Origin of the sequence: Luethyella okanaganae (assembly GCF_042660285.1) — a bacterium.
In the GTDB taxonomy this organism is placed as follows: domain Bacteria; phylum Actinomycetota; class Actinomycetes; order Actinomycetales; family Microbacteriaceae; genus Luethyella; species Luethyella okanaganae.
Map to the genome: position 1 here is coordinate 57,672 of NZ_JBHSTP010000003.1, position 55,853 is coordinate 113,524.

Annotated in this window: 57 protein-coding genes, 4 tRNA genes and 1 riboswitch (2 of these 62 cut by a window edge); of the genes, 38 read left to right on the plus strand and 23 right to left on the minus strand. The window is 66.8% G+C overall.

The features are described 5' to 3' along the window. Nucleotides 1-229: the 3' end of a tyrosine-type recombinase/integrase gene (locus ACFQB0_RS11610; RefSeq protein WP_386731704.1), read on the plus strand. 1,001 nt of this gene lie to the left of the window's left edge; the window shows 229 of its 1,230 coding nt (coding positions 1,002-1,230); its start codon lies off the left edge, out of view; it ends in the stop codon at nt 227-229. A 34-nt stretch (nt 230-263) separates the two neighbouring features. Here the strand turns inward: ACFQB0_RS11610 and ACFQB0_RS11615 are convergent. The 3 genes from ACFQB0_RS11615 to ACFQB0_RS11625 all read right to left on the minus strand — a co-directional run bounded on the left by ACFQB0_RS11615 (nt 264) and on the right by ACFQB0_RS11625 (nt 613). Next, a tRNA-Phe gene (locus ACFQB0_RS11615) sits at nt 264-339 on the minus strand. Nucleotides 340-403: 64 nt separating this feature from the next. Next, nucleotides 404-477, minus strand: a tRNA-Asp gene (locus ACFQB0_RS11620). Nucleotides 478-540: 63 nt separating this feature from the next. Next, nucleotides 541-613: transfer RNA gene (locus ACFQB0_RS11625), tRNA-Glu, on the minus strand. A 313-nt stretch (nt 614-926) separates the two neighbouring features. Between ACFQB0_RS11625 and ACFQB0_RS11630 the strand changes: the two genes are divergently transcribed. Together ACFQB0_RS11630 and ACFQB0_RS11635 are read left to right on the plus strand one after the other, a co-directional pair. After that, entirely contained in the window at nt 927-2,282 is a 1,356-nt protein-coding gene (locus ACFQB0_RS11630) for a peptidoglycan DD-metalloendopeptidase family protein (protein WP_386731706.1), read from the plus strand. Beyond that, nucleotides 2,275-3,573: a C40 family peptidase gene (locus tag ACFQB0_RS11635; RefSeq protein WP_386731708.1), complete on the plus strand. Its 1,299-nt coding sequence runs from the start codon at nt 2,275-2,277 to the stop codon at nt 3,571-3,573. Before ACFQB0_RS11630 ends, ACFQB0_RS11635 begins: the two co-directional genes overlap by 8 nt. 936 nt (nt 3,574-4,509) lie before the next feature. Here the strand turns inward: ACFQB0_RS11635 and ACFQB0_RS11640 are convergent. Continuing rightward, on the minus strand, nt 4,510-5,001 hold the full coding sequence (locus tag ACFQB0_RS11640) for an inorganic diphosphatase (RefSeq protein ID WP_386731710.1): 492 nt from the start codon (nt 4,999-5,001) through the stop codon (nt 4,510-4,512). A 47-nt stretch (nt 5,002-5,048) separates the two neighbouring features. Here ACFQB0_RS11640 and tilS point away from each other — a divergent pair, with 47 nt between their 5' ends. The 16 genes from tilS (at nt 5,049) to ACFQB0_RS11720 (ending at nt 20,642) form a co-directional block, all read left to right on the plus strand. Continuing rightward, the gene (gene tilS, locus ACFQB0_RS11645) at nt 5,049-6,041 is read left to right on the plus strand and encodes a tRNA lysidine(34) synthetase TilS (protein WP_386731713.1); all 993 of its coding nucleotides are present in this window, start codon (nt 5,049-5,051) and stop codon (nt 6,039-6,041) included. A gap of 58 nt (nt 6,042-6,099) precedes the next feature. Next, the gene (gene hpt / locus ACFQB0_RS11650) at nt 6,100-6,651 is read left to right on the plus strand and encodes a hypoxanthine phosphoribosyltransferase (protein WP_386731715.1); all 552 of its coding nucleotides are present in this window, start codon (nt 6,100-6,102) and stop codon (nt 6,649-6,651) included. 63 nt (nt 6,652-6,714) lie between these two features. Beyond that, the gene (gene ftsH, locus ACFQB0_RS11655) at nt 6,715-8,733 is read left to right on the plus strand and encodes an ATP-dependent zinc metalloprotease FtsH (protein WP_386731718.1); all 2,019 of its coding nucleotides are present in this window, start codon (nt 6,715-6,717) and stop codon (nt 8,731-8,733) included. Between the two features lie 10 nt (nt 8,734-8,743). Then, nucleotides 8,744-9,340, plus strand: a complete 597-nt coding sequence (gene folE / locus ACFQB0_RS11660; RefSeq protein WP_386731721.1) for a GTP cyclohydrolase I — start codon at nt 8,744-8,746, stop codon at nt 9,338-9,340. After that, nucleotides 9,333-10,154 carry a dihydropteroate synthase gene (gene folP / locus ACFQB0_RS11665; protein WP_386731723.1) on the plus strand — a complete coding sequence of 274 codons (822 nt, stop codon included), beginning with the start codon at nt 9,333-9,335 and terminating at the stop codon, nt 10,152-10,154. The genes folE and folP overlap by 8 nt, the downstream gene beginning before the upstream one ends. Next, a complete protein-coding gene (folB, locus tag ACFQB0_RS11670) occupies nt 10,147-10,533 on the plus strand; it encodes a dihydroneopterin aldolase (protein ID WP_386731726.1) in 387 nt (128 codons plus the stop codon). Before folP ends, folB begins: the two co-directional genes overlap by 8 nt. Then, nucleotides 10,530-11,087: a 2-amino-4-hydroxy-6-hydroxymethyldihydropteridine diphosphokinase gene (folK, locus tag ACFQB0_RS11675; protein WP_386731727.1), complete on the plus strand. Its 558-nt coding sequence runs from the start codon at nt 10,530-10,532 to the stop codon at nt 11,085-11,087. The genes folB and folK overlap by 4 nt, the downstream gene beginning before the upstream one ends. Beyond that, on the plus strand, nt 11,084-11,554 hold the full coding sequence (locus ACFQB0_RS11680; protein ID WP_386731729.1) for a DUF3180 domain-containing protein: 471 nt from the start codon (nt 11,084-11,086) through the stop codon (nt 11,552-11,554). Before folK ends, ACFQB0_RS11680 begins: the two co-directional genes overlap by 4 nt. Next, entirely contained in the window at nt 11,547-12,047 is a 501-nt protein-coding gene (locus tag ACFQB0_RS11685; protein ID WP_386731731.1) for a PH domain-containing protein, read from the plus strand. The genes ACFQB0_RS11680 and ACFQB0_RS11685 overlap by 8 nt, the downstream gene beginning before the upstream one ends. Then, nucleotides 12,044-13,645, plus strand: coding sequence for a PH domain-containing protein (locus ACFQB0_RS11690; RefSeq protein ID WP_386731732.1), 1,602 nt, complete (start codon nt 12,044-12,046; stop codon nt 13,643-13,645). The genes ACFQB0_RS11685 and ACFQB0_RS11690 overlap by 4 nt, the downstream gene beginning before the upstream one ends. Continuing rightward, entirely contained in the window at nt 13,642-14,403 is a 762-nt protein-coding gene (locus tag ACFQB0_RS11695) for a DUF2520 domain-containing protein (protein ID WP_386731734.1), read from the plus strand. Before ACFQB0_RS11690 ends, ACFQB0_RS11695 begins: the two co-directional genes overlap by 4 nt. Further along, entirely contained in the window at nt 14,400-15,254 is an 855-nt protein-coding gene (gene panC, locus ACFQB0_RS11700; protein ID WP_386731735.1) for a pantoate--beta-alanine ligase, read from the plus strand. The genes ACFQB0_RS11695 and panC overlap by 4 nt, the downstream gene beginning before the upstream one ends. Before the next feature lie 180 nt (nt 15,255-15,434). Beyond that, nucleotides 15,435-16,958 (plus strand): lysine--tRNA ligase, encoded by a 1,524-nt coding sequence (gene lysS / locus ACFQB0_RS11705; protein WP_386731738.1) that lies wholly within the window; start codon nt 15,435-15,437, stop codon nt 16,956-16,958. A 159-nt stretch (nt 16,959-17,117) separates the two neighbouring features. Beyond that, nucleotides 17,118-17,294, plus strand: coding sequence for a hypothetical protein (locus tag ACFQB0_RS11710; RefSeq protein WP_386731740.1), 177 nt, complete (start codon nt 17,118-17,120; stop codon nt 17,292-17,294). Nucleotides 17,295-17,301: 7 nt separating this feature from the next. Beyond that, nucleotides 17,302-18,771, plus strand: a complete 1,470-nt coding sequence (gene cls, locus ACFQB0_RS11715; RefSeq protein WP_386731742.1) for a cardiolipin synthase — start codon at nt 17,302-17,304, stop codon at nt 18,769-18,771. Nucleotides 18,772-18,866: 95 nt separating this feature from the next. Further along, on the plus strand, nt 18,867-20,642 hold the full coding sequence (locus ACFQB0_RS11720) for a hypothetical protein (RefSeq protein ID WP_386731744.1): 1,776 nt from the start codon (nt 18,867-18,869) through the stop codon (nt 20,640-20,642). Here the strand turns inward: ACFQB0_RS11720 and ligD are convergent. From ligD to ACFQB0_RS11740, 4 genes are all read right to left on the minus strand, one after another. Continuing rightward, the gene (gene ligD, locus ACFQB0_RS11725; protein ID WP_386731746.1) at nt 20,603-21,532 is read right to left on the minus strand and encodes a non-homologous end-joining DNA ligase; all 930 of its coding nucleotides are present in this window, start codon (nt 21,530-21,532) and stop codon (nt 20,603-20,605) included. The genes ACFQB0_RS11720 and ligD overlap by 40 nt on opposite strands. A gap of 493 nt (nt 21,533-22,025) precedes the next feature. Next, on the minus strand, nt 22,026-22,268 hold the full coding sequence (locus ACFQB0_RS11730) for a helix-turn-helix domain-containing protein (RefSeq protein ID WP_386731748.1): 243 nt from the start codon (nt 22,266-22,268) through the stop codon (nt 22,026-22,028). After that, nucleotides 22,268-22,888 carry a DUF2975 domain-containing protein gene (locus ACFQB0_RS11735; protein WP_386731751.1) on the minus strand — a complete coding sequence of 207 codons (621 nt, stop codon included), beginning with the start codon at nt 22,886-22,888 and terminating at the stop codon, nt 22,268-22,270. The genes ACFQB0_RS11730 and ACFQB0_RS11735 overlap by 1 nt, the downstream gene beginning before the upstream one ends. 160 nt (nt 22,889-23,048) lie before the next feature. Then, nucleotides 23,049-24,032 carry a pirin family protein gene (locus ACFQB0_RS11740; RefSeq protein ID WP_386731754.1) on the minus strand — a complete coding sequence of 328 codons (984 nt, stop codon included), beginning with the start codon at nt 24,030-24,032 and terminating at the stop codon, nt 23,049-23,051. A 301-nt stretch (nt 24,033-24,333) separates the two neighbouring features. On the opposite strand from ACFQB0_RS11740, the gene ACFQB0_RS11745 reads away from it, so the two are divergent. The 5 genes from ACFQB0_RS11745 (at nt 24,334) to ACFQB0_RS11765 (ending at nt 30,297) form a co-directional block, all read left to right on the plus strand. Then, on the plus strand, nt 24,334-26,856 hold the full coding sequence (locus ACFQB0_RS11745; RefSeq protein ID WP_386731756.1) for an ATP-dependent Clp protease ATP-binding subunit: 2,523 nt from the start codon (nt 24,334-24,336) through the stop codon (nt 26,854-26,856). 216 nt (nt 26,857-27,072) lie between these two features. After that, a complete protein-coding gene (locus tag ACFQB0_RS11750; protein ID WP_386732801.1) occupies nt 27,073-27,564 on the plus strand; it encodes an amino-acid N-acetyltransferase in 492 nt (163 codons plus the stop codon). Nucleotides 27,565-27,637: 73 nt separating this feature from the next. Further along, entirely contained in the window at nt 27,638-28,288 is a 651-nt protein-coding gene (locus tag ACFQB0_RS11755) for a hypothetical protein (RefSeq protein ID WP_386731759.1), read from the plus strand. Nucleotides 28,289-28,422: 134 nt separating this feature from the next. Further along, complete coding sequence (locus tag ACFQB0_RS11760; protein WP_386731760.1) at nt 28,423-28,917, plus strand: hypothetical protein; 495 nt, start codon at nt 28,423-28,425, stop codon at nt 28,915-28,917. Nucleotides 28,918-29,880: 963 nt separating this feature from the next. After that, complete coding sequence (locus tag ACFQB0_RS11765) at nt 29,881-30,297, plus strand: dehydrogenase (RefSeq protein ID WP_386731763.1); 417 nt, start codon at nt 29,881-29,883, stop codon at nt 30,295-30,297. A 208-nt stretch (nt 30,298-30,505) separates the two neighbouring features. Here ACFQB0_RS11765 and radA read toward each other — a convergent pair whose 3' ends face one another. Next, nucleotides 30,506-31,867 (minus strand): DNA repair protein RadA, encoded by a 1,362-nt coding sequence (gene radA, locus ACFQB0_RS11770; RefSeq protein ID WP_386731766.1) that lies wholly within the window; start codon nt 31,865-31,867, stop codon nt 30,506-30,508. Nucleotides 31,868-31,876: 9 nt separating this feature from the next. Next, nucleotides 31,877-32,812 carry an SGNH/GDSL hydrolase family protein gene (locus ACFQB0_RS11775; RefSeq protein WP_386731768.1) on the minus strand — a complete coding sequence of 312 codons (936 nt, stop codon included), beginning with the start codon at nt 32,810-32,812 and terminating at the stop codon, nt 31,877-31,879. Nucleotides 32,813-33,201: 389 nt separating this feature from the next. Between ACFQB0_RS11775 and ACFQB0_RS11780 the strand changes: the two genes are divergently transcribed. Then, nucleotides 33,202-33,291 (plus strand) — tRNA-Ser (locus ACFQB0_RS11780). 126 nt (nt 33,292-33,417) lie between these two features. On the opposite strand, the gene ACFQB0_RS11785 is transcribed toward ACFQB0_RS11780, so the two are convergent. The 7 genes from ACFQB0_RS11785 to thiO all read right to left on the minus strand — a co-directional run bounded on the left by ACFQB0_RS11785 (nt 33,418) and on the right by thiO (nt 38,707). Continuing rightward, complete coding sequence (locus ACFQB0_RS11785) at nt 33,418-33,849, minus strand: hypothetical protein (protein ID WP_386731771.1); 432 nt, start codon at nt 33,847-33,849, stop codon at nt 33,418-33,420. A 56-nt stretch (nt 33,850-33,905) separates the two neighbouring features. Then, nucleotides 33,906-34,052 carry a hypothetical protein gene (locus ACFQB0_RS11790; RefSeq protein WP_386731773.1) on the minus strand — a complete coding sequence of 49 codons (147 nt, stop codon included), beginning with the start codon at nt 34,050-34,052 and terminating at the stop codon, nt 33,906-33,908. Nucleotides 34,053-34,391: 339 nt separating this feature from the next. After that, entirely contained in the window at nt 34,392-34,895 is a 504-nt protein-coding gene (locus ACFQB0_RS11795; protein ID WP_386731776.1) for a hypothetical protein, read from the minus strand. A gap of 432 nt (nt 34,896-35,327) precedes the next feature. Further along, nucleotides 35,328-36,488 carry a molybdopterin-synthase adenylyltransferase MoeB gene (gene moeB, locus ACFQB0_RS11800; RefSeq protein ID WP_386731779.1) on the minus strand — a complete coding sequence of 387 codons (1,161 nt, stop codon included), beginning with the start codon at nt 36,486-36,488 and terminating at the stop codon, nt 35,328-35,330. Further along, a complete protein-coding gene (locus tag ACFQB0_RS11805) occupies nt 36,485-37,267 on the minus strand; it encodes a thiazole synthase (RefSeq protein WP_386731780.1) in 783 nt (260 codons plus the stop codon). Before ACFQB0_RS11805 ends, moeB begins: the two co-directional genes overlap by 4 nt. A gap of 1 nt (nt 37,268) precedes the next feature. Beyond that, nucleotides 37,269-37,508: a sulfur carrier protein ThiS gene (gene thiS, locus ACFQB0_RS11810; RefSeq protein WP_386731782.1), complete on the minus strand. Its 240-nt coding sequence runs from the start codon at nt 37,506-37,508 to the stop codon at nt 37,269-37,271. Continuing rightward, nucleotides 37,505-38,707, minus strand: a complete 1,203-nt coding sequence (gene thiO / locus ACFQB0_RS11815) for a glycine oxidase ThiO (protein WP_386731784.1) — start codon at nt 38,705-38,707, stop codon at nt 37,505-37,507. Before thiO ends, thiS begins: the two co-directional genes overlap by 4 nt. Beyond that, nucleotides 38,700-38,809: riboswitch (TPP riboswitch) on the minus strand. It overlaps the preceding gene by 8 nt. A gap of 32 nt (nt 38,810-38,841) precedes the next feature. Between thiO and thiE the strand changes: the two genes are divergently transcribed. The 6 genes from thiE to ACFQB0_RS11845 all read left to right on the plus strand — a co-directional run bounded on the left by thiE (nt 38,842) and on the right by ACFQB0_RS11845 (nt 47,078). After that, nucleotides 38,842-39,501: a thiamine phosphate synthase gene (gene thiE / locus ACFQB0_RS11820; RefSeq protein WP_386731787.1), complete on the plus strand. Its 660-nt coding sequence runs from the start codon at nt 38,842-38,844 to the stop codon at nt 39,499-39,501. A 114-nt stretch (nt 39,502-39,615) separates the two neighbouring features. Next, nucleotides 39,616-41,286, plus strand: a complete 1,671-nt coding sequence (gene thiC, locus ACFQB0_RS11825; RefSeq protein ID WP_386731790.1) for a phosphomethylpyrimidine synthase ThiC — start codon at nt 39,616-39,618, stop codon at nt 41,284-41,286. A 360-nt stretch (nt 41,287-41,646) separates the two neighbouring features. Further along, nucleotides 41,647-42,561, plus strand: coding sequence for a formate dehydrogenase accessory sulfurtransferase FdhD (gene fdhD / locus ACFQB0_RS11830; RefSeq protein WP_386731793.1), 915 nt, complete (start codon nt 41,647-41,649; stop codon nt 42,559-42,561). Then, nucleotides 42,558-44,849, plus strand: a complete 2,292-nt coding sequence (locus ACFQB0_RS11835) for an FdhF/YdeP family oxidoreductase (RefSeq protein WP_386731794.1) — start codon at nt 42,558-42,560, stop codon at nt 44,847-44,849. The genes fdhD and ACFQB0_RS11835 overlap by 4 nt, the downstream gene beginning before the upstream one ends. 318 nt (nt 44,850-45,167) lie before the next feature. Beyond that, nucleotides 45,168-46,628, plus strand: coding sequence for a sugar porter family MFS transporter (locus tag ACFQB0_RS11840; RefSeq protein ID WP_386731797.1), 1,461 nt, complete (start codon nt 45,168-45,170; stop codon nt 46,626-46,628). 99 nt (nt 46,629-46,727) lie between these two features. Then, nucleotides 46,728-47,078 carry a hypothetical protein gene (locus ACFQB0_RS11845; protein ID WP_386731800.1) on the plus strand — a complete coding sequence of 117 codons (351 nt, stop codon included), beginning with the start codon at nt 46,728-46,730 and terminating at the stop codon, nt 47,076-47,078. Between the two features lie 86 nt (nt 47,079-47,164). Here the strand turns inward: ACFQB0_RS11845 and ACFQB0_RS11850 are convergent, their stop codons facing one another. Then, a complete protein-coding gene (locus ACFQB0_RS11850; protein ID WP_386731802.1) occupies nt 47,165-47,905 on the minus strand; it encodes a glutamine amidotransferase in 741 nt (246 codons plus the stop codon). Nucleotides 47,906-48,013: 108 nt separating this feature from the next. On the opposite strand from ACFQB0_RS11850, the gene ACFQB0_RS11855 reads away from it, so the two are divergent. Both ACFQB0_RS11855 and ACFQB0_RS11860 read left to right on the plus strand, forming a co-directional pair. Continuing rightward, entirely contained in the window at nt 48,014-48,466 is a 453-nt protein-coding gene (locus ACFQB0_RS11855) for a MarR family winged helix-turn-helix transcriptional regulator (protein ID WP_386731803.1), read from the plus strand. Nucleotides 48,467-48,513: 47 nt separating this feature from the next. After that, on the plus strand, nt 48,514-48,669 hold the full coding sequence (locus ACFQB0_RS11860) for a hypothetical protein (protein ID WP_386731806.1): 156 nt from the start codon (nt 48,514-48,516) through the stop codon (nt 48,667-48,669). Nucleotides 48,670-48,797: 128 nt separating this feature from the next. Here ACFQB0_RS11860 and ACFQB0_RS11865 read toward each other — a convergent pair whose 3' ends face one another. Further along, complete coding sequence (locus tag ACFQB0_RS11865) at nt 48,798-49,457, minus strand: LysR substrate-binding domain-containing protein (protein WP_386731808.1); 660 nt, start codon at nt 49,455-49,457, stop codon at nt 48,798-48,800. A 129-nt stretch (nt 49,458-49,586) separates the two neighbouring features. Here ACFQB0_RS11865 and ACFQB0_RS11870 point away from each other — a divergent pair, with 129 nt between their 5' ends. Then, nucleotides 49,587-49,964, plus strand: coding sequence for a DUF5997 family protein (locus tag ACFQB0_RS11870; protein WP_386732803.1), 378 nt, complete (start codon nt 49,587-49,589; stop codon nt 49,962-49,964). A 9-nt stretch (nt 49,965-49,973) separates the two neighbouring features. Here ACFQB0_RS11870 and ACFQB0_RS11875 read toward each other — a convergent pair whose 3' ends face one another. Then, nucleotides 49,974-50,624: an alpha/beta hydrolase gene (locus tag ACFQB0_RS11875; RefSeq protein WP_386731810.1), complete on the minus strand. Its 651-nt coding sequence runs from the start codon at nt 50,622-50,624 to the stop codon at nt 49,974-49,976. Nucleotides 50,625-50,769: 145 nt separating this feature from the next. Here ACFQB0_RS11875 and ACFQB0_RS11880 point away from each other — a divergent pair, with 145 nt between their 5' ends. Beyond that, a complete protein-coding gene (locus ACFQB0_RS11880) occupies nt 50,770-51,201 on the plus strand; it encodes a DUF6157 family protein (protein WP_386731813.1) in 432 nt (143 codons plus the stop codon). Between the two features lie 68 nt (nt 51,202-51,269). After that, nucleotides 51,270-51,857 carry an NUDIX hydrolase family protein gene (locus ACFQB0_RS11885; protein WP_386731816.1) on the plus strand — a complete coding sequence of 196 codons (588 nt, stop codon included), beginning with the start codon at nt 51,270-51,272 and terminating at the stop codon, nt 51,855-51,857. Here ACFQB0_RS11885 and ACFQB0_RS11890 read toward each other — a convergent pair. Then, the gene (locus tag ACFQB0_RS11890; protein WP_386731818.1) at nt 51,854-52,126 is read right to left on the minus strand and encodes a hypothetical protein; all 273 of its coding nucleotides are present in this window, start codon (nt 52,124-52,126) and stop codon (nt 51,854-51,856) included. The two genes, ACFQB0_RS11885 and ACFQB0_RS11890, sit on opposite strands and share 4 nt — an antisense overlap. A gap of 119 nt (nt 52,127-52,245) precedes the next feature. Here ACFQB0_RS11890 and ACFQB0_RS11895 point away from each other — a divergent pair, with 119 nt between their 5' ends. Continuing rightward, nucleotides 52,246-52,440 (plus strand): hypothetical protein, encoded by a 195-nt coding sequence (locus tag ACFQB0_RS11895; RefSeq protein WP_386731820.1) that lies wholly within the window; start codon nt 52,246-52,248, stop codon nt 52,438-52,440. Nucleotides 52,441-52,768: 328 nt separating this feature from the next. Here ACFQB0_RS11895 and ACFQB0_RS11900 read toward each other — a convergent pair whose 3' ends face one another. Both ACFQB0_RS11900 and ACFQB0_RS11905 read right to left on the minus strand, forming a co-directional pair. Continuing rightward, the gene (locus ACFQB0_RS11900) at nt 52,769-53,272 is read right to left on the minus strand and encodes a GNAT family N-acetyltransferase (protein ID WP_386731823.1); all 504 of its coding nucleotides are present in this window, start codon (nt 53,270-53,272) and stop codon (nt 52,769-52,771) included. A gap of 351 nt (nt 53,273-53,623) precedes the next feature. After that, the gene (locus ACFQB0_RS11905; RefSeq protein WP_386731825.1) at nt 53,624-55,225 is read right to left on the minus strand and encodes a DEAD/DEAH box helicase; all 1,602 of its coding nucleotides are present in this window, start codon (nt 55,223-55,225) and stop codon (nt 53,624-53,626) included. Between the two features lie 610 nt (nt 55,226-55,835). On the opposite strand from ACFQB0_RS11905, the gene ACFQB0_RS11910 reads away from it, so the two are divergent. Then, a protein-coding gene (locus ACFQB0_RS11910) for an OsmC family protein (RefSeq protein WP_386731827.1) crosses the window boundary here: on the plus strand, nt 55,836-55,853 show its 5' portion. It continues 534 nt past the right edge of the window; only the first 18 of its 552 coding nucleotides appear in the window; the start codon lies at nt 55,836-55,838; the stop codon falls past the right edge of the window.

Genomic DNA, 55,853 nt, shown 5'->3' on the forward strand with positions numbered 1-55,853 from the left:
CACTGCTCCCGACGTGCAGGCGACGCTCGGACACTCGAGCCTGCAGGTCACCGAGCGCTACTCGCGGGCCCGCGAGGGTGTCGCTCTTCGTGCCGGCGCGGCACTGAACGACGCGCTCAAGAGCGCGGGCGGCGAACCGTCGAAACGAACCAGCAGGCGAACCCCCCGCCGACCTCAATGCACATTAATGGCACAGCCTCGGCGAGACACCGGCGGAATCGCCCGCTGAAACAAGAAAACCCCCGGTTACTCGGGGGTTTTGATGGTGGCTCCGACCGGCATCGATCCGGTGACCTTTCGATTTTCAGTCGAACGCTCTACCAACTGAGCTACAGAGCCAGGCGCATCGAAGATGCCGCCTTAAGGAACAAGCCCCTTCTTTCGAAAGGGCTTGTCGCCTTTGCGACCCTGACGGGACTTGAACCCGCGACCTCCGCCGTGACAGGGCGGCACGCTAACCAACTGCGCTACAGGGCCTCGATGTGAAGCTCGCGTCGTCTCCGACACGTATTCAATTATGGTATGGCCTATTCACTTATGTGACCCCAACGGGATTCGAACCCGTGCTGCCGCCGTGAAAGGGCGGTGTCCTAGGCCACTAAACGATGGGGCCGAGCGGCCACCGAATGCATGACCACCGACGCACAAGCATACGGTCTTCCGCCGGATTTGACAAAACGGTTTCGCCCGTCCCGCCACCTTCTTCGGGGCCGATCCGGCGACTCCCCCGAAATGGTCCGGCAAAAGGCGCGGAGCGGGTTAGATTCGCCCCGACGCCGTCGTTCGGCGGCCGACCCCGAGGGGATGGTCGGGGGTGATCGGGGCGGATGCTGGGCATTTCCGGCCTCTGTTGCTACTGTTAAAAAAAGTTACTGCTGTTACTGGAGTGACATCGAAGTGGCGTGGGGGCTGCCGATCGGGGAGTTATGAAGCGCACGGAATCGGGACCGACGCAGAAGACGACACGAGTGCCGCGGAGCATCCGCCGCGCTCGAACCATCGTTCGGGGCGGCGCACGTTCGCTCAGGCGACGGTTCCGTGTGCTCGTAGCGACGGGGGCGATCGTCGGCATGGCGCTCACCGGAGCACTCGCCGCTCCCGCCTCGGCTACCGACTATCCGAGCTGGCAGGACCTGCAGAACGCGAAGGCGAACACGGCTGCCGGTGCCGCTGCGGTCGAGAACATCAAGAACCTCATCGCGCAGCTGCAGACCCAGGTCGTCGAAGCGCAGGCGGAGTCCGATCGGCGCAGCAACGAGCTGATCGTCGCCCGCGAGAAGTTCGACGAAGCCAACGATCGCGCCAATGCCTTGCAGACCCAGGCCGACACGAGTCAGGCACAGGCGGACACCGCTACCAAACAGGCGGGCCAGCTCGCCGCGCAACTGTACCGCACCGGAGGAGGCGATCTCAGCGTCAACCTGTTCCTCGACGGACGTAAGTCTGACGGCGGGGCGGACCAGCTGCTCTCGAAGCTCGGCAGCATGAGCAAGTTGGTCGAGCGCAGCTCCGGCATCTACGAGCAGGCGCAGGCGGCGCAGAACACTGCGCGCGCGCTGAGCGCCCAGGCAGAGGTCGCCAAGGTCGAGCGTGAGAAACTGCGTCTCGCGGCCGAGGAGGCGCTCGCACAGGCGGTCGCCGCCCAAGCGGCGCTCGAGACCGCACTCGCCGAGTCCCAGGCGAGGAGCATCGAGCTCGATCAGCAGCTGAGGTTCCTGCAGGACCAGGAGGCGAAGACCTCCGAGGCGTACCAGGCGGGGGTCGCGGAACGGGCGCGCCTCGAGGCCGAGCGCATCGCGCGCGAGCAGGCCGAGCGCGGTGGCGGCCCCGGCGCAGGACTTCCCGGCGGCTGGATCAGCGATCAGGGCTGGGCGGTTCCGGCGTCCGGCAACATCACAGACGGCTACGGGCCGCGCCAGGTCTACTGCAGCAGCGGTGGCTGCAGCAGCGGCTTCCACCGCGGAACCGACATCGGAACCGGATGCTCCGCGCCGATCTACGCCGCAGCGAGCGGAACGGTGGTCTACTCTGGGCGCAACGGCACCTATGGCAACTGGATCGAGATCGACCACGGTGGCGGCGTGAGCACCGGCTACGCGCACATCCGCGACGGCGGACGCTTCGTCGGCGTCGGCGACCGGGTAGACGTCGGCCAGAACATCGCCAGCTCGGGCACCACGGGTGCGTCGACAGGATGTCACCTGCACTTCGAGGTGCGCATCAACGGCGGTGCCATCAACCCCGTGCCGTTCATGGCCGACAGAGGAGCCCCGCTTGGCTGACAATAGAACCCGCCCCGTTTCGCGGGTGAAGCCGGCGACAATCTTCTCGGCGGTCGCCGTGGGGGCGGTCACGGCATCCATCGGCATCGCCGGACCCGCCGTGGCCGACCAGGACTACCCGTCATGGGCCGACGTGCAGAACGCGAAGAAGAACGAGTCCACCAAGCAGGCCGAGATCGACAAGATCGGCGCGCTGCTCGCGGGACTCCAGGCCGCCGCCGCCGAGGCCTCCAAGCGGTCGCAGATCGCAGGCGAGGCCTTCCGTCTCGCCCAGGACGCGCTCGACACGGCGACCGCCCGCGAGGACAGCCTGAAGAAGCAGGCGGTCGCCGCGGCGAAGAAGGCAGAGACGTCGAAGATGCGAGCGGGCCTGCTGGCCGCCCATCTCGCCCGCAACGGCGGGCAGGACCTGTCGGTCAACCTGTTCCTCAAAGGTGCCGGCGCCGATGACCTGCTGCATCAGCTCGGCACGGCGAGCAAGCTGAGCGAGCAGTCCGAGACGATCTATCGCCAGGCGATCCAGGACGCCAACACCTCGAGCTCCCTCGGCGCTCAAGCCGAGCAGGCGACCGCGGAGCGCGAGAGGCTCGCCGTAGACGCGAAGACGAAATTCGACACCGCTCAGGCCGCCGCGCAGCTCGCGGTGAACGCGGCCGACGTCGAGCAGCGCAAGTCCGACGAGCTGTTCGCTCAGCTCGCAGAGCTGAAGGACTCGACCGCGGAGCTGGAGCGTCAGCGCGCGGCCGGCTTGGCCGCCGAAGCCGCCGCGAACACGCCGCCGCCCGCGCCCCCGGTCGGCGGAGGAAACTCGGGCGGCAACCCCGGCGAAGCAAGCCAGGGCGGTGGCAACTCCGGCGGTGGCGCCCCCGCCCCCGCTTCAAGTGGCGGAGACTCCGCACCACCGCCCAACGCGAGCGCCGTCGAGACGGCCATCTCGTTCGCCATGGCCCAGCTCGGCGACCGCTACGAGCTCGGCGGGTCGGGTCCTGATGCGTGGGATTGCTCAGGACTGACCCGCGCGGCCTACGGTGCCGCAGGGGTCTACATCGGCACGCATTCAGCGACGAACCAGTACTACACGATGGCCAACAGGGGTCGGCTGGTGCCGTTCTCCGAGCGTCAGCGCGGCGATCTCGTCTTCTGGTCGTCGGGTGGCGGCGACTTCTACCATGTCGCCATCTACGTCGGCGGCGGTCAGATCGTCGAGGCGGCCGACTACGGCAAGCCCGTGCGCGTGCACTACATCTGGGGCATGGGCGACGTCGCGGGCTACGTGGGGCGGCCAGGCTAGGCCCTGCCTCATCGCGGCCAGCCCCCCCCAGAGCTCACTCGGGTCAGCAAGGTCACCCAGGAGCCGTTCGATGGTCGCCAGGTGCCTCCGCCGTATCGGGGTGCTCGGCTCGGTGCTCGCGCCCGTTCGCGGCTTGCGCGCGGACGTTGAGGTAGCTGATCGGCGCCCGTTCCGGTGTTCCGCCGTGGAGGGGATCTTGTCGCACCGTGCGCATCCAGGCCGATCCAGGACGGCCGTTGCTTGACAATGCGGTTCCACGTCTTAGACGATGCCCTGTTCTCCGGCATCCACACCGATCTCTCGAAGACCTGGGAGACGTCCGCGATCGCTGCCTCCGGTGGTACGCCGTCGTCACGCCTCGGAGCCCCTTCCTGAGACAACTGAAGAGTCGTGAAGCCTGGTCGCAGAGGCGACACATTCCGGGCGGACGACTTCGAAGTGTCCGAGTGGCATCGGGCCGTAGCCATTGAAGATGCGATCAAAGGCACATTCCGTCCCCGACCGACTCATCGCGAAGATGTTCTGGAAGGGGGCACCGATGCCAAAAGAACTCCGGACCTTAATGCTGTCTCGACGATCGATGATCGCCGGGATGGCGGGGTCCTCCAAGCTCGTCCGCTAGCAGCCGGTTCCGGACTTCGCTGGCAGCGGCATAGCCCATGTAGATCCACGGCCGTGCACTTCGAGGAAGACGCGGCCAATGGCGCGCCTTCCGGCATGTGAATTCGCGCTGGGACTCTCCGGCCAGACGCCTCGACCACTTGTGTGAGCGGGGCAGGCGCACACATCTCGGGGTTGGGTGCAGCCGTCTGTCCGCAGCTGAACGTGAGCGTCTGAGGAACGAGCTTGAGGTACGCGGCGGGGGAGTATGAGTCGGGCGACCCTCGCGCGATCCCTCGACGGGCTTCCGGCCCACGCCGACGTCAGCTCAGATCCCTAGTGTCCGTGGCCCGGGAAAGCGGCGATGGACGCCTCGACGATCGCCTCGGCCTCCTTCGCGTTGCCCCAGCTCTCGACCTTGACCCACTTGTTCGGCTCGAGGTCCTTGTAGTGCTCGAAGAAGTGCCTGAGCTCGTTGCGCGTCTGCTCCGGGACGTCCCCGATGTCCTGGATGTGCGCCCAGCGCGGATCCTTGGCAGGGACCACGACGATCTTGGCGTCGCCACCTGCCTCGTCGCTCATGTTGAGCACCCCCACAGGACGCACCGAGACGCCAACGCCCGGGTAGACCGGGTACTCGAGCAGCAGCAGCGCGTCGAGCGGATCGCCGTCGTCGGCAAGAGTGTTCTCGAAGTAGCCGTAGTCGGTGGGGTAGGCGAAGCTCGTGAAGAGCACGCGATCGAGATAGACCCGGCCGGTCTCGTGATCCACCTCGTACTTGTTGCGGCTCCCCCTGGGGATCTCGACGACGACATCGTATGCGGCCATGGTTTGGGTTCTCCCTTAGAGTCTGAAGTGCGGAATAAGGTTACTTGATGGAGACTGAGCGACGCCGACGCTTGACCCCGGCCGTGGCCAACGTGCGCCGGGCCGTGCGTGCGGCATTCGCGGGGCATCTCGTCGAGGGCGACCTCGTGCTCGTCGGGTTGAGCGGCGGCGCAGACTCCCTCGCGCTCGCAGCGGCCGCAGCCTTCGAGGCACCGCGTGCGGCTCTTCGTGCGGGGGCCGTCGTCGTCGACCACGGGCTTCAGACGGGGTCGGCAGATGTAGCCGAGCGCGCCGCCGCCCAGGCGCGAGAGCTCGGCCTTGACCCCGTGCTCGTCTCGCGCGTTCGGGTCGGCGGCGATGACGGACCCGAGGGGGCGGCTCGCGCGGCCCGCCATGGAGCGTTCGAGCGGGCCCTCGCCGAAACCGGCGCTCGCGGCATCCTGCTCGCTCACACCCTCGACGATCAGGCCGAGACCGTGCTGCTCGGCCTCGCCCGGGGAGCCGGCCCGACGAGCCTGCGCGGGATGGCCGAGAGCAGCGGGTCCTTTCTGCGCCCGCTGCTCGGCATTCGGCGCGCCGAGACCGAGCGGTTCTGCGCCGACTCAGGGCTCGTGCCATGGCACGATCCCCACAACGCCGACCCCGGCTATGCCCGGGTCCGAGTGAGGCGACGCGTGCTGCCCGTGCTCGAGAGCGAACTGGGTCCGGGCATCGCCGAGGCCCTTGCCAGGACAGCCGATCAGCTGCGCGAGGACTCCGAAGCCCTCGACGCGATGGTGCTCGAGTTCATCGAGGAGATCTGCGAGCCGGCGGAGGCGGGTATCGCCGTCTCCGTGTCGGCGCTCGAGGCGAATCCGGCTGCGCTCCGGCAGCGGGTCATCCGCTACGTCGTGCAGAGCGAGTTCGGTGTGACGCTCGAACGCGCGCACACGCTCGCCGTGGCTCGGCTCGTGACCGACTGGCACGGCCAGAAAGCACTCGACCTGCCAGGCGTTAGAGTGGTCAGGAACGGCGGTCGGATCGTTTTCACGGCTGCCTGAGCTGCCCGTCGCACGACAGATGGTGATCCCCCAGATCACCGGAACGGATCACGCGCCCATGGAATCCAGCGACATCGAAGGCGACCTCGAAGAGATCTTGCTGACCGAGGAACAGATTCGCGATCGCCTCTCCGAGTTGTCTCGCGTGATCGAGGCCGACTACGCGGGTGAGGACCTGCTGCTCGTCGGCGTGCTCAAGGGCGCCGTCATGGTGATGGCCGACCTCGCCCGTGAACTGCGCCTGCGGGTCACGATGGACTGGATGGCCGTGTCGTCGTATGGCTCCGGTACCGAGTCGAGCGGGGTCGTGCGCATCCTGAAAGACCTCGACACCGATCTCACCGACCGCAAGGTGCTCATCGTCGAGGACATCATCGACTCGGGTCTCACCCTCAGCTGGCTGCTGGCCAACCTGAACTCGCGCGGCCCAGAATCCGTCGAGGTGTGCGCCCTGTTGCGCAAGCCGCAGGCAGCCCGTGTCAACGTCGACGTCAAGTACGTCGGCTTCGACATCCCCAACAAGTTCGTGGTCGGATACGGCCTCGACTACGCGGAGCGCTATCGCAATCTGCGTTCGGTGGGAATCCTGGCGCCGCACGTCTACGGCTAGGCATTCATCCGCCAGCGAACATGCAGCAAGCGTGCAGCGACAGCGCGATAACCTTGCAACACCATGAACGTCAAGAAGATTCTTCGCGGACCGATCCTCTACATCGTGTTGGCGGTTGTTGCAGTATGGATCGGGTCGAGCCTGATCACGATGTCCGGTTTCCGCGAGGTGTCGACCCAGCAAGGACTCCAGTTCCTCCAGGACGGCAAGGTCTCGGCTGTGAAGATCGTCGACGGCGAGCAGCGCGTCGACCTCACGCTCACCCAAGCCGACGAGAAGTACGGCAATCAGGTGCAGTTCTACTATGTGGCGCCGCGCGGGACCGAGATCGTGGACGCCGTCAACAAGGCTAATCCGAAGGACGGCTATACCGATGAGGTGCCCCAGCCGAACTGGTTCCTCTCGACCCTCGGTTTCTTGCTGCCGCTGCTGCTGATCGGCGCGTTCTTCTGGATCATGCTCTCCGGCATGCAGGGCGGCGGCAACAAGATCATGCAGTTCGGAAAGTCCAAGGCCAAGCTCGTCTCGAAGGAGAGCCCCAAGGTCACCTTCGACGACGTCGCCGGCGCAGACGAGGCGATCGAGGAGCTTGAGGAGATCAAGGACTTTCTCAAAGAGCCCGCGAAGTTCCAGGCCGTCGGCGCGCGAATCCCCAAGGGCGTGCTGCTGTATGGCCCTCCCGGCACCGGAAAGACCCTGCTCGCCCGTGCCGTCGCAGGCGAGGCCGCCGTGCCGTTCTACTCCATCTCGGGCTCGGACTTCGTCGAGATGTTCGTCGGCGTCGGCGCGAGTCGCGTGCGAGACCTGTTCGAGCAGGCCAAGCAGAACGCCCCCGCCATCATCTTCGTCGATGAGATCGACGCGGTCGGACGCCATCGTGGAGCCGGCCTCGGCGGTGGGCATGACGAGCGCGAGCAGACGCTCAACCAGTTGCTCGTCGAGATGGACGGCTTCGACGTCAAGACGAACGTCATCCTGATCGCGGCCACCAACCGTCCCGACATCCTCGACCCTGCACTGTTGCGGCCCGGCCGCTTCGACCGCCAGATCGGCGTCGACGCTCCCGACCTGCAGGGCCGCCGCAAGATCCTCGAGGTGCACGGCAAAGGCAAGCCGCTCGCGAACGGCGTCGACCTCGAGGTCGTCGCGCGCAAGACCCCCGGCTTCACCGGCGCCGATCTGGCGAACGTGCTCAACGAGGCTGCGCTGCTCACGGCGCGTTCCAACGCGCAGCTCATCGACAACCGCGCGCTCGACGAGGCCATCGACCGTGTGATCGCCGGACCGCAGCGCCGCACGCGCGTGATGAAGGACAAGGAGAAGCTCATCACCGCGTACCACGAGGGTGGGCACGCTCTCGCCGCAGCCGCGATGAACTACACCGACCCGGTCACCAAGATCACGATCCTGCCGCGAGGCCGGGCGCTGGGCTACACGATGGTGCTGCCGCTGGAGGACAGGTACTCCGTCACGCGCAACGAACTGCTCGACCAGCTGACGTACGCGATGGGCGGACGCGTCGCAGAGGAGATCGTGTTCCACGATCCGACCACCGGCGCGTCGAACGATATCGAGAAGGCGACGGCGACGGCGCGCAAGATGGTCACCGAGTACGGCATGAGCACAGATGTCGGAGCCGTCAAGCTCGGCCAGTCGCAGGGTGAGGTCTTCCTCGGCCGTGACATGGGCCACCAGCGCGACTACTCGGAGCGCATCGCCGAACGTGTCGACGAAGAGGTGCGCGGACTCATCGAGCAAGCCCACGACGAGGCCTGGCAGGTGCTCAACGACAACCGCGAGATCCTCGACGAGCTCGCCGCCGAACTGCTCGAGAAGGAGACGCTCGACCACAACCAGATCGCCGAGATCTTCAAGAACGTCAAGAAGCTGCCCGAGCGACCGCTGTGGCTCTCGAGCGACAAGCGTCCGCTCTCCGATCGCCCGCCCATCGACTTTCCCAAGTTGACCGCGCCCGTCGACGCGGGCAAGACAGACGGAGGCGTCGAGTCTGGACCGACCGCCCCGGCGGAGCCGAAGCCCGCCCGCGCCCGCACCTCGAAGCCGCGCCCGGCAACGGCATAGGCTACACCCTATGACAGGGGTGGACCGGGCGCGCATCGAGGCCGCCGTGAGGGAACTCATCCTCGCCATCGGCGAAGATCCGGCTCGGCCAGGGCTTTCGAGGACCCCGGCCCGCGTCGCGGACGCCTATGCCGAGTTCTTCGGGGGTCTCGATGTCGATCCGCTCGACCACCTCAGGGATTCGGTGCCTATCGGCTCGAGCGATGCCGGTGTTCCGCAGACGAGCGATGCGGTGCTGCTGCGCAGCATCGACTTCCGTTCGGTGTGCGAGCACCACCTACTGCCCTTCGTAGGTGTGGTGCACATCGCCTACCTGCCGAACGAGCGCGTCGTCGGTCTCGGCCGCCTGCCCGCCGTCGTCGAGACGCTCGCCGCACGACCACAGTTGCAAGAGCGGCTGACGGAGGAGATCGCCGACGCCGTCCAGCACGGGCTCGACCCGCGCGGGGTGCTCGTCGTCATGGACGCCGTGCACCGCTGCGTCGTCGCTCGCGGCTCCCGCCACACGTCGAGCTCGACGGTGACGATCGCGAGTCGCGGTGAGCTGTCGGATCCCGTCGCCCGAGCCGAACTCATGGCGCTCATCGGCGCCGAGCACCATGCCTGAGCGGACGGCACGCCCGCTCGTCTTCGGCGTGCTCAATGTCACCCCCGACTCGTTCAGCGACGGCGGACGCTGGATCGAGACGGACGCAGCGATCCGACACGCTCGCCGTCTGATCGCCGACGGAGCTGATGTGATCGACATCGGCGGAGAGTCCACCCGGCCGGGCGCGGTGCGCGTCGATCCGGGCGAGGAGCAGGCCCGGGTGATCTCCCTCATCGCCGTGCTCGCCGCCGAAGGCGCGACCGTCAGCGTCGACACGATGAACGCGTCGACGGCACTCGCGGCCGCGGCCGCGGGCGCAAGCATCATCAACGACGTCTCCGGTGGCCTCGCGGACGCGGACATGGCCTCCGTCGCCGCATCCACCGGGCTGACCTTCGTCGCCATGCACTGGCGGGGCCATTCGAACGGCATGGACGAGCTCGCCCAGTACGACGATGTCGTCGCCGAGGTGCGGACCGAGCTGGCCGCTCGCGTCGCGGCCCTCGTGGCCGCGGGCGTCGCCGCGGAGAAGATCGTGCTGGATCCCGGCCTCGGCTTCGCCAAGCAAGCGCAGCACAACTGGCACTTGCTCGGCCGCCTGGACGAGCTCGCTTCGCTCGGGCATCCGCTGCTCATCGGGGCATCGCGCAAACGGTTTCTCGGCGCACTCCTGCCCGAGGGGTCCCCGGTCGAGGCCAGGGACCTGCCGACCGCCGTCGTGAGCGCGCTCTCGGCGCAAGCCGGGGTGTGGGGCGTCCGGGTTCACGACGTCGCCTCGACGCAGAGGGCGCTCGACGTACTCTCTTCGTGGCAAAGTGGACACCGTGACTAGAGACCGAGCGACGCGGGAACGCGACCACATCACGCTCACGGGGCTGCGCATCAATGCTCACCACGGCGTCTATGACTTCGAACGTGAGAACGGGCAGGACTTCGTCGTCGATGTAACGGTTTCGCTCGACCTCGCGTTGGCGGCCTCGAGCGACGACGTCGAGCAGACCATCCACTACGGAGAGCTCGCGGTCGAGATCGCCGATGCGGTTCGTCATGACCCCGTGGACCTCATCGAGACCGTCGCAGAGCGGATCGCAGCCACCGTGCTCGCGCATGCCACGGCCGAAGAGGTGCGCGTCACGGTGCACAAGCCGAACGCGCCGATCAGCGTGCCGTTCGACGACGTCTCGGTCACGGTCACGAGGGGACGGGCATGATATCGATCCCGGAGCCCTCCGTGCGCGCATCCACCGGCGACGGTGCGGTATCGGCAGTTCTCGCCCTCGGCGGCAATCTCGGTGACCGTGCGGCCACCATCGCCGACGCGGTTCGCGGCATCGGCGACCTCGATGGCGTCGAGCTCACAGCCGTCTCTGGGTTCGTGGAGACCCCGGCCATCAAATCGCAGGGCGTCGATCACGAAGCCCCGAGCTATCTCAACGCCGTCGTGATCGTGCGAACCACCCGCGAGCCGCACGCTCTGCTCGACGCCCTCAACGAGATCGAGCGCGGCCACGGGCGCGTGCGCGACGAGCGCTGGGGCGACCGAACACTCGACATCGACATCATCAGCTTCGGCGAGCTGCAGCAGTCGGACGAGCGGCTCACGTTGCCGCATCCGCGAGCCTGGCAGCGCGCCTTCGTGCTCGCCCCCTGGCTCGAACTCGACCCGGATGCCGTGCTTCCCGGCCGAGGACGCGTCGACGCCCTGCGTGCGGGGGCCTCCGACGCGGTGCGGCCCTACCGCCCCGGGGAAGGGCGCACGCGATGAGACGCACGCACGCGACCTCCCTCATCGTCTTCGGTCTTGTCGGAGTGGTGATCGGCTACCTCGTCGACACGGCGGCCGCGGCATCCGGCCTGCCTGTGCTCGTTCCTCCGCTCTCGCTACCGTTCACCCTCGTGGCGATCGGCGCGATCGTGGTGCTGCTCGCCGTGCCGATCCGCCGGGCTGTGAAGGGCACATCCAAGACCCGTATCGATCCGTTCCGGGCGATGCGGGTCGCGGTCCTCGCGAAGGCGTCGAGCCTGAGCGGTGTCCTGCTCGCGGGCGGGGGTATCGGCATTCTGCTCTACCTCCTCAGCCGTTCCATCGTGCCCGCACTAGGCTCGATATGGTTGGCGATCGCCACGGTGCTCGGTGCCGTGGTCCTGCTCGTCGCCGGACTGGTGGCCGAGCATTTCTGCACATTGCCGCCGGGCGATGACACCGAGGAAGCAAAGGGAGCACGTGTCTGAGATCCGGACCGACGGTCGACTCGAGATCCCGGCGGGGGAGTGGAAGCGAGTCTCACCGAAGTATCTCGTGGTCGAGATCGTCGGCACGCTCGTCGCTGCGGCGTTGTTCTGCGGCGGCGCGGCAGCGGTCTGGTTGCTCAGCAGGGAACTCTGGTCGCTCTGGGTGCTCATCGGACTCGTCGCGATCTTCCTCGTGACGCTCCTGCTCGAACCGCGTCGGGTTCGTTCGATCGGCTATCAGCTCCGCGAGGACGACCTGCTGTTCCGGCGCGGCATCATGTTCCAGCGCTTCGTCGCGGTGCCCTATGGGCGCATGCAGCTCGTCGACATCACTCGCGGACCCGTGGCGCGCCTGCTCGGGCTCGCCAATCTCAAATTCGTCACCGCTGCCGCCTTGACGGCTGTGTCGATCCCGGGACTGCCCGAGGCGGAGGCGGAGAGCCTGCGCGACCGGCTCGTCGCGCTCGCCGAGAGCCGTCGGGCCGGGCTGTGAGCCTCACCGACGGCGCATGGCACCGGCTTCATCCTGCGACGCCGCTGCTCAAGGGCGGCCTCTTCATCGTGGCGATCGCCGGCTTCGTCATCGCGAATCTGCGTGAGCGGTTGATCGAGCTCTTCCTCGGCGTCCCGGACATCGGCGGGAACCCGCTCGACGAGATCTACCGGCGCGGCGTCGTCGGCTGGGCGCTGCTCGGCGTCCTCGCCGTGCTCGTCGTCATCCTCGTCGCGTTCTACTTCTCGTGGCGCATGCACAGCTTCCGGGTGACCTCGGAGGCCGTCGAGGTGCGCAGCGGCATCCTGTTTCGAACGCACCGCAAGGCGCGGCTCGACCGGATCCAGGGCGTCAACGTCAACAGGCCGCTCATCCCGCGCCTCTTCGGGGCCGCCCGCATCGAGGTGAGCGTGGCCGGTCAGGACGCCAACGTGCAGCTTTCCTATCTCACCTCTTCCCTCACCGACGACCTCCGGCGCGACATCCTGCGGCTCGCCTCGAGGGTACGGCAGGTGGAGCGGAGCGGGCAGGTCGAGCACATCGACTTGGGGGTTCCGGGCGACGGGGAGCTGCGGGACGCCGCAGCGGCTCTCCCGGACGGGACAGTCGCGTCGAACGGAGCAGCCGTGCCGATAGTCGGAGGCATCGCGGCATCCTTCGGGGCAATCGTGACGCAGCGCGCGAACGCGTTTCTGGCCCCCGAACTCGATCCGGACGCCGCCCCGCCCGAGTCGGTCGTCACCATTCCCGCCGGCCGTCTCATCGGCTCGATCGTCTGCAGCGGCTTCACCGTCGCGGTCTTCGCCCTGGCCATCGCCTTCCCCATCGGGCTCGCCAACGGCCAGTACTGGATACTCTTCACCTTCCTCCCCGCGCTCATCGGTGGGATCAGCTTCTACTTCAACCGCTTCACCAAGGGCCTGCGCTACAGCATCGCCGGCACGAGCGACGGCGTGCGCGTCGGATTCGGCCTGCTTTCGACGAGCAACGAGACTCTGCCGCCCGGACGCATCCACGCCATCGCCGTGGCGCAGCCTCTGCTCTGGCGCCCGTTCGGCTGGTGGCACATCCGCATCAACACGGCGGGGCACTCCAGTCAGAAGAGCCAAGCGCGCGACAACACGACCGTGCTGCCCGTCGGTCGGCTGGCCGACGTGGAGAAGGTGCTCGAGCTCATCCTTCCTGGTTTTGGAGCCGATGAGCCCGTCGCCCTCATCGAGACCGGCATGCTCTCGCGAGGTGAGGACGACGACGGTTTCACCAATGCACCGCGCCGCGCCGCCTGGCTGCGCCCGTTCTCGTGGCGTCGCACCGGGTTCACGATCGCCGGGGAGACGGTACTGTTTCGTCGCGGGGTGATCACCCGCGACCTCATCCTGGTTCCGCTCGCCCGCCTGCAGAGCGTCGGACTCGAGCAGGGTCCGATCCAGCGGATGCTGCGGCTCGCGACCACGCGCCTGCACACGGTGACCGGACCGATCGCCGCCTCTCTCGACATTCTCGACAGCCGCGACGCGGTGCGATTGTTCGACCGGATCGCGGTCGACGCGATCGCCTCGGCGGGTACGGACACGAGTCACCACTGGAGGTCCATGTGAACGGCGATCGGTCGAGCTCCGGCCGCAGAGCCGGTCGCCTCGGTGTCGGCGTCGTCGGCGCAGGCCGGGTCGGGCCGATCCTCGGCGCAGCCCTCGCCGGTGCGGGGCACGCCATCGTCGGAATCTCCGCGATCTCGGAGGGGAGCCGGGATCGGGCGGAGGCGATCCTGCCGGGCATCCCTATCCTCGATGTTCCCGTGCTCGTCGAACGCAGCGAGCTCGTCATCCTCGCGGTTCCCGATGGCGAGCTCGAATCGCTCGTCGCCGGTCTCGCCGCCACCTCGAGCTGGCAACCGGGGCAGCTCGTGCTGCACACCTCCGCTCGTTTCGGGACTGAGGTGCTCGCCCCCGCGCGTGCGGCCGGCGCGATCCCCCTCGCCGTGCACCCTGCCCTGACCTTCACAGGCACGAGTCTCGACCTGGCCCGGCTCGCCGGCAGCTGGTTCGCAGTGACCGCCCCGACCCCCGTGCTGCCGATCGGGCAGGCGCTCGTCGTGGAGATGGGCGGCGAGCCGATCGTCATCGACGAGGCCAACCGGCCCGCCTACGCCGAGGCGATCGACACCGCGGCATCGTTCTCGACCGCGATCGTGGAGCAGGCGACGCGCATCCTCGCCGGTATCGGTGTCGAAACGCCCGGTCGTGTGCTCGCACCGCTTGTGCGCTCCGCCGTCGAGGGGGCACTGGCTCGCAGCAGCCCCGCTACCATCGACCTGACTGCGCTCGTGAGCGAGTTGGAGGAGCTGGAGGAGGAATGACGGTGCCTGAGGTGCTCACGACGATCGGCCGGGTGCGTGAGTCCATCGGGGCCGAGCGCCGGGCATCCCGCCGTGTCGCCCTCGTCCCCACCATGGGAGCGCTGCACGCCGGCCATCTGGCGCTCGTCCGTCGCGCTCGGGAGCTGGCCGACACCGTCATCGTGTCGATCTTCGTGAACCCTTTGCAGTTCGGGCCAGGAGAGGATCTCGACCGTTACCCGCGCACTCTCGAGGCGGATGTCGCGGCGCTCGCCGACGCGGGCGTCGACTATGTGTTCGCGCCCACCGCTCGAGAGATGTACCCGAGCGGCCGGAGCGAGACCCTCGTGACCGCAGGTCATATCGGAACGCTGTACGAGGGCGCCTCGCGGCCCGGCCACTTCGATGGCGTGCTGACGATCGTGAGCAAGCTCTTCAACGTGACCCGGCCGGACATCGCCGTCTTCGGGCAGAAGGACGCCCAGCAGGTGTTCCTCGTCGCCCGCATGGTGGCCGAGCTCGACGTTCCCGTCGAGATCGAGGTGGTCCCCACCGTGCGCGAGCAGGATGGCCTCGCCCTGTCGAGTCGCAACCGCTTTCTCGACGAGGGGCAGCGTGCGATGGCGCTCACCATCTCTGAGTCGCTGCGGGCCGCAGAGGCGGCCGCATCCGAAGGTCTCGGCGAGGCGCTGGCGGAGGCGACGGCCGCGTTCGGCGACCACGACGCCATCGCTCTCGACTACCTCGTAGTGGTCGACCCCGCGACGTTCCTTCCCGTCGTCGACGACTTCCACGGTCTGGCGGTGGTGCTCGTGGCCGCGCGTGTCGGTCCCACCCGGCTGATCGACAACGCGGCCATCGTCCTCGGCTGACGTCACCACGGGCCGGAGTTGCCGAGCCCGCCGCCCGACCACTCTCACCCCGGCTGGGCGGGTGCCGCCGGCTGAGCCTGTCGAAACCTCGGTCGACCCGGTTGGCACCGCCGCCGGCGAAGCGCATCCGCCGCGCCGACTACGCTTGAAGCGACACGCCAACCAGTTCACGGAGAAGACATGGCCGACGACCAGACCACGTGGGAACTCACCGCCGAGGAGACCGCGGAAGCGGTCTCGGAGCAGAAGGCCGTGCGTCTGTCCAAGCGGGAGCGGCTCGTCGCCGCCGCCGCGGGTCCCGGTGGTGGCGCCTACCCCGTGAGCGTTCCCGTCACCGACACGATTCCCGCGCTGCGTGCCCGCTTCGACAATCTCGAGGCGGATGCCACGACGGGCGTCGTCGCCGGTATCGCCGGCCGCGTGATGTACTTGCGCAGCACAGGCAAGCTCTGCTTCGCTACCCTCCAGTCCGGTGACGGCAGCCGCATCCAGGCCATGGTCTCGCTCGCCGAGATCGGCGAGGAGAGCCTCGCCGAGTGGAAGGATCTCGTCGACCTGGGCGATCATGTCTTCGTCTCCGGCGAGGTCGTCTCGAGCCGTCGTGGCGAGCTCTCCGTCATGGTGCGGGAGTGGCGGATCGCGTCGAAGTCGATCCTGCCGATGCCGAACCTGCACAACGAGCTCAGCGAGGAGAACCGGGTGCGCAACCGCTACCTCGATCTCATCGCCCGTGAGCAGGCGCGCAAGAACGTCGTGCAGCGCGCTCAGGCGGTCGCGAGCCTGCGCCGTACCTTCACCGGGCTCGACTTCATTGAGGTGGAGACGCCCATGCTGCAGGTCATGCACGGAGGGGCATCCGCTCGTCCGTTCGTGACGCACTCCAACGCCTTCGACACGGAGCTGTTCCTGCGCATCGCGCCGGAGCTCTACCTCAAGCGCGCAGTCGTCGGTGGCATCGACCGCGTCTACGAGATCAACCGCAACTTCCGCAACGAGGGCGCAGACTCCACGCATAGCCCCGAGTTCGCGATGCTCGAGGCCTACCAGGGATATGGCGACTACAACTCGATCGCCGACCTCACCCAGAAGCTGATCCAGGATGCCGCGGTCGCGACATCCGGCGGCCACGTCGTGACCTGGGCCGACGGCACCGAGTACGACCTTGGAGGCGAGTGGGATCGCCTCTCGATGTACGACAGCTTGAACGCGGCCGCAGGAACGGGCTTCACCCCGGAGACCCCGATCGCCGAACTCGCGGAGCTCGCTACCCGGGAGGGCATCGAGGTCGACCACCCGATCCACGGAAAGTACGTCGAGGAGCTCTGGGAGCATTTCGTGAAGGGCGGGCTCGAGCGCCCCACCTTCGTCATGGACTTCCCTGTCGACACGAGCCCCTTGGTCCGCGGTCACCGCTCCATCGCGGGCGTCGTCGAAAAATGGGACCTCTACATCCGCGGCTTCGAGCTCGCCACCGGCTACTCCGAACTCGTCGACCCGGTCATCCAGCGCGAGCGCTTCGTCGAGCAGGCGAAACTGGCCGTGAAGGGCGATCCCGAGGCGATGCGCCTCGACGAGGAGTTCCTGCGCGCGCTCGAGTTCGGGATGCCACCGACCGGCGGCATGGGCATGGGCATCGATCGCTTGCTCATGGCGCTGACCGGCCTCGGCATCCGCGAGACCATCCTGTTCCCCCTCGTCAAGTAGCCCCGCCCCCCTCCCCCGCGAGACTGCGTGAATCGTCGGATAGGGGGCTCTATCCGACGATTCACGCAGTCTCGCGGGGATGGGCGGGGAGGAGCGGGGGCGAGGTCTCTGAAACCAGAAGGTACGGCATGGGCCGAAGCACCGTATCCTTGAGTGGTCATGGATAACTTCTGGGCGAATGCGCTGTGGTCGGTCGCGCCGACCGTTCTGGTCGGGCTGATCTTCTGGCTCGTGATGCGATCGATCATCCGAGCCGACCGCAACGAGCGCAAGGCCTACGCGCTGATCGAGGCGGAGGAGCGAGCGAGGCTCGGCCTCGACAAACCAGCGACCTGATCGCGTCATGTCGATAACGCTCTCCGATCTTTTCCTCTGGGCGGTCGTCGTCATCCTCGTCGTCGACATCATCGTCCGTTTCATCGCGATCGTCGTCATTCCGCGCAATCGGCGTCCGACGGCCGGCATGGCCTGGTTGCTCGCCATCTTCTTCATCCCGATCATCGGGATCCTGCTCTTCCTAGTCATCGGCAACCCCAAGCTCCCGCGCACACGACGCGTCAAGCAGAAGCAGATGGATGCCTTCATCCGCTCGAACTCCGACATACCGCTCGAACAACCCGGCAGTGAGCAGTGGCCGGACTGGTTCGGATCGATCGTGCAGCTCAACCGCAACCTGACCGCCATGCCCATGGTCGACGGCAACACCGCGAGCCTCATCGCCGACTACGAAGGCTCGCTCGCGGCGATGGCCGACGCGGTCGGGCACGCCCGCAAGTTCGTCCACGTCGAGTTCTACATTCTCTCGCTGGACCAGGCCACGGTGGGCTTCTTCGACGCGCTCGAACAGGCCGTGAAGAGGGGCGTGACCGTTCGCGTGCTGCTCGACCACTGGGCCTCGTGGCGCACGCGCGACTACAAGGCGACGCTCGCGAGACTCGACGCGATGGGCGCCCAATGGCATCTCATGCTCCCGGTGCAACCTCTCAAAGGGAACAACCAGCGCCTCGACCTGCGCAACCACCGCAAGATCCTCGTCGTCGACGGGAACGTCGCATTCACGGGGTCGCAAAACGTGATCGACCGCAGCTACAACAAGGCGTCGAACGTCAAGCGCGGACTCAAATGGCAGGAGCTCGTCGCGCGCGTGGAGGGTCCGATCGTCGATGCGATCAATCTCATCTTCATCACCGATTGGTTCATCGAATCGGACGAACTCCTCGAGAAGGAGGCGCGCACGATTGAATCGATCGACGATCCCGAGCTGCTCGAATGCCAGGTGGTGCCGAGCGGTCCAGGCTTCGAGGGCGAGAACAACCTGAGGCTTTTCCTGGCACTGCTCTACAACGCGCAGAAGCGCATCGTCATCACGAGTCCGTACTTCGTGCCGGACGAGTCCATGCTCTACGCGATCACCACCGCGGTCCAGCGCGGGGTGCCCGTCGACCTCTTCGTCTCCGAGGTCGGCGACCAGGCGCTCGTGTGGCATGCGCAGCGGTCCTACTACGAGGCGCTGCTCGAGGCCGGAGTGCGCATCTACATGTACAAGGCCCCGTATATTCTGCACGCGAAGCACTTCACGATCGACGACGATGTGGCCGTCATCGGCTCCAGCAACATGGACATGCGCTCCTTCGGACTGAACATGGAGGTCTCGCTGCTCGTGCGCGGAGAGTCCTTCGTTCGTGAGATGCGTGTCATCGAAGACGACTACCGAGCCGTCAGCGAGGAACTGACCCTCGAGGAGTGGAGGAAGCAGCCGTTGCGGTCCACGATCCTCGACGGGCTCGCGCGGCTCACCTCCGCGTTGCAGTAGACATCATCCGTTTGCTCGACAGGCGGCGCTCGCCGACGCTACAGTTGTCGCGTTTCGTTGCCGTGTCGTGAGTGCTCTTGAATTGCAGGCAAGTCATGCGTGTTCTCCGGTCTGTCGCCGTGCTGGCGATCTCGGCGCTCGCGTTGAGCGGTTGCAGTTGGCTTGCACCGGGCACGGCGGATCCGGCGCTGGACGATTTCTCCGTGGCGGATCTCGAGGCCGGCGGGATTGTCGTTGTCGCCGATGAAGCTGCAGTGGCCTCTCAGCCGACCGCTCTGACCCTTACCGAGGTGCAGGCCGAGCGGATTGTCGCCGAGGCGAACGCCGGGGCTGGCGTGACAGGTGCCGCCCTCGAAGCAGTCGCACCGGTTCCGGCGGACCACCCGCCGATCGATTATGTGCTCGCTGCCTATGTCTCGCAGGCAGAGTTGCCCGGTGCGAAGCGGGTGCAGGCCCTGTTCGATGCCGACATCGACTGGACGCACGCGCGGGAGATCGTGTTCCCTACCGTCGCCGTCGCACTGTTCGTGGCTGACATGATGCTTCTCGCGGCCGAACAGTTCGGCCCCGAACAGTCTGAGAGCGGTTCGCCGGCCTCCGCGCCCCCTGCGGCGGCCGGCGCGGCCACCGCCATCCGTGCCGTATGGCCTGCGGAAGCCGCCGGGCTGTGCAGCGCGGCCACAGGGTTCCTCTCCTCGGTGATCCAGGGACTGTTCGACGTGCTGCGCGTCATCCCCGGGGTTGTCGATGCCTTGGACGGGCTCGGCGTCTTCGGCAAGATCCTCAGCGGCATCCTCAACGCGGCGATAAACCTGGCGCAGGGTGTCGTCGAGGGGGTCGTCTCGGTGATCACCCAGCCGATCCTGAACGTCATGCGCACCGCGATCGCGGCGCTCGGCGTCGCGTCGCAGGTGATGAGTTACTTCACGAACGAGCGACTCGTCGTCACGCCGAAGCCATCGAATCACCTGTCCTTCGCCGTCGACCCCGGCCCGGACGTTCGTGGGTCGTTCGTCGCCAGTGCCCACTCCCTCGGCGGGGATTGGCCGGGGGTCGTGCGCGATTGCGCCCAGGCGAGCGGTGTTGCGCTGCCCGAGCTGATCGCACCGGGCGGTCAGACCACGTGGACGGTGACGAGCACGGTTCCGCTTATCATCCCCGATTCGACGACGACCAAGGTCTCCGCCGATCACACGGCCACTCTCGACTTCTCGACGGGACACGAGAGCGCGGAGGCGGCGAAGGGTCCGGAGCGCACCGCCGCGGCCTTCGCGACGGCGAGCATCCCGCGCAAGGAACTCGGCGGCTTCCTCGACCTCGCCGCGAGATCGGTCGACGGGGTGAAGGGCGACATCCTCGGACGCATTCCCGGGCCGCTCCAGTCGGCCGCCGCTCAGGTCTTCGCTGCGACGATCGATCCGATCGTGGCGCGCATTCGTGCCGAGATCGCGGGCACCGTCGGCGGTGTCCTCACCCTCAAGGGCGATGGCACCGTGTACGTCACCTTCCATGCACCACCGGATCCCACCCCGACCCCTCGGCCTATAGCTGAACCCGATGACGAGAACTTCTGTCCCGACTTCGTTGCCGCTGTCGAGGAATTGCGTGCCGCGCTCGCTGCGACGAGTGACCTGTTCGGGTGGGCGGCCTCGGTCGGCGCCCGCTTCGAACCGTTGCGCTCACGGGCTCCGGCCGAGATCTCGGCCGACTTCAACCTCACCGTCGATTTCTATCAGCTCGTGGGCGCGCAGGACATCTCGACGGCCGGCGGCGTGCTCGAGGCCTGGCCGGGCATCATGAACATCGACGGTGCGAGGAACCACGTGTGGAGCTATTGCGGGGCATCGGCCTTTGACGACGGGATCGGCTGAGAGAGCAACGGCTTGAGGAGGTCGCCCGACCTCTCGACCCGTGCGAGCACCTCCGGAAACTCCATCTGACCGAGACCCGGCGCCTCGAGTTCCGCCCAGGTGCGCGGCGCGGCGACCGTCGGTCGAGTCCGGCCGCGCAGTGAGTATGGCGATACCGTCGTCTTCGCGGCGCGGTTCTGGCTCCAATCGACGAGCACCTTGCCATCGCGGTTGACCTTTCGCATGTTCGCGACGGCGAGTGCCGGACGGCTGGAGACGAGCTGGTCGGCGACGTCCGAAGCGATCTCGGTCGCCTGATCGGAGCCGAGTGAGCCGTTGAGCGGGGCGTAGAGGTGGACGCCTTTTCCTCCGCTCGTGACGGGCAGCGCCTCGAGGTCGCGTTCCAGGAGGAGATCGCGAACGAGCAAGGCGACCTCCACGCACTCGGGGAGGTCGGTCCCCGGCCCAGGATCGAGGTCGATCACGAGCCGGTCGGGACTGCGGTGTGCGCCGCGCGGCCCGAAGCGCCACTGTGGAACATGCAGCTCGAGGCTCGCGGTCTGCGCGAACCAGAGCAGCGTCGACGCGTCGTTCGCGATCGCATAGTCGACGGTGCGCTCTTTGTGCTGCACGGTGCGGCGCACGATCCATTCTGGCGTCGTGTCGTCGAGGTTGCGCTGGAAGAAGGACTCGCGGGGGTTCTCGGCCGTTCCGGTGCCATCGATCCAGCGTTTGCGGGTGACGGCGCGATCATGCAGATGAGGCAGCAGGATGGGGGCGATCCGGGTGAGGTAGCCGACGACATCGGCCTTCGTCGTGCCGGTCTCCGGGTAGAGCACCTTGAACGGATGCGTGATGACGACGTCTCGCCCGTCGACCGTGATGGTCTGCGACTGTGCTGTGGTGGCCATGTTCCGATCATGCTCCGCGGGCCTCGATGCGTCTAGGCTCGCGGCGCGACCGGCGCGACCGGCGCGACCGGCGCGACCGGCGCGACCGGCGCGACCGGCGCGACCGGCGCGACCGGCGGGACTGCCGGGACCGGCGGGACCGGCGGGACTGCCGGGTCTGACGCGGGTGCGCTCGGCCGCGCGGCGCGGGCCAGACCGGCTGCTCCGCCACGGAAAGCGCTGAGCCTGGCCGCCAGACGGCTCGGGGGTGGCGATGAGGTCGCGGTCACGCCCTGGGCGGATCCTCGGCCGATTGCATGCCGCGGGCCGGGGTCGCTCACGGACGACCCGTCGGGGCTGCTTCAGACGACGTTCGCACCGTTCTCCGGTGCAGCGTTGTCCGACGTGCAGCTCTCCGACGTGCAGCCCGCACGGTGGGGCCTCGCACACGATCGTGTTCGAGAAGCCGGAGCGATCACGACGACGTTGGGCGGCACCGGTCTCCGGCGTGACGTCATGTCGAAGGCGCTTCGCGGCTGATCACGAGCAGCTCGCCGACCTCGCAGCCGAGGGCGTCGCAGATCGCGCGGAGCGTGGAGAAGCGGATGGCGCGAGCCCTGTCGTTCTTCAGCACGCTGAGGTTCACGACGCTCACGCCGACGAGTTCGCTGAGGCGCGTGAGAGTCATCCCCCGTTCGGCGAGCAGTTCGTCGAGGCGGCAGTGGATCTCGTCGTTCTCCTGTTCGGCCGGCGCCATCAGACGAGTCCTTCGGTCTCGCGCTGCAGTTTCGCCCCGATCTGGAAGGCGACCCCGATCGCGCCGAGCGCGATCGCGACGAACAGCGGCGTCGGCGTGAAGCTGAGGAAGATCGGGTTGTCGTAGCCGTGTTCGCTGAGAGCGGCGAACGCTCCGTTCAGGCTTATCCAGGCGAACAGGTTGCCGACGGCCCAGCCGATCATGATCGTCATCGCGGCGATCATCACGAGCCGGATGTTGGCTCGGCTGAAGGCCTCGCCGCGGATGAGGTTGCGGCAGAAGAGGCAGACGCAGGCGAGGATCGCGCAGATGGTCACCGCGGTCACGATGGCGGACGCGACGAGCGCGAACACCGTGATGCCCGGCATGTCCGACACCCGGATCGTGGCCTCGTCGACGCTCACCGCTACGAGTGATCCCCCCGGCCCGATCGGCAGCTCTGCCGGGGTCTGAATGAACTGCGCCGGGACGGGGACGTCCCGGTTCGGCACGATCTCGAGGATGCGCTGCGCGAGCAAGACGATGGTGACGACGCCGGCGACGATCCCGCCGCCGATGGTCAGAGCGAGCGAGGCGCGATCGCCTCGGGAGATCCCGTTGATTCTGCTGGTATCAGGCATGACAAACTCCATAACGATGATCGATAACAACGATAATCGTTAACATATCGATTATCGTCATGGAGCGCAAATCTTTCGGACCGCGGCGTCACGTTCGCGGCGAACAGCGGCATAGCGAGCTTTCCCGGTGGTACCCGGTGGCACCCGGTGGCAAGTCGTATCAGCCGCGTGGCTTGAGCCGCACCGTCGGCAACTCAGGAGCGGGCAGTGCTCGCCCGGGATAGCCGTCGACGGCACCGAAGCGCCCATCCGCTCTCTCGCCGGCGATGACCTCCCTCTGCCACTGCCCGCGGAACGCGACGATCTCATCGTGACTGCGCCCGATGAAGTTCCACCACATGACGAGTTGCTCGCCGAACGGCTCGCCGCCCAGAAGCACGATGCGTCCGCCATCCTGTCCCGCCCGCAGCCGAACGACGGCTCGACCGGGCTTGAGGTAGGCGAGTTCGGTGCGCGTCGCCGCGGTTCCGTCGAGGTGTACAGGCCCCGCATCCACGAGGATGCCGTGCTCGAAGCCGGGGTCGAGCGGCACGGTGACGTCGGCGTGCGGCGGCAGATCGAGCTGGGCGCCGAGCAGAGGACTGAAGACGGAGGCAGCGCTGCGTGCGCCGGCGAGCTCGCCGATGAACACCCGCACCTCGGTTCCGTCCAGGGTGGCGCGTGCAGCGTCGTGCCGCTCGAAGAATGCGGTCGCGTCGCGCACCCTGCCCGGCAGGGCGATCCAGAGCTGCACACCGTGCAGCGTCGTCGTGCCGGGAGTCGACACCTCCGAGTGCGCGATGCCTCGTCCGGCCGTCATCAGGTTGAGCTCGCCCGGCCGCACCGTCGCACGGCTGCCAACGCTGTCGCGGTGCTCGATCTCGCCTGCGAAGAGCCAGCTCGCGGTCTGCAGTCCGGTGTGCGGATGCGGCGGGACCACCATGCCCCCGGTCGTGCTCACGTCGTCGGGGCCGTAATGGTCGACGAAGCACCAGGCGCCGATCGTGGTGCGCCTGCGCTGGGGCAAGGTGCGGTGAACCGGCATTGCGCGTGGCCCGCCGAGCGGCACTTCGCGCGCCTGAAGGATCTCGACGGCGTCTGGACCGGCCGCTGCCTCGATGTACTCGCAGACCAGCTCCGCCGGCTCGCGTTCGAGGTTGCTCATGGCGGCATCCTATGCCTCCCGAATCCCGGCGGGAGGCATAGCTTGCAGTGGAGGCCGTTTTCATTGGGATCGGCCGCCTCAGCGGGCCATGGCCTCCCCTGGATTCCTCTCGCGCGGGCGAGGAGACGCGCTGTGCTTGGTGGTGACGGCGATACTCATCGTCCTCGCGCGCGGATGCGACGTCCGCAGCGGTCGCGACCAGCCCTCCGCCATGGGCGAACAGCGGCATATTGGGCCGCTGCGCTGGTTACTCTCTTTGTATCGGTGCAGCGTGACGTGCGCGGCGTCGTGAGGAGTGATGATGTTCGAGAGATTTACCGACCGCGCCCGACGCGTCGTCGTCTTGGCTCAAGAAGAGGCCAAGATGCTCAACCACAACTACATCGGAACCGAGCACATCCTGCTCGGTCTGATCCACGAGGGCGAGGGCGTCGCCGCCAAGGCCCTCGAGTCACTGGGCATCTCGCTCGACGCCGTGCGCGAGCAGGTGCAGGACATCATCGGCCAGGGCCAGCAGCAGCCGACGGGGCACATCCCCTTCACGCCTCGCGCCAAGAAGGTGCTCGAGTTGTCGCTGCGGGAGGCTCTGCAACTCGGTCACAACTACATCGGAACCGAGCACATCCTGCTCGGCCTCATCCGGGAGGGTGAGGGCGTCGCAGCCCAGGTGCTCGTCAAGCTCGGCGCAGACCTCAACCGGGTGCGCCAGCAGGTCATCCAGCTACTCTCCGGCTACCAGGGCAAAGAGCAGGTGCAGGTCGGCGCGAACGAGCAGGTGCAGGCTCAGGGCGGTTCGCAGATCCTCGATCAGTTCGGCCGCAACCTCACGCAGGCGGCGCGTGACGGCAAGCTCGACCCGGTGATCGGACGCGAGAAGGAGATCGAGCGGGTCATGCAGATCCTCTCGCGCCGCTCCAAGAACAACCCCGTGCTCATCGGCGAACCCGGTGTCGGCAAGACCGCTGTCGTCGAGGGGCTCGCCCAGGCCATCGTCAAGGGCGACGTGCCCGAGACGCTCAAGGACAAGCAGCTCTACTCGCTCGATCTCGGTTCGCTCATCGCCGGAAGCCGCTACCGCGGCGACTTCGAGGAGCGCCTCAAGAAGGTCACCAAGGAGATCCGCACGCGCGGCGACATCATCGTCTTCATCGACGAGATCCACACCCTCGTGGGTGCGGGCGCGGCCGAGGGCGCGATCGACGCCGCAAGCATCCTCAAGCCGCTTCTCGCCCGCGGCGAGCTGCAGACCATCGGCGCGACGACCATCGACGAGTACCGCAAGCACTTCGAGAAGGATGCCGCCCTCGAGCGCCGCTTCCAGCCGATCCAGGTGGCCGAGCCGTCGCTGCCCCACACGATCAACATCCTCAAGGGCCTTCGCGACCGCTACGAGGCGCACCACAAGGTCTCGATCACGGATGGCGCTATCGTGGCAGCGGCGAACCTCGCCGACCGCTACGTCAGCGACCGCTTCTTGCCTGACAAGGCCATCGACCTGATCGACGAGGCCGGCGCGCGTCTGCGTCTCTCGATCCTTTCGAGCCCACCAGAGCTGCGGGAGTTCGACGAGAAGATCGCCGTGGTGCGCGCCGCCAAGGAGACCGCGATCGAAGACCAGGACTTCGAGAAGGCCGCGAGCCTGCGCGACGAGGAGAAGAACCTCCTCGGCGAGCGCCTGCGGCTCGAGAAGCAGTGGAAGTCCGGCGACGTCAAGACCACGGCCGTCGTCGACGAAGGTCTCATCGCCGAGGTACTGGCTCAGGCGACCGGGATCCCCGTGTTCAAGCTCACCGAGGAGGAGTCGAGCCGGCTCGTCTTCATGGAGAAGGCCCTGCACGAACGGGTCATCGGCCAGGAGGAGGCCATCTCGGCCCTCGCCAAGACCATCCGCCGCACGCGTGCCGGCCTCAAGGACCCGAAGCGCCCCTCGGGCTCGTTCATCTTCGCAGGCCCGACCGGCGTGGGAAAGACCGAGCTCGCCAAGGCGCTCGCCGAGTTCCTCTTCGACGACGAGGCCGCCATGATCTCGCTCGACATGAGCGAATATGGAGAGAAGCACACGGTCTCGCGGCTGTTCGGAGCCCCTCCGGGGTTCGTCGGCTTCGAAGAGGGCGGTCAGCTCACCGAGAAGGTTCGTCGCAAGCCTTTCAGCGTCGTGCTGTTCGACGAGATCGAGAAGGCCCACCCCGACATCTTCAACTCGCTCCTCCAGATCTTGGAGGAAGGGCGTCTGACGGATGGTCAGGGTCGTGTCGTCGACTTCAAGAACACAGTCATCATCATGACGACCAACCTCGGCACGAAGGACATCTCGGGCGGCCCCGTGGGCTTCCAGGTCGAGGGAGACACCGCCACCGACTACGACCGCATGCGCGGCAAGGTGAACGAGGAGCTCAAGAAGCACTTCAAGCCCGAGTTCCTCAACCGTGTCGATGAGATCATCGTGTTCCCGCAGTTGTCGAAGCCGGAACTCCTGCAAATCGTCGACCTGTTCATCAAGCGCCTGAGCGCACGGATGCTCGACCGCGACATGACCGTCGAACTCGCCGTCGCAGCCAAAGAGCACCTCATCGAGGTCGGCTTCGACCCGGCTCTGGGAGCCAGGCCGTTGCGTCGTGCGGTGCAGCGCGAGGTGGAGGACCGGCTCTCGGAGAAGATTCTGCACGGCGACCTCAACCCGGGCGACCATGTGCACATCGACTTCCTGAACGGCGAGTTCGTGTTCACGACCTCCAAGCGTGATCTGCCGGTGACGTCCAGCGTCAATGCGAGCGCCGCCCTCGGAACCGGCCCGGCGACCCCGGACATCGCAATCACCGGTTAGTCGTCGGCGCCGCGAACGGGTCGCGCCTTCTGGCGCGTCCCGTTTTCGGCATCGGCGCCCCTCTTTCTGCATCGCGGCGTGGCTGCGCGACCGAGCTCGCGGTGGCGGCATCCGTAGACTTGCCCAACACCGACGCGAGAGGATACGACCCGAGTGGCTGAGCAGAACCAGCGTGAGACCCGGCGTGAGCACGGCGCGGGCACGGGCGGCTATGACGTGCGCCGGGCGCGCACGGGCGACGTGCCGCGCATCCAGGCGCTCGTCGAACCTCTCGTGCAGCAGCGCATCCTGCTCGGCAAAGACGCGGTCGTGTTCTACGAGGCCGTTCAGGAGTTCCGGATCGCCGAGGGCGACGACGGCGAGCTCATCGGCTGCGGCGCGCTGCACGTCATGTGGCAGGACCTCGCCGAGGTGCGCACACTCGCCGTGGCACCCGAGTGGCTCGGCCGTGGTGTCGGTCATGCGCTGCTGAGTCGCCTGGAGTCGGATGCCCGCGATCTCGGCCTCACCCGGTTGTTCTGCCTCACCTTCGAGGTGGGCTTCTTCGGACGGAACGGCTTTCACGAGATGGGAGACGAGACCGTCGACGCCGAGGTCTACGCCGAGCTCGTGCGTTCGCCCGACGAGGGCGTCGCCGAGTTCCTCGACCTCGCCCGGGTGAAGCCCAACACCCTTGGCAACACCCGGATGCTCAAACAGCTTTCCTGAGCGGAAACCGCGACTCGCGGGCGCGCCGTGTCGCCTGGGCACGATAGCCCTACCCCGTCGTTACCCTAGGGGCATGTCGACGCTCAAGCATCCCGTCGGCCGCCAGTCCAGCAAGGTCTACTGGCGCCGAAGGCTCCTGGTGGGCCTTGGCCTGCTGGCTGTGATCGTCGTCGTCGTCCTCATCGTCGTGCGTCCGGGTTCGAGTTCGGGTGCGCCGGAGCCCGGTGCTACCGGTGGGGTGTCGACATCGACGCCCAGCGGCACGACCCCGCCAGACGGTTCGACCATCCCGACCGAGAACACCGAGGTCGAGGGTGCGGCCTGCGATCCGAAGAAGGTACGTGTCGAGGCGATCACCGATCAGGTCGACTACGACCCGGGTGAGCAGCCGAAGCTTTCGCTGACGATCACGAACACCGGGTCGAAAGCCTGTGTGATCGATGCTGGGACTTCGAAGCAGGTTTTCACGGTCAAGAGTGGTGACGAGGTGTACTGGCTTTCGACCGATTGCCAGCAGAACCCCGTCGATGCGCAGGTGTCGCTCGAGCCGGGCAAGGCGATCAGCTCGAGCACTCCGATCGGGTGGGATCGCACGCGCTCGGCCCCTGAGACCTGCGACGCGACCGACAGACCGGTCGTGCCCGCCGGGGGTGCCTCCTACTACCTCGCGGTGAGCGTCGACGGCATCGAGTCGGCCGATCCGAAGCAGTTCCTGCTCTATTAGCTCTATTAGCGTGTCCCCTTAGCCCATAGGGAAGCAGCGGGACCGGTCCGCGAAGAGTCCACAGAGGGTTCCCGCGGATTGTCCTTGTGCTAGAGCATGTCACCCTATTCGCGCTGAGTGGATAGGGTGATTGCGTGGTGGACGAGCGGCGAGAGACGTTGCGGCGCAAATACCTGAGCCTTGGCGCGGGCGAGCTGGCCGCCGCGGCGGTCTTTGCCGTCGTAGCCGCGAGCGTTGTGATGCCCCGGCTGGAGAGCAGACAGGATTCTGCGGCGCTGTCGTCGGCACTAGTCCCGCTGCTCGTGATCCTTGGGCAGATGGGCGTCTATTGGCTGCTGGCGCGCAACTGGGTGGAACGGGCGCCGATGCCGGCGCCCCTTGTGGGTCTGTACCGTGCGTTTCGGATCCTCGACGTTGTTCTTCTGGTGGCGGGCCTGCTCGGCGTTCTCGTGTGGTTGCCGGTTCATGTCGGTGCAGCGGTGGGCATTGTGACGGTATGGTTTTTTGGCGTTGTCGAATACGTGAACTACTTCGTGGTCCGCCTCGCCTACCCGATCCAACGGTGGCCGTTCATGGTCGGCCAATGGCGGACGCCTCGACTCCTCCAGGATCTGAACTCCGTTCGGTGATCCCGTCCGATGCGGGGATCAGCAGAGTGGAGGGCGCAGCTGATCTCATCACGTCCGAAGATCGAGCACAGCTAGTGGCTCAGCACTCTCTCTGTCTTAGAGCAAAAGCGTCGAGACGACCCTGCCAAACACCGTCGCCCATACACAGCCATCGAACGCCGAGGTCGCACCTCGATGAGGACGGACATGGGCGTCTGTTCGCTGGAGCAGATCTGTCGCACGCTGTCGAAAGGTTCAGAACTCGTCGACAGAAGCTCGTCATGCTAGTCACAGGCTGCCGGGTTCACGCCGTCGAGTATCGTGTTCAGGTGCGGCACGCCGGCTGGCCGTCGGGGTGCATTCGGTCAAGCGCTGCGGCGATCATCCAGCGTTTGTGAACACGGCGTGAGCGCCGACTCGAATGTCGAGACTGCGGTTGTGAGAAACATGGGACATGTCGCGCACGTTTGCCGCCCCGGACGATCCCGCCAAGTCTTCGACTCGGTGTTCGAGCAGATGAGTGTTCGCAATCGCCTCCGGCATCCTGGGCGAGCCTCTGGCCGTCCTCGATACGGGCGATCGTAGCTGCCTGGCGGATTCCGCTCACGGCCATTTCAGTGGGACGCGAAGCCAACCCTGCGTGAGGCCAACGGTTGCTCTCGCGGGCTCGCTCGACATTCCGCGCTACATCCTTCTTCTTATCGTCTTATCGATCGCTGCACGGAAAATACCCACATGATTCTGGGCCACACAAATAAAATGCTAGCAAATTGCATCGATCTAACACATCATCGCATCTTGGACGTGTTCGTCGATCAACACACAAATGACGGTCAGACTGTTGACATCGGAAGAGACTGCCTCTCGTCTACGCAAGGATCCGACGCCATCGTGTCGCATGATCCATCAGGGCAAGCGCCGAAGGTTCGACGAGACCGGGAACCCGCATTTTCTCTAGGTTCGACCGATGATTACGCTGGACTCATGACACAGGCACGAAAGGGGTCGCGCTCCGATTCGAAACGTCTCCTCGTTTTCCGTTCAGAGGCTCTTGCCACGGCGCTGGAGCGACAGGACGTCGCTGCGGTCGCGTTGGCGCTCAGGCACGGCAACACGATTGTGCCTCTGCTCAAAGCCGGTGATCCCGACAAGTCGATCGACTCAGGCGAGGTCTGGATGTATCGTGATCCGAACACGAGCGAGGTCGCGCTGCTGCTGTTCAGCGATGCCGCGAACAAGCCTGCGAACCTGCCGCCGACCGTCGGTCTGTACAGTCCGGATTGGCTGCGCGCCTTTTTGCGTCGGCACGGCGAGGACATCACGATGGTGTTCCTCGACATCGCCGGGCCGTATCCCATGCAAGCCTCGCCCTCCGAGCTGCTTGGCGCACTCGACGCCTGAGCGTTCGAGGATGCCGGAAGAGGTCGCCGAAGCCTGTCGACCGATGGTTTCGGGCTTGGAGCGGCTCGCTTGTTCCGCCTCGGCATCCGCCAGCGTTACTCGTCGTGGTCAGAACTGGTCGAACTCGGGATCTGGCCGATTCAGGATCTGCAAGGCTCACCTGTCGGACTCAGGGCTGTCAGGCCTGTCGGACTCAGACCTGTGGGTCTCAGAACGCGGCGTCGAGCTCGCGCTCGCGCACGTCTTGCACCGAGGCGAATGCTTGCGCGACGGCGGTGTGGACGGTGCCACTGCGGGCGTCGATACGTGTGCGGAAGCCGAGGCGCGCCGCCTCGGCCCCGCGGTGCTTCTCGGAGCTGACCGAGCGGATCTCGCCGGCGAGGCTGATCTCGCCGACGGCCACGACGTTGTGGGCGATGGGTTTGTCGCGTGCGGCCGAGGCGATCGCCAGGGCGATGGCTAGGTCAGCGGCCGGCTCGACGAGTCGCACGCCGCCCACCGTTGAGACGTAGACGTCCATGCCGCCGAGCGGGATGTGGGCTCGCCGTTCGAGCACGGCGATGAGCATGGCCACGCGCGATGCGTCGACCCCGTTCGTGACGCGTCGTGGATTAGGGGCCGGATTGGCCACGACGAGCGCCTGCACCTCGACAGGGAGGGCACGCCTGCCCTCGAGGGCGACGGTCACGCACGTGCCAGAGATCGGGTCGCTACCGCGGCTGAGGAAGAGCCCGCTCGGGTCGGTGACCTCGGCGATGCCGTCGCCGGTCATCTCGAAGCAGCCCACCTCGTCGGTGGGCCCGAAGCGGTTCTTCAAAGCGCGCACGAAACGGAGGGCCGTCTGGCGGTCGCCCTCGAACTGGCAGACCACGTCGACGAGATGCTCGAGCAGGCGCGGGCCGGCGATCGAGCCGTCTTTCGTGACGTGGCCGACGAGCAGCACAGGGAGGTTGCGATCCTTGGCGACCCGGATGAGGGTCGAAGCCACTTCTCGCACCTGTCCTGGCTGCCCGGCGAGGCCGTCCGAGAGCGAGCTCGAGACGGTCTGCACGGAGTCGACGATCACGAGCTGCGGCTCGACGGAGTCGATCTGCCCGAGGATCGTGGCGAGATCGGTCTCGGAGGCGAGGAAGAGGGTCGGCTCCAGGGCGCCCGTGCGCTCGGCGCGCAGCCGCACCTGGTGCACGGACTCCTCGGCGCTCACGTAGAGCACGCGCCGCCCGGTTGACGCGGCGCGAGCGGCGACCTCCAGTAGCAGGGTCGACTTGCCGACCCCGGGTTCGCCACTCAACAGGATGGCGGCACCCGGTACGATTCCGCCGCCGAGAACCCGGTCGAACTCGCCGATTCTGCTCGGCCAGTGCTGAACGGAATCCGTCGTGATCGTCGTGATCGGTCGTGCCGAGCGGTCATCGGACACGATGACGGGTTTGAGCGAGCGCACGATCCCGACCTGGTCGGCGACGTCGAGCACCGTTCCCCACTGCTGGCACTCGCCGCAGCGGCCGACCCAGCGGACGCTCGTCCAACCGCACTCCGCGCAGCGGAAGGTGGAGGTGGGGCGGGCCATGTGGCGAGCTTAGCCCGAGCTTCCGACAACGGCGGCAACGGCGTCCGACGGCTTGGGAAAACGCTTGGCGAGCGCGGCTGCGAGGGAGGGGATGAAGGCATCCGCCCACACCCGGTACCCGTGATCGTTCGGGTGGAACATGTCCTGTGCGAACTGGGTGAGGATACCGAGGAGACCCTGCCGCCTCGTGGTCTCGTGCAGTGGAACGACCGTGAGCCCGAACTCTGCGGCGATCCGGCGCAGGATGCGATTTGCGCGGGCCACGGTGCGCTCGTTGTGCGGCAGATGGAAGCATGGGAGGTCTGCCACGAGGGCATGGGAGGGCAAGGCCGAGAAGATCTCGCGGATGCCGTCGGCGAAGTGGGCGCCGTTCCACTGCGCGACGTCGTTGGCACCGATCGACACGGTCACGACATCCGGCTGCAAGGCTACGAAGCATGGGAGCTGGTCGCGCACGGCCAGCGCGACCGTCGCCCCGGAGACGCTCAGATTCACGACACGCAGACTGCGGCCGGTCACTGAACGCATGCGCGCGGCGAGCACGCCGACATAGCTGGCATCTGGGCGGCTGGCGCCAATGCCTTGCGCAGCGCTGTCGCCGATGGCGACGTAGAGCAACTCGCCGCGTTTCTTGGCATGGTCTCGCCACCACTTCGAGTGCACGGGCAAGGTTTCGCTGAGTACCGCGGCGTTCTCGGCCATGCGTGCGCGGAAGCGAGGCCAGCCGAGAGCGCCGAGCATGGCCGTGAGCGCGAGGGAGAAGCCGGCGACGACGGCCTGGACGGTGGCGTCGACAGGGCGACGGATGCCGCGGTCGAGCACCTGCGACCTTGGTTCGCGGGTTCGGGGGTTGCGCGGTGTGCCGGATCGGGCGATGGGCACGCGCTGAAGAGGCCGGATCGGGCGGAGGACCGCGCGGTCGGTCTCGTGGGGGGAAACAGACACGAAATGAAGATAGTCCTCGAATCCGAGCGCCCCCTGATCGTTTGCTGCATATATCTGGTGTGACCGGCCGTGTGAGATCCGAGACCACGCCGGATGTCGGTCACTCCGGTGATCGCGCCCGCCCGGGGTGGGCGCCACCATTTCTCGCACTCGAATCGTTCGCATGCTCGTGGCTCCGTCGCGCGCTACCGGCGCTGCGCCCGGCCGCCGCCCTGAGCTCGGCTGGTAGCGTCGAGCGAGCCGGATGCGACCGTCTCTGCTCGTGAGTTTGCGCGTTTCGCGGAGTTGCGGCTCATGTACGGCACGGGTGCCGTACGCAACGACGGGGCTTGTGCCATCATCCGCGCCCTGATTCGCGCAGAAGGTCATGCTCAACTAAACTCGTCCGCGGTACCGTGTCCGAGCGGCCGAAGGTGCAACTCTCGAAAAGTTGTGTGGGTGAAAGTCCACCGTGGGTTCAAATCCCACCGGTACCGCCATGAAAACGCCCCGAGATCCCTTGTAAACACTGGGATCCGGGGCTTTTCGCATGTGTAGGGAAAAAGAGGGTAGCCCCCGGTCGCCCAAGGCGACCGGGGGCCATGTTGAGGATCCGTGGCTCGGTGTTACGCGGGTCGGGAGCGCAGTCTCAACGCGGACACGCTGGCCATCACGGCGCCGACGAGCACCGGGTAGCCGCTCGCTGCGCCGAAGGCCACCGCATTGAACGGATTCAGCCAATCCGAACCCGACGCCGACCATCCGATTCGCGCTGCCACAACGGCGGCCACCACGAGGACGATGACAACGCCGGCCGTCAGGCCGACGACGGGCCAGCGCCACGCAATGGCGACCACGAGGGCGCCGACGAGAGCGATCAACGCCAGGGTCAAAGGATTGACCGTGAAGTTCCCAGGGACTTGCGCCGTCGCGACCACCGCGATGACGTAGTAGACAACGACGCCCGTGAGGACACCGAGTACCAACGACACGGCGATCTTGGAACCGCTCAATCGTGCACGACCCAACTCAGCAGGGGAATCCGATACGACCATCATGCCTCCTTGTCACGCATCAGTTTCGGCGTCAACCGGGATTGCACGCTAGATTGACGTCAGGCGACAGCGCCGCGATAGACGAGCCGATTGCGTTCTCCGAATGCCAGGTCGTAGATCCGCTGCTCTGACATGCCCGGGTAGTTGACCAGGACACCGTAGCGCCCGGGGTGACCGACACCGTCACGAAGGATCGCTGGTACCACCAGGGCCACGCAAACGACGAAAGGATGCCGTTGACGGATGCCGTTTGGGCACACCCCGAGCTGATCCCGTGGGAATGCCGCGACCGAGCGTACCCTGAGGAGACGTAGGGGGTCTCGACTGAAGAAGTTGACGTGCACGAAAGTGTGATGGCCTGTTGCGTCACCACGCCGTCGCTGTAATTCACCTGCACCGCCTCTCCCACTGCCAACTCGACTCCGGGCGGGAGAGGAATCGGGACATACGGCTCAGTCGTGACTCCTGTCGATTGCCGCGTCTTCGCCGCAGTCGCCTGAATCGGCATGCTCTCGAAGGTTCGATCGACGACGCGAACCGCCCCGTCATCCGCGTTGGGGCCACGCGCCGTGCCGTTCACAACCACGGAATCCGGCGTGTCCGGCAACCTGATGGCCGGGTACAGCTAGCGCGGCCTCCATCGCGCGGACATTGCGCACGATCTGTGCGGCGTTGCCGGTGTCGCGGTCACCCAGCTCCGCCTCGGCGATTGCTCGCGCGCCGCTGGTCAGGTTCTCGATCTCGGAAGACGATGCTGACTCCGTGCGAAGTAGGATCGACGCGAAAGGAAGTCCTCCTGGTCCAACTTCTGCATCGAATCGAGTGAGAAGCTGAGTCGCCTCGTCGATATCGGTGGCGAGGTCGCCGGGGATATCGATTGAGAGATGTGCGATCGCCGGGACCATGGCAGATGAGTACGGCCGGTGGATGCGATCGCGTTGCGCCCGTGTGAGGTCATCGCTGTTGAAGCGGGAGAGCCACGGATGTTGCTCGGTCGTGAGTGGCGGCCAGCGGAGCGAGTCCGGTGCGTTCGATTTACCATTGGACATGGCTTTACCCGCCCTCCTCAGCGATTTGCCGGTGCGCCTTATTTTCATTTAGTAGTCTAAGTTAAATAAGGTGGTTCGCTATTGTCACTTCTGATCCGACAAGTGTTACGTGTCAGGACATCTCCGACAGTTCTGTATCAATAGATCTCTGACACTTTTGGGTCGTTTGGCTCTGACACTTCTCCTCGATCTTTGAGGGATGAGCCGCATTGAACCCGTTATCCTCGCGTCCGTCTCGCCATCGTTCGGTCGCACGGTATCTTCTGCGGCGTGGTTCGCCTACGTTCGGTCCTTGACGACAGCGACGCCCTTGATCGTGACATTCCAGTTGTGAAGGTCGCCTACGTGACTCGCCGCCAGGAGTCGCAGACACCGCTGTCGGTCAGGGCGTCTCGTGCTACCTGGCCGGGCCGCCGTCGGCGGGGGTCGTCGTCAATAGGCGCGACCGGGCGCGACGATCCGGACCCATTCGAGGATGCCTCCCGTGACCTGCGTGGCGTGCGTGAACCCGGCTCGGGCGAGGGCGTCAACGGCCTGCGCCGAGCGCAGACCCGCTTTGCAGTATACGTAGAGCTCGCGATCCCGGGGCAGGTCGGCCAGCGCTGCTCCGGCGACCAGATCTGCGAGTGGCACGGAGCGGGAACCCGGAATGCTCACGATCTCTCGTTCGCCGGCCTCACGGACGTCGATCAGGTCGAAATCCGCCCGTCCGGCTGCCCGTTCGTCGAGCAGGGCGCGCAACTGCTCGACCGTGATCGCATCCCGGTCATCCGCGCCCGACGTCGTTCCGCAGAACGCATCGTAGTCGGCGAGCATCGTCACGGGGGAGGCGTCGGGGTCTCTCTCGAACTCGATCTCGCGCCAGCTCGCGGTGAGCGCGTCGAACAGCTGCAGCCGTCCGAGGAGCGGGGACCCGATGCCCGTGATCAGCTTGACCGCCTCGCTCGCCATCACTGCTCCGATCACACCACACACGGCCCCCAGAACCCCGGCCGTGCCACAGCTCGGCACAGACCCGGGCTCGGGTGGCTCGGGGAAGAGGTCGCGGTAGCTCGGACCGTGCGGTGCCCAGAACACGCTGACCTGGCCGGCGAAGCGCAGCACCGCACCCCAGACATCCGGGACGCTCGCGAAGGCCGCCGTGTCACTGACCAGATACCGGGTCGCGAAATTGTCGGAGCCGTCGACGACGAGGTCGTAGCCGGACACGAGTTCGAGGGCGTTGGCCGCATCCAGCCGAAACGCATGGGTCTCGACATCGACGAGGGGATTCACCTCGGCGATAGCGGACCGCGCCGAATCCACCTTCAGCCGACCCAGGTCGCCGGTGCCGTGGATGACCTGCCGTTGCAGATTGCTCACCTCGACCACGTCGTCGTCGACGACGCCGATCGTGCCGACCCCGGCGGCGGCCAGGTAGAGCAGCGCCGGCGAGCCGAGGCCACCAGCGCCGACCACGAGCACGCGCGCGTTCGCCAGGCGGCGTTGCCCGAGCACGCCGAACCCTGGCAGCATCAGGTTGCGCGAAGACCGTTCCACCTGCGCCGGATCGAGGTCAGGCCCTGGCTCTCCGAGTGGCGGCAGTGAATTCACAGGTCCGGCCGCCCCTCCATGCTCGACGAGGCCAGCGCAAGCTCACGGCGCGGGATGCGCCCCGCCTGCGATGCAAGGCGCCCGGCCTTCACCGCGTGGCTGAAGGCGCGTGCCATTCGGACGGGATCCTGCGCCCGTGTCACCGCCGTCGCCAGCAGCACGGCGTCGCATCCCAGTTCCATCGCCAGCGCCGCGTCCGACGCAGTGCCAATACCCGCATCGAGGACGACGGGCACACCGGCGCGCGAGACGATCAGCTCGATGTTGTGGGGGTTCAGGATGCCGAGGCCGGTTCCGATCGGCGCGCCGAGCGGCATGACGGCGACAGCGCCCACCTGTTCCAGGCGTCGCGCGACGACCGGGTCGTCGTTCGTGTATGCGAACACCGAGAATCCGCGGGCAGTCAACATTTCAGTGGCTTCGACGAGCTCAATCGGATCGGGCAGCAGCGTCTCTTCGTCGGCGATGACTTCGAGTTTGACCCAGTTCGTCTCGAGCGCCTCACGCGCGAGCTCTGCGGTGAGCACCGCATCCCGTGCCGTGAAGCAGCCGGCCGTATTCGGCAGTACCCGGATTCCCAAGCCTTCGACGATCTCGAACAATGATCCGGCGGTGGTCGGGTCATACCGGCGCAGGGCGACGGTGGTCAGCTCGGTGCCAGAGGCGATGAGGGCGTCAGCGAGCCCGTCGAGACCTGGTGCGCCTCCCGTGCCCATGATCAGGCGGGAGCCGAGGGTCACGCCGTCGATGATGAGCGGGTCGTCAGTGGTGTCCTGCATGTCAGCCTCCTTGTACTGCGCCGACGATTTCGATGTCGTCGCCGTCCTGAAGTCCGGTCGTCGCCCAGGTGGTGCGTGACACCACAGCAGAGTTGCGTGCAACCGCGATGCCGAGGCGTCCGCCGTCGGCGGAGTGCCCGTCGGCCCTGACCTTGCGACCGGTGACTTCGGCGACGAGTGCGGACAGCGTCGATCCCGGTGCCAGCGTGCGCGGGCTTCCATTGAGGCGGATGGTGATCATACGGGCTCCTTGCTCTTCGCTTGCGAGAAGCGGTCGGGGTGGAATGCATCGAGGCTCGAAGGACTCTCGCCGTCGACGACTCGTCGGCAGAGGTCGGCGGCGACCGGGCTCAGCAATACGCCGTGGCGATAGAAGCCGGTCGCGACGACAAGCCCGGCGATGGACTCGCCGTCGGTGTCGCGCATGCGTCCGAGCAGGGGTGCGTTGTCCCGGGTTCCCGGTCGCGCCCGCGCGGTGACCTCCACGAGTTCTAGCTCTGCCACCGCAGGAGCCAGGGCCTGCGCATCCCGCAGCAACTGGTACACGCCGCCTGCGGCAACGCCGGAAAGGCCGTCTTCGCGTGAGGTCGCGCCGACCACGAGCGTGCCGTCATCCCTTGGGACAAGGTACACAGGGTGACCGCGCACGACCCCGCGCACGGTCGCCGTGAGCAGTGGGCGCAGGCGGTCAGGGACGCGCAGCCGGAGGATGTCCCCGTGCACAGGGCGAAGCGCCGATTCGAGAGGCGCGAGCAGACCGCCGAGGCCGGATGCGCCGAGCCCGTTGGCGACGATCACCTCGCCTGCGAGAACCCCGCTCCCGTCGTCGAGTGCGACTCCGGTCACGCGAGCGTTCTCGCCCGGCTCCGCCCGCAGCAACGCGACCGCCGATGCTCGCACGAGTGAGCCGCCCCGTGACCCGATCGCGGCGATGAGTTGCCTGCACACACGACGCGGATCGACCTGATGATCGGCCGCGACGTGAAAAGCACAGGAGAGGCTCGGCGAGAGCATGGGCTCGATCCGTCGCGCCTCGCGCACCGACAACGGCTCGACCTCGAGGCCGTGCCGCGCCTGCGCCGCTCGCAGATCCGTGAGTGCCCGCTTGTCGGCTGCGTCCAGTCCGAGCACGAGGGTCTGCGCCGTTCGATACCCGGTGTCCCGGGTGCCCTCGGGCAATGAGTCCAGAAGGCCCGGCCAGAGCTGGGCGGACTCCAGCATCAGTGCGAGCAACGCGTCTTCTTGGTAGTGGAGCTCGCTCACGGCTGCGAGCATTCCGGCGGCCGCGTAGCTCGCTCCGCCGGCGGGGTCCGGGTCGATCACACGAACGGTGCGGTCGGACCGCACGAGCTCCCAGGCGATCATGAGCCCGACGATTCCGCCGCCGACTACGGCGACGTCGGCGCGGGGTTCGCCGTTCGGGTGCGATGCAGCGTGCATCCTGTTCCTTCCCTACGCCGGTACGAACCGGATCAGGTCAAGCGGTCGGCGCCGAACGCCCTCTCAGCCCCAGTGAAGGGTGGGGCTCCCGCAGTAATGGCATCGAGTCTAGTCGTGCAGCTTAGGGTGATGACGTGCCTATCGCCTTTGCCCAGCTCTATCTCTGCACCGACGCCCGCAGCCGCCAGAACGACTTCGCCGACTTCGTCGACGCGGCATATGCCGGAGGCGTCGACATCGTCCAATTGCGTGACAGATCCCTCGGAGCAGCCGAAGAACTGCGGCACCTCGCGGTGCTCGCGGGGGTCGCCGCCCGCCATGGAAAGCTCTGGGCGGTGAACGACCGCGCCGACATCGCGGCCGTTTCCGGCGCGCCCGTGCTCCATCTCGGCCAGCAAGACCTTCCGATCGACGGTGCGCGGTCCCTTCTGAGCCCCGCCGTCCAGGTGGGGCTCTCCACCCACTCGACAGATCACGTGGATGCGGCGCTCAGATCCGCCGACCTCGGCTACTTCTGCGTCGGCCCGGTGTGGGCGACCCCCACGAAGCCTGGGCGAGCGGCTGTGGGACTCGAGCTGGTCCGCTACGCTGCGCGGAGGTCACGCGAGACGGGCGACGCCCGTCCCTGGTTCGCCATCGGGGGCGTCGACCTCGAAACAATGCCGCAGGTGATCGATGCGGGCGCCACGCGAATCGTCGTCGTGCGCGCCATCACCGAAGCCTCCGACCCCCGAGCCGCTGCTCAAACGCTTCGCGCGATGCTTCCACCCATCGCTGCGCGCGTCACGGGGTAGACTGCCGGAAGTCACGTAACCGCGGGAGTTCGTACCAGCGAACTGAGAGGACGACTGAAGGGTCGTCGACCGTAGAACCTGTCCGGGTAATGCCGGCGTAGGAAGAGGAGAACGATGCCATTCAGCGACGCGCAGAACCAGTCAGCCGTCACGACCGGACCCGTGTTCGGCAGCGGCAAACGGTACGAACCGGTGCCGGGTCGGCCTGGGATGTCCATCCCGGTGCGACGAGTGAGCCTGTCCAACGGTGAGCATTTCGACCTGTACGACACCTCGGGTCCCTACACAGACGACACCGCGGAGATCGACGTCGAGTCGGGTCTGGCGCCGATGAGGACGGCGTGGGAGCACCCGGAACCGATCGATGGGGCGGCGACCCAGCTGGTGTGGGCACGCGCTGGGATCGTCACCCCGGAGATGGCGTACATCGCCGCTCGTGAAGGTGTCGGTGAAGAGCTTGTGCGCGATGAGGTCGCCAGAGGGCGAGCCGTCATCCCGGCCAACCACAAGCATCCTGAGAGCGAGCCGATGATCATCGGCAAGGCGTTCGCCGTGAAGATCAACGCGAACATCGGCAATTCGGCTGTCACCTCCTCTATATCGGAGGAGGTGGAGAAGATGGTGTGGGCTGCGAGGTGGGGCGCGGACACGCTCATGGACCTGTCGACGGGGAAGGACATCCACACCACCCGCGAATGGATCCTGCGGAACTCGCCCATCCCGGTCGGAACCGTTCCGATCTACCAGGCGCTGGAGAAGGTCAAAGGCGACCCGACCGCGTTGACGTGGGAGATCTACCGGGACACCGTCATCGAACAGTGTGAGCAGGGCGTCGACTATATGACGGTGCACGCCGGCGTCCTGCTGCGCTATGTTCCGCTCACCGCGAAGCGGGTCACCGGGATCGTCTCGCGGGGCGGCTCGATCATGGCCGCCTGGTGCCTCGCGCACCATACGGAGAGCTTTCTTTACACGCATTTCGTGGAATTGTGCGAGATCTTCCGCACGTACGACGTCACGTTCTCGCTGGGCGACGGACTGCGCCCAGGGTCCATTGCGGATGCGAACGACGAGGCGCAATTCGCTGAGTTGCGAACCCTCGGGGAGCTGACGAAGATCGCCAAGTCGCATGGCGTGCAGGTGATGATCGAAGGTCCCGGCCATGTGCCGATGCACAAGATCGTCGAGAACGTGCGCCTGGAGGAGGAACTGTGCGAAGAGGCCCCGTTCTATACGCTGGGCCCGCTCGCCACCGACATCGCGCCCGCCTATGATCACATCACCTCGGCGATCGGCGCGGCGATGATCGCCCAGGCCGGCACGGCCATGCTCTGCTACGTGACGCCGAAGGAGCACCTCGGGCTGCCCAACCGCGACGACGTCAAGACCGGTGTGATCACGTACAAGATCGCCGCCCACGCCGCGGACCTGGCCAAAGGGCATTCGCGAGCGCAGGAACGTGACGATGCGCTCAGCCGGGCACGGTTCGAGTTCCGCTGGAACGATCAGTTCGCTCTTTCCCTCGATCCGGACACGGCGCGTAGTTTTCACGATGAGACCCTGCCGGCAGAGCCCGCGAAGACGGCGCACTTCTGTTCGATGTGCGGACCGAAGTTCTGTTCCATGCGGATCTCGGCGGATGTGCGAGCCTATGCGGAGGAACACGGTCTGTCGAGCGCAGAAGCGATCGAGGCGGGAATGGCGCACAAGTCGGCCGAGTTCGCACGAATGGGCGGCTCCGTGTACCTGCCTCTGCTCGCTAAGAGCGAATCTGCCAGGACGTAGTAAGCGGGTAGCGTGTCGGGCCGGGACTCGCGGTGCCGCATCGTGTCCTGATGCACTGGCGAATCACATGGGAGTCGAGAGGGGCCGCGATCGACTCGACCCTTGAGATCGTCGCACGCCCTGTCGAAGACAGGCACGCAGCTCGAGGTGATCCACGGGAATGTGCCAGCCTCCTGGCGACAGTTCCCTGACCGGCCTGAGTTCCCTGACCGGCCTGAGTTCCCTGACCGGCCTGAGCGCTCGGTCGGCATCCATCGTCACCGGAAGTCCCGCGAGGCTTCCTTCCGACTCGGTCCGCACAGGGCATCGCGGCCGGCAGCCGTGATTGTGTCGCCGGCCTCCGAGTGCTAAAGATGAACAATGGGCAGGATAACGGTGCGGCGTCGCATCACCCGAATCACCGTGGGTTCGCCCCCGTCGCATCGTGAAGACGTGCTCGCGGCCGAAGAGCCGCTCGAGATCAGGGTCGGTGGGAGCGCCCTGGCTATCACCATGCGGACCCCGGGACACGACTTCGAACTCGCAGCCGGGTTTCTGGTGTCCGAGGGTGTCATCTCGCGAAGCGAGCATTTCGGCGCGGCCCGGTATTGTGCCGGAGCGACGACCGACGGCGAGAACACCTACAACGTGGTCGATGTGACGCTGGGGGCCGGAGTGGCCGCACCGAGCCCGAGCCTCGAGCGCAATTTCTATACGACGAGTTCGTGTGGGCTGTGCGGCAAGGCGAGTATCGAGGCGGTGCGGACCCACTCGGCGTACCCGGTGCGCGACGACCGGCTGCGCATCTCGGCCGAGACGCTCGTTGGCTTTCCCGATCGGCTGCGGTCCGGTCAGAGCGTGTTCGACAAGACCGGCGGCTTGCATGCCGCCGCTCTCTTCGACGGCGCGACCGGCGAGATGCTGGTGCTCCGCGAAGATGTCGGGCGCCACAACGCGGTCGACAAGGTGATCGGCTGGGCCGTGACGAACGACCTCCTGCCGTTGCGTGGCACGGTGCTGATGGTGTCGGGGCGCGCGAGTTTCGAGCTGGCCCAGAAGGCGTCGATGGCGGGCATCCCTCTTCTGGCTGCGGTCTCGGCACCCTCATCGCTGGCCGTCGAGCTCGCCTCGGAGATCGGGATGACCGTGGTCGGCTTCCTCCGGGGGAGCTCGATGGTCGTGTACAGCTTCGACGAACGCGTCACGGCTGGGGCACCGGTCGAACCCGGGACCACTGACCCTGAACTCCATGAAGCGCGCGGCGCCGCACAAGCTGGGAAGGTACCCACCCTATGACCAAGAAGCCTCTGAACGACGGGTCGAGCTACCCGGATCTCACCGTCGGCCCGATCAAGCACGAGGCCGTCGGGCTGCCAGGGATCTTCCATTCGATGGAACCGGCGCTCACCAAGCTCGGTCCGGCACGCACCGCGAGACTGCTCACGTCGATCAATCAGAAAGACGGCTTCGACTGCATGAGCTGTGCGTGGCCCGACCCCGACAAGCGCAAAGCGCTGGAGTTCTGCGAGAACGGAGCGAAAGCAGTGACCTGGGAGGCGACGCCGGTCACCGTGCCGACCGGCTTCTGGGCCGAGAACTCCGTCACCGAGCTTCTCGACAAGTCGGAGTACTGGTTGGGAATGCAGGGGCGCCTGGTCGAGCCGGTGTACAAGCCCGCCGGCGAAGACCACTACGCTCCGGTGACGTGGGAGAAGGCATTCGAGCTGATTGCCGGCAAACTGAACGGACTCGACTCCCCTGATCGCGCGGCGTTCTACACGAGCGGACGGACGGCCAATGAGACCGCGTTCATCTACCAGCTGTTCGTGCGCGCTTTCGGCACCAACAACCTGCCCGACTGCTCGAACATGTGTCACGAGTCGACCGGAACCGCTCTTGTCGAGACGATCGGCATCGGCAAGTCGACGATCGCCTATGACGACTTCGAGCACACCGACCTCATCATCATCATGGGGCAGAACCCGGGCACCAACCATCCGCGTATGCTCACAGCGCTGGAGGACGCGAAGAGGTCGGGGGCGACGATAGTCGCGGTGAACCCGTTGCCCGAGCCGGGACTGATCCGCTACAAGAACCCGCAGACCGTGCGCGGGCTGATCGGCCGCGGCACCGCGCTCGCCGACCAGTTTCTGCACATCCGCTCCGGCGGTGACATGGCGCTTCTGCAGGCCGTCGCTAAGCGGGTGCTCGACGCGGAAGACGCCAAGCCCGGAACGGTGCTCGATCACCAATTCCTCGACGAATACACGCTTGGGCTGGATGAGCTGAAGGCGCACCTCGCGCACCTCGACGAAGCAGACGTGCTCGCGGCCACCGGCCTCGCGTCGGAGGAGATCGACGAGCTCGCCGACCGGTACATCCGCGCCGATCGCACGATCATCACCTGGGCGATGGGCCTGACCCAGCAGAAGAAGGCGGTCGAGACCCTGCGAGAGCTGATCAACCTGCTGCTGCTGCGCGGAAACATCGGAAGACCGGGGGCAGGGGCATCGCCCATCCGCGGCCATAGCAATGTGCAGGGCGACCGAACCATGGGCATCTGGGAACAGATGAGCGACACCTTTCTCGACGCGATCGAACACGAATTCGGCTTCAACCCTCCCAGGAAGCACGGCACGGATGCCCTGCAGACCATCACGGCGATGCAGCGCGGAGAGATCTCCGTCTTCATCGCCCTGGGCGGCAACTTCGTCGGGGCGATCTCCGACACGGCTGCCGCAGAGGCCGCGGTGCGCGGAACCGAGCTGACGGTCCAGGTCTCGACCAAGCTGAACCGCTCGCACGTCGTGACCGGCGAAGCCGCACTGATCCTGCCGACTCTCGGTCGCACCGAGGTCGATCTGCAAGAAACCGGACCGCAGTTCGTCTCGGTCGAGGACAGCGTGTGCGCGGTGCACGGCTCACACGGGCGCATCCCGCCGGTCGCGCCAGGCATCCTCTCCGAGGTCGCGATCGTCAGCCGGCTCGCCCACGCCACCCTCCGCGACACGATCGACATCGACTGGGCCGGCTTCGAACGCGACTACGACATCATTCGTGAGCACATCAGCCATGTCGTGCCCGGCTTCGAGAACTTCAACACGGATGTGCGCCGCAAGGGCGGCTTCGTGCTGCCCAATGGCCCCCGCGACTCCCGTACCTTCGACACCGCGACCGGTAAGGCCATGATCACCGTCAACCACCTCGAGTCGATCGAGCGCCCTGAGGGCCGGCTGATTCTGCAGACCATGCGAGCGCACGACCAGTTCAACACGACGATCTACAGCCTCAACGACCGCTACCGAGGCATCAAGAACGGCCGAGACGTCATATTCGTCAACCCAGACGATATAGCGGAACTCGGTCTGCGCGACGGCCAGCGTGTCGACATCTTCAGCGAATGGAAGAACGAACCAGACCGGGTGCTGCGCAACTATCGTGTCGTGGCGTACCCGACGGCGAGGGGATGCGCTGCGGCCTACTACCCCGAGGCGAATGTGCTGATACCGCTCGCCAGCGCCGCCGACCGCAGCAACACGCCGGTCTCGAAGGCGATCCTCGTTCGCCTCGAGCCGGCTGGGTAGCCTTCCTTCGCAGGCGACGCGTCAAGCCGGGGTGGAGGCGGCCATTCTCGCGACCGGTCGCGCCGAGGGCCTCGGAGTGGCCGAGGAGCTGGAGCTCCTGGCAGGTTTTCCTCGATTTCGGTGCGGCGCGTGGCTTCCATGACGAGACCTTGCCGGCGGAGCCTGCGAAGTCAGCGCATTTCTGCTCGATGTGCCGCAGTCTCTGTGGGCCTGATGGTCGTCGAAAAACGCAAATGTATGTTTGACCTGACAAAGCTGTTGTGACACAATGTCAGGACATTGGGTGCAATGTGAGCATCCTCGGACGAAGGAGTCTTCATGGCCAGTACACACTCGGAGGCTGCAAGTACCCTCCCGCCTCTTGCCGTAGGTCCGTACCGCAAGCGGCTCGGCCTCATCTCGGTCGTCGCCTGTTTCGGCGGGCTGCTCTTCGGCTACGACACCGGGGTCATCAACGGCGCACTGCGCCCGATGACGGGCGAGCTCGGACTGACGCCGCTCACGGAAGGCGTGGTCACCAGCTCGCTGGTGTTCGCCGCCGCGGTGGGCGCGATCTTCTGCGGGCGGCTCTCCGATGGCTGGGGGCGGCGCAAGACGATCCTTCTGCTCGCCATCCTCTTCTTCGCCGGCACCATGGTCGTCGTGTTATCGCCCGGCTTCGAGGTGCTCGTCGTCGGCCGCATCCTCCTCGGTCTCGCCGTCGGTGGCGCGTCAACGGTCGTTCCGGTGTTCCTTTCTGAACTCGCGCCATACGAGATCCGCGGCTCGATCGCCGGCCGCAATGAGCTTGCCATCGTCATCGGCCAGCTCTCTGCCTTCATCGTCAATGCGATCATCGGCAACGTGTTCAGCGAGTATCACGGCGTCTGGCGCGTCATGTTCGCCATCTGCGCGCTGCCAGCGGTCGCACTGTTCGTCGGTATGCTCCGGATGCCCGAGTCACCCAGGTGGCTTGTCGAGAAGGGGCGCTACGACGAGGCGCTTGCCGTGCTGAAGACCGTCCGCTCCGAGGACCGTGCGCTCGCAGAGCTCGGCGACGTGGAGCACATCGCGAAGGAGGAACGGGAGGAACGCCAGGTCGGGTTGCGCGCGATCCTCACCAACAGGTGGCTGATCCGCATCCTGCTGGTCGGAATCGGGCTCGGCATCGCCCAGCAGCTCACCGGCATCAACTCGATCATGTACTACGGCCAGACGGTGCTCGTCGAATCCGGGTTCGATGAAAGCGCCGCACTCATCGCCAACATCGCGCCCGGGATCATCGCCGTGATCGGCGGCGTCATCGGGCTCATGCTCATGGACCGGCTCGACCGGCGCAAGACCTTCATCATCGGCTTCAGCCTCACGACCATCTCCCACCTGCTCATCGGCGTCGCCTCGATGACGATCGAGGTGGGCAACCCCCTCCGTCCCTATGTGATCCTGGCCCTGGTCGTGTTGTTCGTCGGCTCGATGCAGACCTTCCTCAACATCGCCGTATGGGTGTACCTCTCCGAGGTCTTCCCGTTGCACATGCGCGGACTCGGTACCGGCATCGCAATCCTCATGCTCTGGATCACGAACGGATTCCTCTCGCTCTACTTCCCGTCGCTCGTCACGGGGGTGGGGATCACCGGTACCTTCTTCCTCTTCGCCGCGGTCGGCGTCCTGGCGCTGATCTTCGTCATCACCCAGGTGCCGGAAACGCGCGGACGAACCCTCGAAGCGCTCGAAGAGGACGTGTCGACCGGAGCGATCTACGTCGTCTCCGATCGCGACGCCCAACGCGCCCGCCGCTAGGGGTCGAGCCTGGAGAGCCCCGCTGGTCCACCGACCGGGGCTCTTCGGTGTCTGCCGGTGGCTCGTCTGCGTCGCCGGACTGCACATAGACTCTCGGGCATGCCCGAGAACTGGATCGAACATCGACGCGGCATGGGCGGTGAACGTCTCGGCTGGATGAAGCCTGTCGGAATCGGCTTCGTCGCGCTTGACCTTCTCGGACGGGAGAGGACGGGCGTCGTCGATTGGCTTGAGGCGGAAGAGACGCTCGAGAATCTCGGCATCGGGTATCTCGCTGACCCGTATGAGCTACAGCTGGACAGCGGCGACTGGCTGCGCGTCCGCCTGACCGAAACATCCGCTCAAGAGATACGGGTGAAGAAGGACGACTGGGGTGCCGTGGGCGCACCGCAGCTGTTCTACACGCTCTCATTCCCCGCGCCTGACACTTTGCGGTCGCTTCCGCACTAAACGATCCCTTTGCGAGACCGTAGCTCCCCGCCTAACGAGGATCGGCGAAACTCCCGACCGCGGTCCCGTCGAGAAGGATGCCCAGTCTAGCCTCCGTAGTGTTCCACGAAGCGAGCCATCAGCCGACGCGGTTCCGTGACGACGGATGCCGCGAGCCGCATCGCGACCTGTGCGAGTTCGTCCGCGGGGAAGTAGCCGTGGTGCTGGTAGACGTAGGCCCGCGCGATGAAGTCCTCGGGTAACACCTCCGGGTGGAACTGGGTCGCATAGACGTTGCTGCCCACCCGGTACACCTGCACGGGGCACTCGTCTGAGGTCGCGAGCAGCACGGCCGCCTCGGGCAGCTCGCTCGTCGACTCCTTGTGTCCGACGAGGGCGGTGAACTCGGGGTGGAGCGATCCGAGCAGGGGGTCGGCGCGACCGGCATCCGTGAGGGAGACCGTGACGGGACCGGCTTCCTCGCCGAATCGAGTGTCGACCGAGCCGCCGAGCCGCTGAGTCAGCACTCCGATGCCGTAGCAGGTGAAGAGCAGGGGAAAGTCCTCGGCGATGCCCCAGACCGCCAGGCGTGCGAGGTCGGCTTCGACGCGAAGCTGCGTCGGAGACTTGCGTGCGGCATCCTGGCTCACGTTGTAGGGACTGCCTCCGACGATCGCGCCCGCGAACCGTGTGAGAGGCAGGGGTGGTAGCGGCTCGAGGTCGAGACGGTGGTGCAGGAGTCGCGCGGGGCCGAGGCCCGTCGCCGAGAGCATGGCCGCATACTCGGGTTGCACCGCGTCGTGTTCCGGGCGGACCGAGAGAAAGAGGAAGGGCCGGGCCGTCGTCACGCTGTTTCCACCTCTGTCGTTCGCCGTGGTGACTCCACAGTAGACGACGGGCGGATGCGGTGCGTGGCCTCGACGTCATGATCGAAATATTGTAAACTCATTAACAATATGGACCTCAGGGACTTGCCATCGTTCACGCTTCGCCGCGCGACACACCTTCTCGACCGCGTCGCCGATCGGCTGCTACAGAGGGAGTTCGGGTTGAGCTACTCCCTGTTCCTCGTGTTGCTCGCGCTCGCCGACGGCGGTCGGGCCAAGCAGACTGACATCGCCGACTCCCTCGACGTGTCGCGTGCATCGATCACGGCACGGGTGCGCGAGCTCGGGCGCCGCGGTCTCGTCGCGGTGTGTCAGAGCGCGGAGGACCCCCGCGCCAACACCGTCGCGCTGAGCCCCGAGGGCGAACGCCTGCTCGGGGCGGCCTGGGCGGCGCTCGAGAACGAGCCGGATGGGCTCGAGGCCGGTGTCGACATCGACGGCTTAGCCGCGCAACTCGACATCCTCATCGCCAAGGCTCAGCGGCACCTCGAACACCGGGAGGCCCGACGTGCTGCGCACTGAGGAACCGTGATGCGCACTGAGAATCGTGATGCGCACTGAGAATCGTGATGCGAACTGAGGAACGTGGTGACGGAGCGGTCGTCGCACCCGCACTGCTGGCCGCAGCGTCGATCGGGTCGTGGTCTCGGGGGCGCTCGTCGCGGTCGCCGTGGTGGACGCGCTCCATCGCCGCCGCGAACCTCGCGTTCTGGGAGCGGAGCTGATAGGGGGAGCTCGCCGCGCACGTACCGGATTTCCACGGGTGCTCGGCAGGTGTTCCTGACCGCTGAGTCCCGCGCCCCTCGACGTCTTCGAGCATTCCCGGCCCTGGCCGCGGCGCCCGCACCGCGATTCAGCGTTTGCCGCGCCGTGCCCGGTTGCTCGAGGCTGAGCCGCCCCCGCCACGGGCCGGCTTGCGGTCACGCCCCTTTGCGGCGGCTTTCGCGGCGGCGCGTTTCTCCGGCTTCGAGCTCGGGGTGGGGCTCGTGCGCGAGCTGTGCGCTGTGCGCCCGCGCACGATGCCGACGAACTCCTCGACCCCGTCGGTCGTGCGGTCGGCCAGCCAGACGAGGGCGATCTGCGTCTGCTCGGCATCCGTCACCGGCCGTGAGGTCAGATCCTTGCGGTGGTGCAGGCGCGCGATCGAATGGGGCACGACGATCACGCCGACGCCGGCCGCGACGAGCTCCATGGCCATCGACAAGTCGGTCCCGGTTACCCGTTCCTCCCCGTCGAGCTCCGCGAGGGTGATAGCGTCCGCCGCGGCGATCGCGTGATCCTCCGGCACGACGACGACCGGCACCTCGCGGTAGAGGGGGATGACGCTGAACCCATCGGAGTCGATCGGCAGGCGCACGAATGCGATGTCGGCGCGGCCGTCGCGCAGTGGCTCGAGCTGCTCGGCCTCATCGGTGCGGAACACCTCGAGCGCGAGATCCGGATGCCGCTCCGACCAGATGCGCATCCACTTGGTCGGCGTCACGCCTGCAACGAAGCCGAGTCTGAGGGTCACGGGCATCCTCTCACCGGGCCGCGGCGGATGTCGCGGCTGAGACCCAGGCTATACGCTGGGCACGTGAGCACCGAGGACAACGACCGGCCAGACACGCGTCAGCAGCCGCGCCCCAAGAAGACCCAGATGATGAAGCCAGAGACGGCGGCGAAAAAGCTGGGGATTCTGCTGGCCGCCGCCCCGCAGGAGCTCCGAGACGCGTCGATCACTCGCGAGCGGCTCGCCGAGCTGATGGCGAAGCCGCCGGCGTGGCTCGAGGAGCTGCGCAGGAACGGCCCGCACCCGCGTCCCGTCGTCGCGGCCAAGCTGGGAGTCTCGACCTCTGGCCTCGCGCGTGCCGGAATGACCGAGCCGCTCACGAGCGCCGAGATCCAGGAACTGTTGCAGACCATGCCGCAATGGCTCGTGACCGAGCGTGCCGTTCAGCACGAGGTGCGCGAGGAGCAGATCCGCGTCAAGAACACGAAGGCGGGCAAGGCGGCCCTCCGGTCCGAACGCGGAGAGTAGCGGCGCGGTCTACGTAGCCGCCCTACCGTACTGCAAGCGCAGGAACGCGACGACATCGGCGAGTTCCGCCTGCGACACCGAGTGCGACAAACCCTCGTAGATGCGTTCGGTGAGTGTCGCATGGCCGGGCAGCCAGGCCTGGGTGCGTTCGACGGCCGCCGATGGGATGACCGTGTCCGCCGTGCCGCGCCCCCAGAACACCGGGGGCTTACGCGCGCCGAGCTCCGTGTCGCCGGCCTGGCCGCCACCGACGAGGAAGCCGGCCAGCACGACCGCGAAGTCGAAGCGGCCCGGCGCCAGCCGCAGCAGTTGCAGCGCCATCGCGCCGCCCTGCGAGAACCCGAGCGGGGCGATGGATGTCGGCTGCACGCTCAGCCCGTCGAGCCATGCCAGCACCCCGCGGGCGGCATCCGTGACGTGCGCGGCATCGGGCTCCCCCGCCTGCTTGCCCACAGGGAACCAGGCGTGTCCTTGGCCTGCCGGGAGCGGTGCGCGCAGCGAGGCGATGACCGGTTCGAGCGGCAGATACGGTGCGAGGCCGAAGAGGTCGCCCTCGTTCGAACCGTAACCGTGCAGGAGCACGAGCAGCGGCCGCCCGGAGCGGTCGGACTCGCCCGCCGACCAGAGCACGGCGTCGGCGTCGATGGGAACTGCGGTCATGATTCCTCCGGTCGGATGCTGTCGTGGCTCGTCTGGCTTCGGGGAGCTTCGTGCGGCGCAGGCCGGTCGTCGCAGCCGAGTCCCTCGGCCAGCGGCGTCACCATGGCTTCTCTCCTCTGTCGGTCGCGCGATCTACACTGACGGTGTGGATCGCGTCGACTATGTCAATACTTTCATCGCCGTCGCCGAGGATTGCGCGGCGGTGGCGGGAACAGTGCCGCCCGAGAAGGCCGAGAACCCGTCGATCGCCGCGCGGACATGCCGCATGATCGCGGAGAACCCCTATGGGCACACCTCCGGAGACGTGATCTTCGAGGTCTACGCCGACCGCGCGGGCATTCCCGACGCGGAACGACCGGAGGCTCGAGCCGCCTACTACGGCATCGGCCGGGCCTGCCTGCGGTCGAGCGATCTCGGCAAGCGGTACGGCTGGGGCATCCACGCCGACGAGCGGGGCCGTATCGCCCTCGTCGGTGTCGAGACAGAGGAGTACGCGCGTCTCGCGAGCGGAGTCGCCGTCGCGGCATCCGGTGCGCCCATCGTCGTGACGCGGGCGATGCGCGGCAGCCGACGCTGACGGCCGCGGGCACTACGACTTTCCCACCTCCTCGTGGCGGATCGATCCATGTGGGACACAATGGAGGCATGAGCGTGCGCACACCGGACCCCGATCCGGACTGGACCCCGGATGCCGAGCCGCCGCCGCATCCGTCGAGTACCCCCGGTTGGCTGACCGATTTCGAGCTCGCGCAGATTCGGGAGCGACTGCCGCTGCTCTATGTCGAGGCGGTGCCCGTGCGGGTCGACGGTCTTGGGCAGGTGACCGAGCTCGGCGTGTTGCTGCGCGCCAACCCCCTCGGTGAGATGACACGCACCCTCGTCTCCGGTCGCGTGATGTACGGGGAGACCCTGCGCGATGCGCTGTTCCGGCATCTGGAGAAAGACCTCGGACCGATGGCGTTCCCCCAGCTTCCGCTCAGCCCTGTGCCGTTCTCGGTCGCAGAGTACTTCCCCCTGCCCGGCATCTCGGCCTTCACCGACGATCGCCAGCATGCGGTCTCGCTCGCCTACGTGGTCTCGGTCACGGGCACCTGCGAACCGCGGCAGGATGCGCTCGAGATCACCTGGATGACGCCGGAGGAGGCGGCGTCCGATGAGGTGTGCGCCGAGATGGAGGGTGGTCGCGGCGTTCTGCTGCGCCAGGCACTCGCCTCCGTCGGGGGTCTGCGCTAGCCTCGGATCCCCTGGCAGAGGTCGTCGTCCTTCATTCCGTGCAGGGTCTCCGCCCCGCCGTGCTCGACCTCGCCGGGCAGCTGCGTTCGGCAGGCCATGCCGTGCACACGCTCGACCTCTGGCACGGAGCCGTCTACGACACGATCGTCGAGGGCATGCAACACGCCGACAGTTCGAGCTTCGGCGAGCATGCGGCGCGCGTCGATGCCGCGGTGGCCGCGGTGCCGAGCGATGTCGTGTATCTCGGATACTCCTTCGGCGCGCTTCACGCGCACGGCTCGCCCAGGTGCGAGCCGGCGCTCGTGGGGTCGTTCTGCTGCACACCCTTCTGCTGCCAACGGCTTTCGATACCCTGTGGTCCGCCGGGCTGCCGCTGTAGGCGCACGGCATGTCCGACGACGAATGGATGGACTGGCCAGAACCGCGCGAGGCGATCGCCGAGATCGCCGCGGTCGCTCCCGCCGAGCTGTTCGAGTATCCGGGCGGCGGGCACCTCTTCACCGATGCCGGCTCACCCGACTACGATGCGGATGCCACGGTGCTCGCGCACGCGCGCATCCTGGAGTTCCTCGCCGCGCTGTGAGCCCGGCGCCGGTACCGGGGGTGGCTTCTCACAACGCTCCTCTCGGTGCCGGAGATCGTCTCTTCTATGAGAGACCGCTTACGATCGACAAACTGGGTGCGGTCGGCCTCGGCGCTTCGAACCGCGACAATGAGACCCTCGAGGTCGAGGCGCTGGCCAAGGTGGAACTCGCAGGCGCGCTCCGATCCGCGGCTCGGCATGTTCCGGGCCGAGTACCGACTCGCTTATCCGAGCCAGAGCGTGTAGTCCCGCGGAGCGTGTCACGTCGTCGAGGGCGATCTCGACCGTCTCCCGGTTAGCCGCAGATGACAGTCATTCATCCGGCTACTCAGCGGACGAGCCGGACCTCGTGGATCTCCTCGCCGAGGAACGGCTGCGTCTGTTCGCCGCCATCGGCGGTGAATCCGTTGCGTGCGTAGAAGCGGTGGGCGCGCGGGTTGTCGCTGGCGACCCAGAGGTAAACCGGGTGCTCGCCGACGGCTGCGTCGAAGAGCTTCTGACCGATTCCGGTGCCGTGGTAGGCGTCGAGCAGGTAGATGAAATAGAGTTCGCGATCGCGAGGCGCTTCCTTGTCGCGCGCGGGACCCGAGCCAGAGAAGCCGACGATCTCGCCGTCGACGAGTGCCGTGTACTGGTGGTAGTCATCGCCCTGGCTCATCCAGTGCGTCCAGAGTTCGGCCATGCGGCGTGGCGACAGAGTGGCGAGCGTCGCAGCGCTGATCAGATGGTCGTAGGTCTCGTGCCAGCATGTCGCGTGGACGCGGCCGAGGGCTTCGGCGTCGACGTCGCGCACGGGGCGGACGACGACGTCGACAACTGCATTGGTGCTCATGAGCTGAGACTAAGGCAGTCCCCACCCGTGTGCGAAATCGAGCCAGCGCAGAACCGGACGCGAGGATCCGGGATGCCGATCGCGACGTGCGGTGTCCGGTCCCCGCGATCGGCGGGTCTTGCCGCACCTGCAAGGCCGACTCGGGCACACGCGCCCGGGAGTGTTCACCGAGCCCGTGCCCCTGATCGGACCTGAGCGCTACCGCCCTGGCGATAGCGGGTGCTGAGAAAGGCGCACCGTCCTGAGGGTGCGATACCGAGATCCGCCGGGGCACGAGACATACCCTTGGCACCGGCGGATCACACGAGCTGAGCAGGATGCGTTGCGCGAAGATCGCTCGCGCGAAGAGGGCTAGCCCTGGGCGCGACGCGGACCGCGGCCCTGCGAGGGGCGCACGAGACTGCCAACCTGCAGGCCGCCAGAGCGGGTGCGACCTCCCTGACCCTGCGCGTGGCCCGAACCGGAGCTGGAGCGCGTGCTGCTGCCATGCGCCGCCGTGCGCGGCTGGCCGTGTTGGCCGCCCTGACCGGACGCCGCCGGGCGTCCGGAGCGGTCGCGCCGCGGACGACCCGTGCCGGAGACGTCAGTCTCGGGGCCCCGGCCGCGCCCGCCACGACGTGAGCCCTGGCCGTCGCCACGACCCGAACCACCCTGGCCGTCGCGGAGGGCGCGTTTGCGCTGGGCGTTGGCGCCCTGCGAACGCCCGCCGTTGCCGCCCTGGCCGTTGCTGCTCTGGCCGTTGCCGGACTGGACGGCGCGCGGTGCAGGCTTCACGTAGGCAGCGACCTCTCCGACGAGTGTGTCGACGGCGGCCGACGACGCGGACACCTGCTGCGGGGTCACGGTGATGGCGGCCTTGCGCATGAGCTGCGCGAGGTCCTTCTTCTGTGACGGGGTGATCACTGTCACGACGTCGCCCTCGCTGCCTGCGCGGGCCGTGCGGCCCGAGCGGTGCAAGTACGCCTTGTGCTCCGTGGGCGGGTCGACGTGCACGACGAGCTCGACGTTGTCGACGTGGACGCCACGGGCCGCGACGTCCGTTGCGACGAGAACCTTGACGTCACCGGCGCCGAACGACGCGAGGTTGCGGTCGCGAGCCACCTGCGAGAGATTTCCGTGCAGGTCGACGGCGGGGATTCCCGCATCGCTGAGCTGTTTGGCGAGCTTCTTGGCGTGATGCTTGGTGCGCATGAACAGGATGCGGCGACCGGTACCCGAGGCGAGCTTGTGCACGAGGTCTTTTTTGGCGTCGAGCGACTCGACCTCGAACACGTGGTGGGTCATCGCGGCGACGGGGGAGTTGGCCTCGTCGACGGAGTGCAGCACCTCGTTCTGCAGAAACTGGCGCACGAGCTTGTCTACGCCGTTGTCGAGCGTCGCCGAGAACAGCAGGCGCTGGCCACCGGCCGGGGTCTTGCCCAAGATGCGGGTGACGACCGGCAGAAAGCCGAGGTCGGCCATGTGGTCGGCTTCGTCGAGCACGGTGATCTCGACCGCGTCGAGCGTGATGAAGCCCTGTTTCATGAGATCTTCGAGGCGGCCGGGGCAGGCGACGACGATGTCGACGCCGTTCCTGAGTGCCGTGACCTGGCGGTTCTGCGAGACGCCACCGAAGATCGTGGTGGTCTTCAGCCCGTAGACGTCGGCGAATGGAGTGAGCGTGGCCGAGATCTGGGTGGCGAGCTCACGGGTCGGGGCGAGCACAAGGCCGAGCGGCCGACCGGGGCGGCGCTTGCCGCCGGCGAGCTTGCCGCCCAGGCGCGCGACCATGGGCAGCGAGAAGGCGATGGTCTTGCCGGAGCCGGTCTTTCCACGGCCGAGCACGTCGCGTCCTGCGAGCGTGTCCGGCAGGGTGTCAGCCTGGATCGGGAAGGGTTGGGTCTTTCCGTCTGCCGTGAGCACGGCGACGAGAGGGGCCGGCACGCCGAGCGTGCCGAAGGTGATTTCAGACAAAATGGTGCCTTTCGGGCGGAACCCCGGGCGACCGGCGGTCGCGGCGCATCTGGATGCGCGGAGTGGGGTGATAGTGGCGAAGGTGCCGGTGGGCACATCCGTTCGCCGTATGAAGAGTCAAATGGAGTCGCGGGGCCAGGCCCGGCGCACCGCGTGAAAGCGTTCTACGACGCAAGGAGCGCAGAAATACGCTCGCAAGTGGCTCCAGCCTAGCAGATGGTGATCCTGGGTGCGTCCGAGACTGACTCACCGGTGTTGACGGATCCAGCCAATCGTGCCGCTCGGGAGGAGTTCGTGAGCTCGGGAGGACCCTCTCGCTCGCAGGGGCCTCCCTTCCCTTCGGGTGCCTCTCTTCGTGTGAAGAGCCGGAGTGGGTGTGGAGAGCCGGAGTGGGTGTGGAGAGCCGGCGGGACATGGGCTCTCTGTCCTCGGAGTCGGGTCCCCGATTGTGGTCCTCCGTCACGCTTTCTGAGGGACCGACCGGGTGGAAGACCGCCGGTGTTATGACGCCGCGTGACGCGCAGGCATTCCCAGGGGAGAGATACCTCCGTAGCCTGACTGCCCAGGCACCAGAACCCCTTTCCATCCCCACCCCCCAGAGGAGCCAGCCATGACAAGCGCCAGCGTT

Coding starts and splice junctions, on each gene's coding strand:
- ACFQB0_RS11630 (WP_386731706.1), top strand. CDS start 927: ATGAAGCGCACGGAATCGGGACCGACGCAGAAGACGACACGAGTGCCG.
- ACFQB0_RS11640 (WP_386731710.1), bottom strand. CDS start 5,001: ATGGCCGCATACGATGTCGTCGTCGAGATCCCCAGGGGGAGCCGCAAC.
- tilS (WP_386731713.1), top strand. CDS start 5,049: ATGGAGACTGAGCGACGCCGACGCTTGACCCCGGCCGTGGCCAACGTG.
- hpt (WP_386731715.1), top strand. CDS start 6,100: ATGGAATCCAGCGACATCGAAGGCGACCTCGAAGAGATCTTGCTGACC.
- ftsH (WP_386731718.1), top strand. CDS start 6,715: ATGAACGTCAAGAAGATTCTTCGCGGACCGATCCTCTACATCGTGTTG.
- folE (WP_386731721.1), top strand. CDS start 8,744: ATGACAGGGGTGGACCGGGCGCGCATCGAGGCCGCCGTGAGGGAACTC.
- folP (WP_386731723.1), top strand. CDS start 9,333: ATGCCTGAGCGGACGGCACGCCCGCTCGTCTTCGGCGTGCTCAATGTC.
- folK (WP_386731727.1), top strand. CDS start 10,530: ATGATATCGATCCCGGAGCCCTCCGTGCGCGCATCCACCGGCGACGGT.
- ACFQB0_RS11680 (WP_386731729.1), top strand. CDS start 11,084: ATGAGACGCACGCACGCGACCTCCCTCATCGTCTTCGGTCTTGTCGGA.
- panC (WP_386731735.1), top strand. CDS start 14,400: ATGACGGTGCCTGAGGTGCTCACGACGATCGGCCGGGTGCGTGAGTCC.
- lysS (WP_386731738.1), top strand. CDS start 15,435: ATGGCCGACGACCAGACCACGTGGGAACTCACCGCCGAGGAGACCGCG.
- ACFQB0_RS11710 (WP_386731740.1), top strand. CDS start 17,118: ATGGATAACTTCTGGGCGAATGCGCTGTGGTCGGTCGCGCCGACCGTT.
- cls (WP_386731742.1), top strand. CDS start 17,302: ATGTCGATAACGCTCTCCGATCTTTTCCTCTGGGCGGTCGTCGTCATC.
- ACFQB0_RS11720 (WP_386731744.1), top strand. CDS start 18,867: ATGCGTGTTCTCCGGTCTGTCGCCGTGCTGGCGATCTCGGCGCTCGCG.
- ligD (WP_386731746.1), bottom strand. CDS start 21,532: ATGGCCACCACAGCACAGTCGCAGACCATCACGGTCGACGGGCGAGAC.
- ACFQB0_RS11730 (WP_386731748.1), bottom strand. CDS start 22,268: ATGGCGCCGGCCGAACAGGAGAACGACGAGATCCACTGCCGCCTCGAC.
- ACFQB0_RS11735 (WP_386731751.1), bottom strand. CDS start 22,888: ATGCCTGATACCAGCAGAATCAACGGGATCTCCCGAGGCGATCGCGCC.
- ACFQB0_RS11740 (WP_386731754.1), bottom strand. CDS start 24,032: ATGAGCAACCTCGAACGCGAGCCGGCGGAGCTGGTCTGCGAGTACATC.
- ACFQB0_RS11745 (WP_386731756.1), top strand. CDS start 24,334: ATGTTCGAGAGATTTACCGACCGCGCCCGACGCGTCGTCGTCTTGGCT.
- ACFQB0_RS11755 (WP_386731759.1), top strand. CDS start 27,638: ATGTCGACGCTCAAGCATCCCGTCGGCCGCCAGTCCAGCAAGGTCTAC.
- ACFQB0_RS11765 (WP_386731763.1), top strand. CDS start 29,881: ATGACACAGGCACGAAAGGGGTCGCGCTCCGATTCGAAACGTCTCCTC.
- radA (WP_386731766.1), bottom strand. CDS start 31,867: ATGGCCCGCCCCACCTCCACCTTCCGCTGCGCGGAGTGCGGTTGGACG.
- ACFQB0_RS11785 (WP_386731771.1), bottom strand. CDS start 33,849: ATGATGGTCGTATCGGATTCCCCTGCTGAGTTGGGTCGTGCACGATTG.
- ACFQB0_RS11795 (WP_386731776.1), bottom strand. CDS start 34,895: ATGTCCAATGGTAAATCGAACGCACCGGACTCGCTCCGCTGGCCGCCA.
- ACFQB0_RS11805 (WP_386731780.1), bottom strand. CDS start 37,267: ATGCAGGACACCACTGACGACCCGCTCATCATCGACGGCGTGACCCTC.
- thiS (WP_386731782.1), bottom strand. CDS start 37,508: ATGATCACCATCCGCCTCAATGGAAGCCCGCGCACGCTGGCACCGGGA.
- thiO (WP_386731784.1), bottom strand. CDS start 38,707: ATGCACGCTGCATCGCACCCGAACGGCGAACCCCGCGCCGACGTCGCC.
- thiC (WP_386731790.1), top strand. CDS start 39,616: ATGCCATTCAGCGACGCGCAGAACCAGTCAGCCGTCACGACCGGACCC.
- fdhD (WP_386731793.1), top strand. CDS start 41,647: ATGGGCAGGATAACGGTGCGGCGTCGCATCACCCGAATCACCGTGGGT.
- ACFQB0_RS11835 (WP_386731794.1), top strand. CDS start 42,558: ATGACCAAGAAGCCTCTGAACGACGGGTCGAGCTACCCGGATCTCACC.
- ACFQB0_RS11840 (WP_386731797.1), top strand. CDS start 45,168: ATGGCCAGTACACACTCGGAGGCTGCAAGTACCCTCCCGCCTCTTGCC.
- ACFQB0_RS11845 (WP_386731800.1), top strand. CDS start 46,728: ATGCCCGAGAACTGGATCGAACATCGACGCGGCATGGGCGGTGAACGT.
- ACFQB0_RS11855 (WP_386731803.1), top strand. CDS start 48,014: ATGGACCTCAGGGACTTGCCATCGTTCACGCTTCGCCGCGCGACACAC.
- ACFQB0_RS11860 (WP_386731806.1), top strand. CDS start 48,514: ATGCGAACTGAGGAACGTGGTGACGGAGCGGTCGTCGCACCCGCACTG.
- ACFQB0_RS11870 (WP_386732803.1), top strand. CDS start 49,587: ATGAAGCCAGAGACGGCGGCGAAAAAGCTGGGGATTCTGCTGGCCGCC.
- ACFQB0_RS11875 (WP_386731810.1), bottom strand. CDS start 50,624: ATGACCGCAGTTCCCATCGACGCCGACGCCGTGCTCTGGTCGGCGGGC.
- ACFQB0_RS11885 (WP_386731816.1), top strand. CDS start 51,270: ATGAGCGTGCGCACACCGGACCCCGATCCGGACTGGACCCCGGATGCC.
- ACFQB0_RS11895 (WP_386731820.1), top strand. CDS start 52,246: ATGTCCGACGACGAATGGATGGACTGGCCAGAACCGCGCGAGGCGATC.
- ACFQB0_RS11900 (WP_386731823.1), bottom strand. CDS start 53,272: ATGAGCACCAATGCAGTTGTCGACGTCGTCGTCCGCCCCGTGCGCGAC.